Origin of the sequence: Idiomarina rhizosphaerae (assembly GCF_024159085.1) — a bacterium.
Taxonomy (GTDB): Bacteria; Pseudomonadota; Gammaproteobacteria; order Enterobacterales; family Alteromonadaceae; genus Idiomarina; species Idiomarina rhizosphaerae.
On sequence record NZ_JAMZDE010000005.1, the window covers coordinates 288358 to 332966 of the forward strand.

Sequence of the window (44609 nt, forward strand, 5' to 3'; positions counted from 1 at the left end):
GAACCGACATAGGGAAGTCGTAGCCCACCGTCTTTTCGTAATCAGCATAAAACGCCTGCAACTGCTCCAGCGACTTAATTTCGATGTTTGGTACCGCGTTAAACCCACGAAAAACCGATTTAAGCCCCTCGACATTACCAATTAGTGGCGTGCTGTCATGGGTTTCGTTGGGGAACTGCTTTGACTCCCAGTTAAAAGCCGATTCCGGCTTCGCTTCAAGCACATTTAATAAACGCTCATAGCTCTCGGCCATTTCGTTAGGCTCATTCGCCATGCTGACAAACCAACGTACCGCCGGTTTTTCTGCCTCTTGCTCTACCACTTTTATGTCTTTTATAAGCGCAAAGTCATCCCACCAGAGGCTTGGGCTGACCGATATTGCGGCGTTGATAAAATCTGAATGGTGAGTCGCCAGATAACTGGTGTAGAGCCCCGACAACGAGTGCCCAGTAACCACAGTGTAAGGCGATACTCTGTACTTTTTCTGCAACGCTGGCATCAGCTCATCTTGCAAAAACTGGGTGTACTGCTCCGCACCGCCAGAGCGGTCGGCGTAGGCTTCCATTTTTGTGTGAGTAAAGCGCTTTAAGCGGTTCCTCGCACTGACCCCGACAACAATCATTTCCGGCACAATAGAAAACGTACTTAAAAAATTAATGTTACCCGCTATGTGCTCAAACTGCGTTGAACCGTCCATAACCAGTAGCACCGGATACTGAAAACTGTCTGAATGCTCATAGCTTTCCGGCAACGCAACCCGCGCCGTTATCCCTTCATCAAGGAGCTTAGATTCCATAGTGAAGATTTCGGACGCGTGCACGCTGGCAGCGGTGAAGAAAACGAACAGACAGGCAAATGAACGGGTTAAGCTTTTAAAGGAAAGAGTCATGAGATCAGTGAGTTACTGGGTCGTGGGGATATATTAGAACTATTTGCGGGTGGGGGCAATTGGGGAGCGGCTAGATCTAGGTGTTACAGCAGGTTATCCCTACCGCAACACGCTAAATGCTTGATAAAGCCTAGTTGGAAGTTTGTTTTTCAACTCCCAGGTTATATTCATTGGTCGCTCTCCGTGACTGTCGATAAAAGTGACTGGCCCACATGCTTTATAAGCCGATTGCTTATTTTCTCTAACGAAAAGCTGGAACTGCCAGCCATTCGTACCGCTCTCAATGTAGCGGTGTCCGGTGGGAGTACTCGCGGAGGCTGTATTCTGCGACTGCCAATGGAACTTTTCTCGGCTTATTGCGTAGTCGTTATAAGCAACACCTTCGTGCACGGCATCAGCTTTATCAAGCGTAACGAATAGCAGTTCGAGCTTTTTATCTTGGAAGCGCAAAACGCCTTCGCGAAATACCCGACGCTCCTGTTCATTCAAAAAGCCTACGGCGGTCAAGATTTCACGTATTTGATAAGAGGCGTGAAGTTTCAGTGGCGTATTTTCGAGTCCAGGCAGAGAGTCGAACACGTAGTTTGTTCGGGCATCTAATATACGTGCTAGCTCATTCAGTTCATTTAATGCTTCCGGCTCAGTATGTAGGCTGTCTATAAAATCAATACCGCTAACGACACGCTCATTCTGGTAATCAACTTGGTAAGCCAACATTTGTGCATACTGCTTGGCTCTATCAGTCCACTCGATTTGTTCTTTTCTATTAGTCGCCTTCTCGATCAGCCGAAGATACTCAGGGTCATCAATGTGCAATAGACTCATGAAGCGTGTGCTAAGATAAGTTTCCTGCTCCGTGGCATCGCCCGCTATTAAATTAGCAGCGCGCTTTAGGTTAGTCCATCCGGTGTTATTTCCGTTTCCGCGATAAATATCTGTAAGCTCAAGCTGTTGTTCGCTTATAAACTCCGATAGCAAAACAGTATTACTACCTTTTATTCGGGCAAAATGGTTAAGTTCATTGCGCAGTTGATCCCAGCGTTGGTTAATCGCTTGTCTCAGGCTTCCTAAAATCGACTCACGCGCTTCCTTTTGAAGTTGCAAGTAGCAACCGCTCGGCAGCTTGCCAAAGCCATTTTGCACACCGTCGTAAACTTCTTTACGCGTCAAACCCGTTATTGCGCCATACAATACGTCAAAACGAAAACCTGCACGATGCTGACCGACAAAATCGAGCACTAAACAACTTTCCTTTTCGGGGTGTAAGCGAAGTCCTCGACCGATTTGTTGTTGAAACAACGTGACACTTTGAGTCGGACGTAGCAGCAAAAGCGTGTCAACAAAAGGCAAATCAATGCCTTCGTTGTATAGGTCAACGGTAACTAACACATTGATTTCTTTGTTCGCTAATTTTTTTGGCAACGAAGCGCGTTCTTCGCGAGAGCTTTCGCCGTATATCAATGCAGCTGGAATACCTAAGTCATTAAACTTTCTGGTCATAAAGCGCGCGTGGTCGACGTCTACGCAAAATGCCAGTGCACGAGAATGACTTATGTTATTAACAACTTCGTCCCAAGCTCTGACTACATTTTGGGCGCGCGCATCATTATCGGAGAGAATATTATGAAGATCGCTACGGCCATCGCCGTTTTTCCAATTCACTTGCCGATAGTCCTGGCCATCATCACAAGCATAGTATTCAAACGGTGCGAGCAACTGCTGGTCTAACGCATTCCATAACCGCATTTGTACAGACGGTGAACCGTCCGGACGACAGTCAAAATAGGCGAGAATATTCTTGTTATCTGCTCGCTCAGGTGTTGCGGTCAGGCCCAATAAATATTTGGGTTCTACTCGCGAAATGACCTCATCAAAACTTTGCGCAGCGATGTGATGACACTCATCAACTACGACAACTTGCCAGTGATTCGCTGGGTACCGCTCCAATAATTTTTTAGAGCGTAAGCTCTGTACCGTTGCAAATAAATGGTCATATTGCTCAGGCTCATGTCGTCCCGTAAGTAAGTCACCAAAATTGGCATCTTTTAAGATTTGCCGATACGTAGTAAGTGACTGACTGAGAATTTCTTCGCGATGCGCAATAAAGAGTAGCCTGGGCTGCCCCTTCTCAAGCTCGCAAACTCGACGGTAATCGAAAGCCGCCATCACTGTTTTACCAGTTCCGGTTGCTGCCACTAACAGATTTTTGAAACGTCCGTGTGCGCGCTCATTATCCAGCTGCTCTAGAATATCCGCCTGAAAGGGTTTGGGTGTAATATCAAAGAATGTTGTGATTACGTGCTCGGGTAAGTTTTTCCCGCCAGACTCTCTACTAAGCGCGTCCTTCAAAGCCGCTACATGCTGACTATTGTTTGGGTCATACGGCTGAAACTCACCATCTTCCCATAACGTTTCAAAGTGCGCTTTTGCGCGTGAATACAGATTATGTTGCCCATGCTGGGTGAACTTAACTGTCCATTCCAAACCACCCATTAACGCGGCGCCCGATAAGTTCGCACTACCTACATAAGCACTTCCAAAGCCCGTTTTGCGTTCGAACATCCAGGCTTTTGCGTGCAACCGTGTCCGTCGCCCATCGAGCGATACTCTAACCTCGCAATTCGGTAGCCTCGCGAGCATATCCAATGCATTTTTCTCTGTCGCACCGATATAAGTTGTCGTTAGAACTCGAATAGAGGTTTTGCTGTGGCCTTCAGCATCGGTTGCGGTGATTTGCTTCAGTACGTCATAAATTTTCCGCACACCTGACACAGTGATGAAACTCACTAAAATATCCACGTGATCACAGCTCGAAAGCTCAGTGATTAACTCATTCAACAACGCCGGTGAGTCTTTACCCGCCGTAAATAGCCACGGCTGTGACAAACTGATATGAGGCAATTCTGGCTGCTCACCTTTACGGTAAATTGATCGTAAAAATTGTGGCGGATTTACTATTTCATCAATGAGCGTTTCTGCAGTACTCTCTCTTATCTGGTGTCGGGCGTGTTGAAGAAGGCTGTTTAATAAGTCGACTTGAGCCATGAGTTTTTCGTTATCAGAAAGCCGTTCGCCTTCGCCAACTGCCGCCAGTACTTGAGATAATTGCTCAGTTAATGCTTCCGTTAATCGTTCATGACTATTCTCAACACTCAGTTTTTCAAAATCAGCAATTAGGCTTTCATCATGCGTTGAAAGCTCGTCTTTCACTGCTGAAGTTTGCAACAAGTCATAGATGCCACGGTACAAGCTAGACATTTTTGTCTCCTAAACTTAGCAACTTCCTCCCCACCAAACTCAACCGCTCTTTAGCCCGAGTAATTCCGGTATACAGCAGCTCTTTGCTTAGCACGGGGCTGTCGTGGTCGGGCATTACCATGATGGTGTGTTTGAATTCGGAGCCCTGAGATTTATGTACCGTCATGGCGTACACGGTTTCTATATGGGTGAGGCGACTGGGCAGTACCCAACGCACGCCGTTATTTTCAGACTGACTGGCCTGGTCGGGAAAGGCGACGCGCAGATGACCGTGTTCAGGGTCTTTAAAGGTTAGGCCGATGTCGCCATTGTTCAGCTTCAGTCCGTAGTCGTTTTTGGTGACCATAACGGGACGGCCTTCGTACCAGGTGTTGGCGTTTACTCCGAGTATGTCACCGACTTTTTGGTTAACGGCTTTTACGCCCCAGGGGCCTTCGCGCAGGGCGGTCAGAATTTGGAAGTTGCTTAGGTTTTGTAGGGCTTCCTGGGCAATATCGTTGATGTTGTTGGCATCTGTTGTTGCGTCGGTATTGTTCCTGACGTGTAACGTCAGGCTACCGGAGGTCAGGTTACGTTTAACCAAAGCTTCGAAGGCTGGGTCGTCTAAGCTGCTGACTTCGTACAGACTGACGGGGTAGTCTTCATCGGCGTGTTTGGCTTTTTCGAGCTCCTGCTTTGTTGCAGCGTTGTCTTGCTGGTTAATGGCGTTAGCCAGATCGGCAATAGGACCTTTGAAGCGGTAGCTTTTGCGGAATTTAACGACGTGTTGCAGGCGTTGTTCACCGCTTTCGTCAATTAAGTCGCCTGGGAACTCGGGTGTGTCGGCTACTTGTTGCAACCACTGAGCGGTGTCTTTGTGGTAGTGGCCTTCATCAGCGCCTTCGCACAAGTTACCCAGCACGGCGCCGGCTTCTACGGAGGCAAGCTGATCTTTATCGCCTATCAGCACCAGCCGCGCATTTTTCGGTGTCGCTTTTAGCAGCGCGGTCATCATTTCAATGTCTATCATTGAGGCTTCGTCGACTATCACAACGTCGGTGCGCAGTGGGTTGTCGGCATGGTGTTTAAAGGCGCGCGAGTTCGGCTTTACGCCCAGCAGGCGGTGCAGGGTTTTACCTTCGGGCTTTATGGAGTCTAAGGCGTCTTTTAAGGTGGCGAGCTTTGTATCACCCCGCAGCCTATTCAGCTCGCTTTCTATCGATTCGGTCAGCCGCGCGGCTGCCTTACCAGTAGGCGCTGCCAGCGATACGCGTAACGGAGGTAAACCGAGGAATAAGGTCTGATGCTGCAACGCTGTTAGCAAACGCACTACGGTGTAGGTTTTACCGGTGCCGGGCCCGCCGGTTATGACGCTAAAGCGGTTACGCACGGTGTTAGCGCAGGCCACGCGCTGCCAGTTAATCTCATCCGTCTTTTCACCACCTGCTTGAGCAAACAGCTTTGCCAAAGTGCTTTTCAGTAAGTCGTCATTGGTCACAGGTCGGTCGCTCATGCGCGCCTGCAGGTCGTTCTCTATAAAGGCTTCGTATTGCCAGTAGCGGCGCAAATACAGTTTGCCACCACTCAACACCAGTGGCTGGTTGCCTTTACCGTCGGCGTCTACGCAGTGGCTTTGGGTTAAAGCGGTTTCCACATTAGTACCAAACTGACGGAACAACTCGCTGGGAGTATCGCAGTTTGGTGAATAGCGGTTTTCGGGTGGTAAGTTCAGTACAGTTTCAGGTTCATTCTGCAGCGCCTTTATGTCAATGCTGGTATGTCCGCGACCGGCTTCGTGCGAGGCACACAGGGCTGCCAGTAACACTTCACTGCGCGTTTCTCCGGCTTGCTGCAAAAACTCGACAAAGGCCAGGTCTATTGAGCGTATCCAGCTGGCATCTCGCCACTCACGCAACGCATCAAATAAGGTGTTTAAGGTTACTTCTGTCATACCGGCTCCGACTCTCTACCTGAAAAATCCGTACCCGCAAAAAGCGTATCCAGCTGCTCTATTAACTCCCGTGGCGGCCTGTCACAAAATGCCCCGCCGGTTTCCGCCCTATGCCCACGCAAGAACAGATACACGGCACCGCCTACATGGGTATCGTAGTCGTAGTCACTGCCTAACCGCGCTTTTAACAGGCGATGCAGTGCCAGGGTGTAAATGACGTATTGCAGGTCATAGCGGCTGTGCAGTATTTTCTCGCGCATGGCTTGCTCGGTATAAGCGTGATCGTCTTCGCCAAGCCAGTTCGACTTATAATCCGCCACGTAATACTGCCCATTATGCTCAAACACCAAATCGATAAAACCTTTTAGCATGCCGTTCAGCACATTAGGTTCCAGCGCAGGGCGTTCGTGCCCCGGCAGAATGTGTTCGTGAACCAGAGCATCCAGCCTTTGTGCGTTAACTTCACTGGCACCGAACCAGAATTCCGGCTCGGCTTTGTATTGCTCCAGTGCGCTTAAGCTAATGCGGTCACCACTGTCATTAATTGGGAATTGGTTATGCAAATAGGCGTCCAGCCAATGCTCCAGGCTGTTTTGATGTTCCTGCCAATAAGGGCTGACACAAAAGCCTTGTACCAGCTCGGTACGCTCGGCGGCGTTACCCGCAATCTGCGCAAAACCAATATTGGCCGACTCTTCCAGCAGGTTATGTAAAAACGTACCCGGCCCCGCGCCTTTGGGTAAATGATGAATACTGTCCGGGCTCGGCTCAGCGGCACTGGCAACTTCTGCCTCGTCATCGTCACGCTCGTCCAACAGGTTCATTTCATCGGGCGACTGCGGTGCTTGCACGCTTTTTGTCACGGCGCCTTCGTACTTCAGCGCACTGTAACTGGCCACCCACCAACGCTCCAGTTTACGGTCTTCGGGCATGCTGCGTGGTGTCAGCTTCGGTGTTGTTTGCTCCTGCTCCAGCGCACGGACTAAAGGCTCGTCGTCTTCCAATCGCGTTAACTGCGTATGCTGTGCCTGCTGCCAACGTTCGCTAACTTCGTTGTACAGCTCATCGGTTAACGACTCGCCGCCGTTCAGCAGATAAAAAAGTGGGTTGTTGCGATGCTCTTTCACCGCTTCCAGCGCAATAAAAGTCGCGTATTGCGCGCGGGTAAAGGCCACATACATTTTGCGTAAGTCTTCCGCGAGGATCTCATTACTTAATCGCTGTTTGTTGTCGTCGTCTTTTGACCACAGTACTTGTAGCTCACCGTTCTCATCGTGGTACACCGCTGGCGGTTTTATCCGGTAGGCTTCCGCCTGGGTGTACGCCACAAAGGGCATAAACACCAACGGGTACTGCAGGCCTTTCGACTTATGAATGGTGATAATTTTTATCAGTTCATCGTCACTTTCTAAGCGCAGTTGCTGCTCGTCACTCTGAGTGCGGCTGTTGCTGCCAAAGCCGTGGCGCTCATTTACCTGTTCGGCAAAATGGTTCACCAGCGCCGGAATACCGTCCAGTACCAGACTCTGCTGTTGCAGCAGCTCAGCAATGTGCAGCACGTCGGACAGTTGGCGTTCGCCATGAATGCGGTCTTCCAGCAGCTTCGCTGGCACCTGATGGTCGTGCAGCAAGCTGTGCAACATGGCCAGTACGCCCTGTCGCTGCCACTGGTCGTGATAACTTAAAAACTGCTCTACCCGTTCTTCCCACTCACGTTCGTGGCTGTGAATATGTTCCAACTCGCTCAGCGGCAGGCCAAGCAACTGTGTCGCCAGGGCACTGCGTATCAGCGACGGGTCGCGCGGCTCGGCGCAGGCACTCACCAGCGCCAGTAAGTCTTTGGCAACGCGCTGCGCAAATACCGATTCCCGGTCCGACAAATAAACGCTTTTTAGCCCGCGGTCACTCAGCGCCTTTTTAATGGCATTGGCTTCGTTAAAGTTGTTCACCAGAACCGCAATGTCATTGGTTTTTACCCGCTGCTCGAGTTTATCGTCGTCGTTGTAATAACCTGCCTGAGGATCATTAAGCAGGGAGGCAATCAAGTTAGCGTGATGGTTCGCCGCAGCGCGGAAGAACGTGTCTTTATTGCGTTTTTCTTCACCGGATACTGACCACAGAAGCGCCGGTGCGGTTTTTAAATTGCTGGATAACAGGCAGTGCTTGAAAGTGCGCTTTAGCCCGTTCGCACCCACCGGGTTAAAGGGCAGCTGGTTTTCTTCTTCAGTCTTAAACAGAAAAGCACCGCGCGGCAGCTCTTCGGCACGCTCAAACAGGGCATTAACGCTGTCCACCATGGCCTGCGACGAACGGAAGTTTCGTGCCAGATTATAATGCCGGCCTTCGGTATCGCGCCGGGCTTTCAAGTAGGTGTAAATATCGGCGTTACGGAAGCTGTAAATGGCCTGTTTCGGGTCGCCAATCAAGAAAATACCGGTGCCCGCGTGCGGCTCTGCCAAATTGTAAATACGGTTAAAAATCTCGTACTGCACCGGGTCGGTGTCCTGAAATTCGTCCACCATAGCCACCGGATACTGCTTACGAATAGCCGCCGCTAAGGCTTCGCCGCTGGGTCCTTTCAGTGCATCACGTAAACGGGTGAGCATGTCATCGTGGCCCATTTCGGCACGCTGATTCTGCAGTTCAGCAAAACGGCTGCTCACCCAGAAAGCGGCGTGTTGTTTTACTTTGGCCAGCTCTTCCTGCTGCTGCACTTTGCTGCGCTTAATGCGCTCCTGCAGCTCGCCTAAAACAACCCAGCTGTCGGGCATACCGCCAAGTTTGGCCTCAGCGAACGTCTGTAACTCGTCGGTGCTAATGTTTTTCCAGTTAGCCGCGGTGGCGTCGGGCTCAACCAGGTCAGGATCGCCACACCAGTCCGCAAATTTCTGAAACTGCTTAAGTTTGGTTGCTGCACCCTTCGCTTGTGAGGTTTTATCAACCAGTTCCTGAACAATAGGCGCAATTTCCTGCTTTATAGCCGCCATTCGCTGCTGATGCGAACTTTCCGCTTCTTTCAGCAAACTGTGCAAGTCACCATTGACCGGTGCCTGTCCGCTTTTACTTAAGCTGTAAGTGAGCCCTAACAAGGCTTCGGGTGACTTAAAGTCTTCCAGCAACCGGGCGCTGAGTTCAGCATCGGCCGGATAAATAAAGCGGCGGAAATAGTCTTCGGCCGCTTGCAGGCGCAGCTCTTCGTTGTCGGTTTCAACGTCCTGGCTGAACAAACTGCCGCTGGCAAAGGCGTGTTCTTTCAACATCGACTGGCACCAGCCGTGAATGGTTTTCACCGCGGCCTCGTCCATGGATTGCGAGGCTAAATCCAGCAGTCGTGCCAGATGCATCAGGTTTTGCCCTTGCGCCGCGCAGTCTTCGCGCAGACTGGCTAAGAAAGGGTCGCCTTCTACGGCTTCCGGGTCACGGAAGTAGGCGGCGGCTTGCGCCAACCGCGCGCGAATACGATCGCTCAGCTCTTCAGTGGCGGCTTTGGTAAAGGTCATGACCAAAATGTTTTTCGGTACCAGCTCACGTTCAAACGCAGTTTCATCCGTACCACTATGCGAGCCATGACCAATCACCAGACGCACATAAAGCGCGGCAATGGTGTAAGTTTTACCGGTACCGGCGCTGGCCTCAATGAGTCGGCTGCTGTTCAGCGGAAAGTCGAGCGGATTCTCTAAGGTATGAGAAGACAACTGGCTCATGATTTATCCTCCGGTACCAGAGTTAAGCGCATAGGGTCATAGAGTTCGTCCATAAAACGGCGGAAGTGCGGTGATGCCTGAATGGCTTCGTAACTCTCGGCAACGCGCCCGCAATAATCGCTTTTGGTGACCAGCGCCGGGTCTTGAAAGCCGTCTTCTTCGTACTTCTGCCGCGCTGCTTCATGCGCCAGCGTCTCATCATGCTCGTTCTTGTCCAGAGCATTGAGCCAGGTCATACCCACGTCCAGATGCATGGGCTGCGGCTGCTGCGCTGACAGGGCCACCAAATCCAGAATTTGCTCCAGTTGTTGCACCGCAAGCTCAGCCGGCACTGGTGCCACCTGCAACTGACACCCGCCTTTGGACACAATTAAAAGCCGTGTCGGCTTTTGTAAATTTAACAGCAACAAACCAAGGTAAAACGCGCTGGCGTGTTTCCAGCCGCCACTATTTATGCCTTTGCCATTTTTAGCGGCAATATTGCTGGCGGAGGTGACCACCCACAAACGCCCACCGCTTTCATTGCTGTGCAGCCCGGTTACCGTGTCATCAATAGTCAACCCACTGTGCTCAAAAAGCACCTCAACCGGAAACTCATTCACACCCGAGTAACCGGCAATGCTCTGCTGATAGGTTTCCAGTATCTCCAGGGACTGCTCCAGCAACTGGAAACCATTTTGCTCGGCTATTGCGCCAATACCCAAAGCCCCTTCGCGTTTAATACGGTTCAACTCTTTTAATAGCGAGGCTTCAATGCCAGCCCCGCCCAACAGCGCCCGCTTGCCCGCATCCACCAGGCGCGTGGTTAACGACCAGCTTTGTAAGCTATCCATGACAAAGGCTTCGCTGTCGTCCAAATCTTCACTGTTGCGGCTAAAGTAGGTGTCCAGCCGCCAGTTAAAGTACAGTCGCGCGGGCTCTTCAATAAAGCGTTTAATGTCGTTAATGCTCAGGGTGCGTTCCAGTTCGTCGTCTGTGGCAGTCGCCGAGCCCGTGCGGCTCGCAGAAGCCACCATGCCCCGATGCGCCTGCGCCCATTCACTGGCATAAGTAAAGTATTCCGGGTCTTCCTGACTAAAGTAATACGGGTTAAACGGCTGTAATTTGTGCTCAACGGTCAGGCTGTTAATGTCCACTTCCCAGCCCTGCTGCAGGTGATCACGCAGTTGCGCCACCAGCACCGACGGTGTGCGCTCGCTGTTGTCTTTGGCGCTATAGCCCACCCAGCTTAAGTAAAAACAGTCGCGGGCTGAAAGCATCGCTTCCAGGAACAAATAGCGGTCATCGTCACGACGCGAACGGTCACCGGGGCGGTAACGGTCGGTCATTAAATCAAAGTCGACACGCGGTGTTGAACGTGGGTAATCACTTTCATTCATACCCAGCACACACACGTACTTAAACGGAATGGCCCGCATGGGCATTAAGGTGGCAAAATTCACCGCGCCCGCCAAAAAGCGTTGATTCAGATTCTGCTGGTCTACGCGCTCCAGCCAGGCGTCTTTAAATATCGGCAGGCGCAGTTGTGATTCGTTATCCGCTTCTACGCAAATATCCCGCAGTTGATACAGCTCGTCACCCAGCTTAGCTAACAGTAAGCGATCACTGTCTTCTTCGGCCTCGAAAAACTGTTCCAGTAGCCACTCGCCCTGAGTGACCCACTCCGGTAAGGTGTGTTCACCCTGCGCGTGCTGCCACCATTGTTCCAGGGTGCGAACCACGTCCGCCAAACAGCCCACCAGCGCGGCACTTAGCCCGGCCACTTCGGTGTAGGGTTCTACGTTAGCCCAGGGGGAGTCGCTTTCTAAGCCAACGTCGGCCAAATCGCCCATAGCGTAACCGGCTATCATGCGTTTTAAACCAAACCACCAACTGTTGGTTTCTTCCGCTGCCGGCATATAAAATTGCCCGCGCTGCTCGGCATTCAGCCCCCAGCGCGCGCCGGCTTCTTTTACCCAACGCTTTAACTGCGGCAGGTCATCGTCACTCATGTCAAAGCGTTGCTGCACCGCCGGAACCGACAGCAAATTGAATAAGTCAGTCTGGGTAAAACGCAGTTGGTCAACTTGCAGTAATAGCTCCACCGCTATCATTAACGGTCGTTGGTGACGCTCACCCTGATCGGCAATGGTATAAGGAATGGCGCGCGAGTCACGCTCACCAAACCGGTTGTGATAGCGACCAAATACCGCATCAATGTAGGGCGCGTAGGTGTTGACGTCGGGCAACATCACCATGATGTCGCGCGGTTTTAAGTCCGGGTCTTTCGCAAAGGCATCCAGTAGCTGGTCATGCAGTACTTCCAACTCGCGCTGCGGGCTGTGGCAGACATGAAACTGCAGTGACTTATCGGCCGCATTAGGCGCAGGCCAAAGCTCGCGGGTTTCCTGCACCGGGCGCAGGTTTAAAATATCGTCCTGCAGCTGGGCTAATAAATGGTCGGTGTTGTGGGGTTCAAACAGTTCCAGCTTAATGGTGTTAAAGGCTTCCTGTTTGGCCAGGGTTTCATCGTATAAGTCCAGCAGGCGAATGTAGTCCCGCCCCTGCTTACCCCAGGACGCCAGCAACGGATGCGCCAGCTGATGCAGTTCGTCGTCATTGGGGTCGTCGGGCAGTTCTGGTTTATGTTTTAAGCGCGAAGAGGCTTTGACCGCCTGCCGCAACGCCTCTTTGCCATCGACAATATCCGCCCAGTGGTATTGCGACGGGTTATGCACACACAACAGAATTTGGGTATAGCCTTTTATGGCATCCAACACCTGCAGCATTTGCTGCGGCAGCGAGGAAATGCCAAACACCACCACACGTGGCGGCAGACCTGCCGGACGTTCAGTTAACGCCTTTGCGGTGTCAATAAAGCGCTGATGCAGCTCCGCCCGGTTATTCCAGTAGTCATCTATGCCAATGTCGTTACTGACTGCACGCCACAATTCCGGCTGCCACAACTGTTCGGCTTCAACCAGCTGCTCGTGTTCCAGTACATCCTGACCGCGCACCCAGTTGTCTAGCCAGTCAGCACGGTACACCGCGTACTGATCAAATAAATCGGCCAACCGCCCGCTCAGCTGATACAGCTTACGTCCGTCGTTGTCGTCGGAAGTGTAGTGCTTAAGCGGTGCAAAGTGCGGGTTGTGCTCAATAAGTTCAGGCAAAAGACGCATTAACCGCCAGGTTAAGCGATCTTTGTCAAAGGGGGAGGTTTTAGGAATATCATCGCCGAGAACGGCTCTATAAGCTTTCCATTGAAAACGCGCCGGCAGGGTGACGTCTATCATGGCGGCAATGCCGCTCGCCTGGGCTAAGTTAATTTTCAACCACTGGGCAATACCGTTGCTTTGCACCAGCACGGTTTCCTGCTCCAGCGGCGCCAGCGGGTAGTTTTGGGTGAATGTAACCGCCACATCGGTTAAGTCTTCCAGCCGATGTCCATGCGCGACAATAAAGCCGGGGGTCAATTCATTCACTCGCTGCTCTCCCTGTAGGGTTACTGTAAGGCATTCATCCTAATCAATAGGGAATTATCTTACTAGTTATAGAGCAACTTATCGACGCGCTTATTTGGTCAGTAATTTGTCCTTGGCCTGACGATTGGCTTTGCGCATTTCAGAAAAGGCGGAGTCTTTTTTGTAACGGCCTTTTTCTACATGACGGATAATCGATACATCGTCGATATCCAGGGGCTTTCCGTGCGTGCCCAGTAACCAACGAAACGCTCTGTCTTCGTATGCTTTAGCCCAATGGTCTTTCGGTTGTTGATAGCAATCTGTCTGCTCACAGTAGCCATAGCGGCGCGCGGTATCACCATGAGTGATCTGTACGGGTCCGGTCGCTTTGCTAAAGCTGTGATAGTTATAACCGGCTTTTTCCAGACATTCATCCGTCGAAATTTCCTTGCCGTTACATAACACATCGTGCTCTTTACTCAATAACGCCGTACGCGCCACTTTTTCGGGGAATACTAAAATACAGGACTCTTTAGTTAACGCTTTTTTCAGGCTGGGAAAAGTATTTTCGCCGAACATCAAGTCGCAATCGGTAAACCATATCCAATCGGCTTTGGTTTCTTTCGCGGCTTTATTACGACCAATAGCGCGTCGCATTAAATCGTTTTTTTCAAGCGCAACGAAGTTCCACTCAATATTATCCACTTTCTTACTGGCATATTCTTCAATTAAAGCAACGGTGTCTTTGTCTTCCGGGCAATAAAAGCCTGTAAGGGTCACTTTAAAATCTTTAGGGGCGTTCTCAACCAAGGATTTCAGCTGATAGACGAACAAATGAGAGTAGTTCCAGCAATGGCTAACAATTTCGATGTGTTCAGGGGGGCTGGTTATATCTTCAATTTCTGTCGACTTGGGCACATCATAAAACCAACTGGCAGGAAAAGGGCTGGAAACTGCAAATCGCAAGATGAATTCTTTACTCTGCTGTAGCCAATGTTGTGTCGCCATTAAATTGTTGCCCCACTTTCGTTTTTTTAAATAGACTGTGATATTTTTTGACACAGGTTACAGAACAAAGGTTCACTTTGTAACCGCGCTATTATTAATGTAGCTTGAATTTGTTAACTATTTATTACCAACAATTAACTTTAACGTCGCTTCATATCCGCTAAGAAGTCAACAGGGCCTGCTAATGGAAATCTTTATCGCGGTATTTTTCTTTGCCTTCTCAACCACCATAACGCCGGGTCCTAATAACATTATGATCATGTCGTCGGGGGTAAACTACGGTATTAAAGCCAGCCTGCCGCACTTCTTAGGCATCTGCTTTGGCTTTCCGGCGATGGTGTTAGTGGTTGGTATGGGCTTCGGTTCCATATTGGAACAATTTCCACTGCTACACCAACTAATAAAAGTTGCCGGTACACTTTATTTGCTCTGGCTGGCCTGGGTTATTGGCTCACAAACACCAAAAACCATTGAAAAAGGCGACCGCAAACCCCTGACTTTTTGGCAGGCGGTATTGTTTCAATGGGTTAACGGCAAAGCCTGGGTTATGGCCACCGGTGCGGTTGCAGCATTTACCACCGTAGCTGGCACGCTTTGGTCCGAGGTAATAGAGATAACAGCCGCCTTTTTAGCTGTAGCCTTTCCTTGTGTTGGAATTTGGCTAATTGCAGGCGCCGGACTGCGTCAATTGCTAACCAACCACACCGCACAAAGAATTTTTAATATTTCCATGGCCTTACTACTGGTCTTTTCTGTGCTTCCTGTCGTAGAGGATATATTACAATTTTATTTTGCTTAAGCCTTTACAAAGTTAACATTAAAATAACAACTTGAACTAAACTCGTTAATGGTTAACTAAAGGTTATAAACAGTACAGGGGTGAGCCATGGGTCTAAAAACTGAGCAAATATCTTTTGATCAGCTTATTTCTGAACTGTCGACCCGCCTTATTAATAGCGAGCCTGCTGAAACTTACGAATGCATAGAAGAGGTTATTGCCGCCATAGGAGACTACACCGACGCTGACCGCTGTTATGTTTTTGAGTTTAATGACAGCCTTGAGCACATGACCAACACTCACGAGTGGGTCAGAACAGATTATCAGGCGCATATCACTGATTTGCAGGCAATTGAAACAAAAGACCTGCCCTGGTTTTTTGAGCAGATAAAAACCCACCATAAATGTATTGTGGATAATATTGATTTGTTACCTCCGGAAGCAACAGCCGAGAAAGCTGAATTTGAACGCGAACAAATTAAGTCGGTTATTTGTGTTGGTCTGGTTGCAAACCAACACCTGCTGGGGTTTGTCGGTTGCGACATGGTGCGAGAAGAACGACAGTGGACACCAGAAGAAATTCGTCGCCTGCGCCTGGTTGCCGATATGGTCGCGAATACGCTGGAGCGCCAGCGCACCTATTCTGAGCTCATTCATACACAGCGAGCACTGGAAAAGGCCAACCGCATGCTGCAGGCACAAGTAGCACAGGACGGTTTAACCGGCATAGCTAATCGCCGCGCTTTCGATGAGCGTATTACTAACGAAATACAGCGAGCCTCGCGTCATAAAACACCGCTGGCTTTACTCATTATTGATATTGACCAGTTCAAACCCTACAACGACCATTACGGGCATTTGCAGGGCGACCAGGCTCTTAAGTCTGTTGCTGACGCAATGTTTGATCAGTTACAGCGCAATACCGACTTTATCGCGCGTTATGGCGGTGAGGAGTTCGTTGCGGTTATTTCCGCTACCAATGAAGAACAAACGAAAGAAAGCATGAATCAATTGCTAGAAGCGGTGCGGAATTTGAAGATAAAACATGAGCCCTCAGAAGTTGAACCATACCTGACCGTAAGCATTGGGGGCTATATTCATAAACCCAGGGCTGATGAAGACACTGAAGACTTAATTGCCCGCATGATATCTAAAGCAGACTCAGCGCTGTATCGCGCTAAGTCTGATGGTCGCAACCGGGGTTACTTAGACACTTAATTCCAGCTGGACAGCTGTTTCTGGAGCTCTTTATCGTCAACCTTTTTCAGGCTGGCGATAAGCTGCTGAGACTCCTCGTCATTGCCTTTCAGGGCTAGCAGCTGAGCTAACCGAAAGTTTGCCCAATGAGCTTTTGGCGCGCTGTCGGGTAACTCAGCGTCCAAATATTGTTGTAGTGCCACAATGCCTTTATCCAGCTGTTCTTCCGCCAAAACAGAGGTTTTACCAAATTGGTATAAAGCCATTACCGGAGCTTCGCCTTTTCTCGATTCACCCTCAGCCGCTTGTTCAAAAAAAGAGAACGCTTTTTCATAGTTCCCGTCTTTTTGTTCCTGAAAGCCTAGATAAACCAGGACGTCGGCGTTATTCGGATGCTCAGTTAAAATTTCATTCACTAGCGTTCGCGCCTGCTCTTCTTTTTCATGATGTTGCAGGTACTTAACTCGGGCAAATGCCCCTTCCACCGCATCGATTTCTCTCATGGCTTCAATTTGCGCCAGTGCTTTTTCGTCATCACCACCGGCTATTGAAGGTGCCATCATATAAAACTGCAGTAACGCAGTCCGATATTCCAGCGAACCAGGCTCAAGCTCTACGGCTTTTTCGAATGAGTCGACAGACTTTCCGGCATAACTGAGCGCACTGAAAAAAGAGTCCTGTGCCTGCTGCGCCATAACAATGCCCCGTATATGCCAGGCCTCGGCATTTTCCGGTTCATTCTTGACCCAGTCTTCCACGGTATCTTCGGCGTCATCCAGCCGCTGTTCGGACAAATGATTTTGAATAATTTGCTTAGTTGACTCCCCGGCATAAGCGCCGGGGAGAAATAAAGCAGCAGTTAGTACCAATACAAGCCATTTCACGATAACTCTCCTTAGTTAGGCTTTTTTCTGTTCTTCTACCCATTGGTCAACACGGCGTTCCAGAATATGCAGTGGCAGTGCGCCACCACCAAGAACGGTGTCGTGGAAACCACGGATATCGAACTTCTCGCCCAGGGCTTCTTTTGCTTCTTCACGCAGTTCCAGAATGCGGATCATGCCAATTTTATAAGCGGTTGCCTGACCCGGCATCACCAGATAGCGACGAACTTCTGAGCGTACTGCGCCTTCGGCAATAGGGGTGTGCTCCTGAAAGTACTTAACCGCTTCCTCTTCCGTCCAGCCTTTGGCATGCATGCCGGTATCCACCACCAAACGTACGGCACGCCACATTTCTGTCGTTAAGCGACCAAAGTTAGAATAAGGGTCTTCATAAGCACCCATTTCTTTCGCTAACTGCTCTGCATATAGGCCCCAGCCTTCGGTGTACACCGTAAAGCCTGCCTGAGTACGGAATTCTGGCACCGACTCCAGCTCCTGAGCGATGGAAATTTGCATGTGGTGCCCCGGGTTACCTTCGTGATAGGCAATGGCTTCCATCTCGTTTTTCGGCATAGAGCTCATATCCGACAAATGCGCGTAGTAAATACCCGGCCGATCCCCATCTGGCGAGCCCGGATAATAATGCTGGGCGGCACCATCTTGTTCACGGAAAGGTTCGACACGTTTCACCACCAAATCCGCTTTTGGCAAAATGCCAAAATACTCCGGCAGCTTCTCATTAATGTAAGCCAGGTACTCACGCGAATCCTCCAGATACATCTCTGCACCTTCGTCGTTGTTCGGATAGAAGAAACGCTCATCGGTACGGATATAATCAAAAAACTCCTGCAAGTCACCGTCAAATTCAACTTGCTCTTTAATGGCGATCATTTCATTAGTCAGACGCTCGACTTCATCAAGGCCTATTTGGTGAATCTCTTCAGCCGTTAAATCTGTGGTGGTGTAGTTCTTCAGCAGAGCATTATAATAAGCTTCGCCGTTTTCCAGACGATGCACGCCGGTTGCTATTTCGTCGGTGTTTTCAATATCCTCCTCCAGAAAACTGATTAAAGCTTCGTAACTTGGATGGAAACGTTCCAGCAATACTTTACGGACTTCTTTTTCGCATTCAGCGGCTTGTTCTGCGGAGATAGCACCTTTTTCCTGCAAACTACTTAACTTGTTCTTAGCGTCTTCCAGCAGGCTTGAGTCGCCTTCCTCGTCAAACGGCGCACCGGAAGTCAGGCCTTCTGCTTCTTTAATAATTTGCTCGTAAGCGAAACGCGGCGCACGGACACCATTCTCAACTTGCTGTTCAGCACGCTGCAATAATTGCTCAATAGCCGTTGCACCGCCTTCCAGTCGCGAAATATAGGCTTCCATGTCTTCAGCGCTGTCGACTCGGTGGAAGTTGATTAAAAACTGCGGTAAGAAGGTGTGCGCACCACGCATTTGGTCAAACACGTAATCCATGCCGCGGAATTCGGCATTACGCTTGGCCTGCTCGTACTGATAGACCCAAACATCGTAAGAAGTCTGAGCTTCAAGGTTTAATTTGTCGTAGTCAAAGTTGGCTTTAAGCTCTTCAACAGTTCCTTCCAGCCACTCTAACTGCTTTTTCTCTGCGGCTACGGTCATATCGTCAATGTCGCCGTAGCGATCTTTGCGGCCCAGGAAGGTCATTTGAATAGGGCTTTGCTGAAGTTGTTCTTCGTACTTTTCCTCAAACCACTGATTCAGACGTTCGGTTTCAGATTGCGAGCTTTGCTCTGTCTGTTTGGGTTGCTCAGCAGCCGTTTGAGAATTTTGGCCGGAATTATTCTCTTGCGGTTGCCCACAAGCCGTTAATAAGCCCAAAACAGCCAGGGCGACAATGGAATAACGCATAGCAGTGTCCTTTATTCTTCTTTTGATACAGGAAGAAAAACTATAGCGTGCTTGTTACACTATTGGAAATGCTTAAATTGTAACCGACTGTTTTATGGCGAAACCCAACAAGAAAGGGCCGGTACGCACCGTGCAGATTTCTTGTCTGCAGTGCAAAACGCCCATATTTAAATATCGCAAAGGTGGTAAAGGCGCTTTAGTGAAATGCTTTATTGAGCGGATTGTTGAAGACCACACCACCAAACCATGCCATTGCCCAGGCTGTGGGCAGGAGTTCGCACGCGAAACCATGATACGCGGCACCCCTGCTTACAAAATTATTGGCGGTAAAGTCCACTCAAAATAGGTGCAGCATGTCAGTCTCAATTAGTGAAAAAACCAAACAGGCATACCAACACGCCGTTGAACAAGCCAGCGCGTCGCTTTTGCGGCAACCGCAGAACTCAATGGCCGACGAACTGAGGCAGCTTGCGGAACAACTGCAACCGAATGAGAAAAGAGACGTTTATGGCAGCGGTTCGCTTATTAATGACTTTGAAGACGAAGTAGCAGAGTTATTAGGCAAACCCGCAGCGTTGTTTATGCCAACCGGCACTCTGGCACAGCCTTTGGCTTTGCGCGTGCACGCAGATGACCGCCAGCGCAACGGCGTAGCTTTGCACCCAACCTCGCATTTAATGTTGCACGAACACATGGGCTTTGAAGCTTTATGGAAGCTCAACGGCACCACCACGGGTTTTGCCGATAACCCCATAACGCTTAACGACCTCAAGTCGGTGCAAACGGATGATTTGGCGAGCGTGCTACTGGAACTGCCCATGCGCGAAATTGGCGGACAACTGCCCGATTGGGACGACTTAGTCATGCAGTCTCAGTGGGCACGACAACACAATATTGCGATGCATCTGGATGGGGCGCGCTTATGGCAGGTGCCGGGCGCTTATGACTGTTCACTGCCCGAAATCTGTGAGTTATTTGACTCGGTTTATGTCAGTTTTTATAAAGATTTAGGCGGCATTTCAGGAGCCATTCTGGCAGGCTCGGAGGGTTTCATAGAGCAAGCCAAAGTCTGGGCTCGCCGTGCTGGCGGCAATATTATTACTCAATACCCTCAGGTGTTGTCTGCCCGCCACGGCCTAAAGGAAAACCTGCCAATTATGCCGGAAGCCGTAAATTACGCCCGCGCACTTGGCGAAGCACTTAACACATTGAGTGGTGTACGAGTTAACCCAGAAACACCGCAAGTGGCCATGTTTCATCTGCATTTTGCTTTAAAAGCCAATGAGCTCAGTGAAAAAATAACGGATTACGCCAGCAATACTGGGGTTGTATTACTACCGCTTCCAAGAGCTGAAATAGACGACCAAGCTATTTGCGAAATTTCAATTGGAAGAAACGCCATGTCGCAACCACAGAGTTTTTGGCTGCGACACTTTAAGGCGTTTTTGGAAACACTCTAAGGTATTAATGGTGCTTTTTGTGGTCGTCGTTGTGGTGTTTTCGGTGCTCGCCCAACACATGATTCAGCGTGTCTAAATAGCTTTTACCAAAGCCTTTAACGCGCTGTTTATTCATTTGCTCAGAACCCAGATGCACTTCTTCCAGCGAATTCGCTGCAATATCCAGTTCTTTGCTTAAACGCGCCAGCGCCACTTCTAGTGTGTAGGTCAGTTCATGAACTTTAGCCATGTCCTGTGCAGTTAAATCGCCATTCACGATTTCCTGCAGTTTCGCGTTATACTCGTTCAGGTTCATAATAGCCTGTTCCAGATTCTCGGCTGGCTCTGGTTTAAAATGTTCGTATCGCTGCTCATCGTCGTCGGCCATTGCCGCTACGTTAAAAAGCAGTGCCGCGCCTGCAGCCATCATGGACAAAAGTTTCATAAAAACCTCATTTATTGTTAATAGTTATCATTATTGTTCATGTGTCCGTTTTTTACAAGATGAACGGCGGTGAACCTGATATCCTTTAGCTTGATGTATCTCAAGGAGTGAAGCAATGTTTTCCTGGTTTGAGCGCCGATTAAACCCTTTTCCTACGGAGGAACCGACTCAGGCTCCTACCGGATTTTTTGCATTCTGCTGGCATTTCACCAAAGGAGCTACCCCTTTTATTGCGGTCACTGCAGCTCTTATGGCCGCTATTGCCATTGCCGAAGTCTGGTTGTTTGGCTTTTTAGGGCAAATTGTCGACTGGCTGGCAGCGCAGGATAAAGAAACCTTATTAAACGATCAGTTCTGGCCATTGCTTGGAATGAGCGCGATGGTTTTAATCGGTCTTCCCTTACTGGTCTGGTTTCATTCTATGCTAACCCACCAGACGTTGCTGGGTAACTTCCCCATGCGCATTCGCTGGCTGGGGCACCGCTACCTGATGAAGCAGTCCATGAGTTACTATCAGGACGAGTTTGCCGGCCGTGTCGCCACCAAATTAATGCAAACCTCACTCGCGCTGCGTCAGTGCATCATGACCTTTATTGAGGTTGTAAACTACGTTGCCGTCTACTTTTTAGGGATGTTTGTCATTATTGGTAGTGCGGACTGGCGCATGATGCTGCCACTGGCTTGCTGGCTTATCTTATACGCTCTGTTGTTACGCTACTTTGTTCCTAAACTGGGTAAAATATCAGCCGAGCAAGCTGACGCCCGCTCTAATATGACCGGACGCATTGTCGACTCTTATACCAATATTCAAACCGTTAAATTGTTCTCACACTCACTGCGCGAGGCCGAGTTTGCGCACGAGGGCATGGACACTTTTTTGGGCACAGTGCATAAGCAAATGCGCCTGGTTACCCAGCTTTACGGCTTTCTCTACTTTATAAACTGCGCACTGTTGTTCGGCTCTGCCGCCACCGCCATTGTGCTGTGGATGGATAATGCTGTGACTTTAGGCGCTGTTGCTGTCGTTATTGGTCTGGTTCTGCGCTTGTTTGGTATGTCGCAAATGGTCATGTGGCAGATGTCGACCCTGTTTGAAAGCATTGGTACCGTTCAGGACGGTATTGGCTCAATTGCTGTACCACAGCGCATTGTCGATGAACCTGACGCCCCGGCTTTAAATGTGACTTCCGGCGACATTAATTTTGACCATGTTCGCTTCCATTATGGCAAAGGCCACGGTGTTATGGATGACTTTAATCTGCACATTAAACCGGGAGAAAAGGTCGGTATTGTCGGACGCTCCGGGGCGGGTAAATCCACGCTGGTGAATTTGCTGTTACGCTTCTACGACGTTGAGGGCGGCGAAGTTCGTATTGATGATAAACCCATTCATAAAGTGCAGCAGGACAGTTTGCGCGCCAACATTGGCATGGTAACTCAGGACACTTCATTGCTGCACCGCTCAGTACGCGACAATATTTTGTACGGACGCCCCGACGCCAGTGAAGAGGACTTAATGAAGGCAATACGGCAGGCGCATTGCGAGGAGTTTATTGCGGACTTAAGTGACAGCAAAGGTCGCACCGGTCTGGATGCCCATGTCGGCGAACGCGGTGTGAAACTTTCAGGCGGTCAGCGCCAGCGAATTGCCATTGCCCGTGTCATGTTAAAAGATGCGCCCATTCTGATTCTGGACGAAGCAACCTCAGCGCTGGATTCGGAAGTAGAAAACGCCATTCAGGAAAACCTGTATAAACTCATGCAGGGCAAAACCGTTATCGCTATTGCCCACCGCTTATCCACTATTGCTGCTATGGACAAGCTGGTGGTAATGGATCAGGGTCAGATTATAGAGCAGGGCAGCCACGAACAGCTGCTTGCTCAGGATGGTCTCTACGCCAAGCTATGGCGTCATCAGTCCGGTGGCTTTTTAGCGGAAGAAGCTTAATGAGTTAGCTCGTACGCTTCGTCCGATTCTATTTTGGCGAAGCGTACGTCCAGTTCCATTAACCGTTTTTTGCCCCGGGCGGTCATGTCAGTAATAAACTGAAACTGCTGCCTGGGGTCTATCGGGTAGGCTTTTAAGCGATACTTTGTGCCCCAGGGCTGCTCTGCGGCAGTAACGGCTATGGGCTTACCTAGTTGCAGATAAGGGCTAGTCAAGGCTACTTCTTCAAGCGCGTCGCGAATTTGATAGGCGTCGGCTTCCGGCTGAGTATAAAACTCGGCAATACACATTAAACTGGGGCCACCGTTGTTGGCGTTATGGATTAAGTTATCCCAGAGTTTTAAATGTGGCACCCAAATAACGGTGTCATCATTAGTAACCAGTTCAACTGTGCGCATGCCAATATGTGTCACCTCGCCATAGCAGCCATCCACTTCTATCCAGTCCCCCGGACGGTAGGGCATTTCATGAATAGCCACCACTCCGGCAATTAAGCTGCTGACGTAATCTTTTAACGCAAAACCTATTGCCAGACCGGCAGCACCCAGTGTTGCCACCATATTTTGCAAAGTGGGCTCAATAATACGCGGAATAATCATAACCAGCGCAATAACCAGAACCACTATGCGGATCATTGGCACCATAGCCAAAGTGTATAACCGCCTTTTACCGTGTAAATGCGCCGCTACCCAGGGTAAAACGCGCTGAGTAAGCCAAACAACTGCCAGTGCCAGGGCAAAAATCACAACGATTTCAAAAATGGCAAAGCCGTCCAGTGATTTAAATAGTCCGGTAACGTCTTTTACTGAACCTGTTTCCATTCCTGTCTCCTAAGCTCGCGCCGTTAAAACCGGTCTAACCAAAAACCCCGGGACATGAGTAACTCACGGACAACCGGGTAGCCTCGCGGAGTGACGTACCAAAGTTCTTGCTCAAGCTCAATCAGGCCGCGTTGTTTAAGTACCTGTAACTGAATTTCAAGCTGGCTGCCTGAAACTATCGGCAATACCTGCACTAACTGCGTTTTACTCATGCCCCGGTGAAGCAACAGGGCATAACAGACAAAAGCAGTGGCATCATTTATCTCTGAGGGTAACGCCGGTGTTTCAAAGGCCTTTTCGCTGCCACGTTGGTAACGGTCTGAATAGGCCGCAGCGACGCCGGCATTGCCCCGGCTTAATGCAGCTAAAGCCCGTAAACGCCCGTCTCCGCGAGCCAGCCCGAGCTGCTCAAGGGCGTTTTGATCCAGCCCCTGCAATGTCCATAACTGATTTACCGGCACCGGCCAGACTTTTTCCAGAAAAGCCCAGGCCCAACTGTCACAAACAATAACGCCTTTACCAGCTTCACCGGACAGTACCTGAGAGAAGAATTCCCGCACCCAGCGCAAACCGTTCGTCTGGCGCAGAAAGCTGTGTGCTAACTGAGGCATTATCCAGGGTTTATTATCATCGGACTTAGGCGAAAGCTCCGGCATAGGAGAATCAGCTGGGTCGCAAAGTGACTTTCTGTCGGGCAGGCTCATTTCCCGCAGACTATGCTTCTCAGCCCACTTTTGTACGGCTTCCTCAACACCAGAGTGAGGTGGCGCAATAATCCAGCGTAAGCTGCTATCGTCATCGTCATTTAACCAATCAGAAAAGCAGTCATCCAGAGCTTCTGCAGCAGTATCAAAACTTAGTTCCAGTACTTGCGATTGCTCTTTCTCACCCTCCTGTTCTTGTTCTGGTGTTATCCAGCGAACAAATTTTTTCCACCACTTTTTTATTTTTATCGTGGTGGGCACGGCGGGTTTTTCATAGTCATCGACTGTCACCCATTGCCACGTTTTTTCTGGCTCTTCGGCCATTCTGAGCGTCCTTTTCACAGATAAATAAAGTATTGCTTAGCACCGATAATAGAGTGCCTTGAAGCAGAGTCCAATGAAAAATTTTGCAACCCGACTCTTGAAACCAAATTGAGCAGTACACATATAGAAGTTAAGGTCGGTGTCTCTGAGAGAGCCGCCTTAACCGACACATGGTGTGTCATTTAATTAAACATTTTAAAGTTATTGCTTCAAAGGAGAATGACTATGGCAACTATCGACTTAAGCCCTCTATATCGTAGCAGTGTAGGTTTTGACCGTATGGCATCTTTGCTGGATTCGGCGCTACGCTCAGATACTGGTGCAACCGGATATCCTCCCTACAATATTGAACTGGTAGCAGAAAACCAGTACGCCATTACGCTGGCGGTTGCAGGTTTTGAAGAGGATGATCTGGAAATTGAAGTAGAGAACGGCGTGCTTCGTGTGACCGGCAAAAAAGCCGAAGAAAACGAAAAACGCGAATATCTGCACCGCGGCATTGCAAACCGTGCCTTCGAACGTAAGTTCAGTTTAGCTGAACACATTGAAGTCACCGGCGCAGCCTTAAAGAACGGTCTGTTAACGGTCGGCTTGGTGAAAAACATTCCTGAAGCCAAGAAGCCGAAACGTATCAACATTGGCAGCTCAACTAAAGACCTGCTGGAAGATCGTTCTAAAAGTAAGGAAAGTGCTGCTTAAACTTAAGCACTGGATGAGGGGCGGCAATTAGCCGCCCTGTTTTTCCTGACGTTGCCACTCTACTGGGTGCCCACAGACGAACCCCTGGATATAGTCTACGCCCAGCTGAGTGAGCTTAATACGCGCCTCGTCACTTTCCACACCCACTGCACATACCTCAATATCAAGAACCTTAGCAATGCGCGCACAACTGGCGACCAGTTCCGCATCAACCGCATCTACCAGCATGTCCTGAACCCAAAACCTATTAACTTTAATTTGCGTTAATGGCAGCTGTCGCATAAGCCGGAACGAATTGAAGCCGGTACCAAACTGATCTAAAGCAGTACCAATGCCTAAATCCTTAAGCTCTCTGAACAGACGGTAAGTTTCATCAAAGTACTTGTCGGCATCAGGCTCTGCCACCTCAAACACCAGTTGCTCCGGCTGTAATATAGAATGCTTCAGGCTTTGTTCTATAAAGCGAATAAAGTCGACATCTTCGAGGCTTTGTGCGGACAAATTGATATGGCAGCGCCAGGTACGATTAGCCTCAAAGGGTTGTTCATTAAAATGTTCAATAACTTCCCTGACCAGCCAGCGGTCAGCTTTACCCATAACGCCGGCATTAAGAGCTGCTCGTAAAAACTGCTGCGGAGCAATAGCCTCGTCGCTTTCGTTACCCGGCAGTCGCAGCAGTAACTCGAAGCAATGCTTATCTTCACTTTTTGCGGCACTGACCAGTGGTTGCGCAAACAACTGCCAGTTTTCTTCCCGTAACGCTTTTTTCAGCCGCGCTTCCCACTCTTCCTCAGCTTGCCCAATCAAGCGTTTCTGATCGGCTTCGCTGTGCGAATGAACTCGATAGTCACCCTGCTGCATTGCCAGCTGCACGGCTTCCCGAGCCTGCCGCATAAGAGTGCTGGAGGCCAGACTTTCGCCGTGACTGTAAGCAATACCGGCGTGACCTGTCAGCTGAAAAATACGTTTTTCACTACTAAAACGAAACTCTCTGCACACTTGCAGTAAACGATGCGCTTGGGCAAACGCCGCTTGTTCATCTTCGTTCGTCAGCAACGCAATTTCTGCTTCACTTATGCGTGCGACACGTGCGCTTTTAGGTGCTTTTTGCTGCAAGGATAATGTCAGCTGTAGTATGGCCTGATCACGACCGTCAGCGCCGGCTTGATCCGCAATAATCTGCAAACCATTAAGACGAATAATGGTAACGCTGGTTGTCTTTTTTCTATCCAGACGAGATTGTAGCAGGCGTCGAAACTCGCGCACGTTTAACAGACCCGTTACGGCATCGTGATGTGCCAGAAAGTTAAGATGAACTTCTGCTTCCATACGTTTCGTTACATCGGCCATACGTCCGGTATTGTCAGGAAACAATTCAATATCGAGCCACACTTTACGACCATCAAGCCGCTCAATAGAAACCAGTTGGCGCTGCCCTTCAATACTAAAACCTTTTGGCCAGTGCATCTGAATCTGTTTCAGAGAGTGAGCCGCCAGAATTTTCATCATTTGCCGGTTAACCTGTTTGAGACTGCCGTCGGGGTTAACCTTGAACCAACCTTCTCCGGTTCGTTTTAAAATACGCCATAAACGTCGTCTTAAAATTTTGCGGTTACGTTTTAAATTGCTAATGCGCTGTACCAGGCGACTAAATCGGTAACGCTCAAGCGCCAGCAAAAACATGGTTGTGACTAACGTCAGGCCGCTGTACAACAATAACCCGGAAAGCCCTTCCCATATTGGGTTATAGCGTGGTGAAACCAACAACCAGGCGGATATAATGGTGAAAACCATCAACACCGTTTGCCATTTATGACCCGCCACGGGCTGTTTCTGCAGGCTACGGCCAATAACCACTCCGCCCCAGAGCAGTAGCGCATTAATTTGCCAGGATACAGAGGCCAACCGCCAGGGCTCTGATAACCACGGCAGCAAAATTGTCAGCGCAATAGCCGCCATCATTACCGCATAACCAATACGGTTGAACCGGGAGAATTTGAAGCGAAAACGCGACCATTCCCATATAAACCAACTAAGAGCCAGAACCAGGAGCTGGCTTATATACACCTTAAGCTCCGCAGCAATGTCCGGCGAGTATGGTGTGAAGTAAGTAATCCAGATACCGCTGTGTGATAACAGTGCGAGGGTAAAAGTTAATGTCAGGCCGCCAAAGGAAATTAACAAACGACTACCGAACAACCGCGCTGAAACAGCCGCTGCTAAAGCCAGCAGAATAAGAATACCGGCGTTAACCCCCAAAGCTGTTTGTTGCTGCTGTAGGCGCAACTGCAGGTCGCCCGGCTGCCACAGACCTATAGACGGCATTTGCTCCGGCCATTGCTGCACCGACACCGCCAACCAGACAATTTTGTTAGCTGGTAAGGTTACCGGCAAAATTTGCTCATGAGACAAATAATTACGCTGTAATAGCGGGGTGGAAAACCGACTGATGTTGCTGCTTTCTATTTGCCCATTTTTATCCAGCAAATAAACCCCAACTTGCTCCAGGTAAGGGTCGCCGAAATGCAGGTGAAGAGTAAGCGGCGCGTTACTGCGATTAAACAAAGGAACCACGCCCCAGACATTGGGTCGTTCACCGGCGTAATTATGATCCTGCAACTCCTCAGAGCTTAACCAGCGCTGCGGTTCATTAATAGCAATGCTCTCAACTTGCAGATTGGCGTTGACCACCCGGTAATTGAAATGTTCATTCAGCATTAGGCGCGAGCTTTGCGGGGAAACGGTCAGAGGGTCCTGAGCAAAAGCCGGTGGTATCAGAGTTAACGCTAACAGTATTCCGGCAAACAAATAGTTAAACATAACCATGCTCCACCAGACGTGCTTCTACTGCAGCCTCGGGTTCTTCCAAAGCTTGTAACCAGACGGCATCGCAAATTTCCGAGTAGAACAGCAGCCAGTGCCGCTGGTTAATACTCAAACGCCAGCAAAACTGGTCGGCAGCCCATTCTTTTTCGCGGATAGTAGCACCAATACGCTCACAAAGTTCGGTTACCCAAAGCTCATGGTCAGCTTCCGGTGGTGTACTTTTTAGCGTAATGACGTTGTCTTCCATTGTTACTATTTACCCGTTAAATAATTGTCGCTCGCTGGCCCCGGACAAGAAAGCTTCCACGGCCTGCATAAACTCATTGCCATAACGTGCCAGTTTCACTTCCCCAACACCATTGATTTCTAACATATCTTTTGCTGTTGTGGGATAGTGCACACACATTTCTACTAGTGCTGCGTCACTGAACACCACAAAAGGCGGCACCTGATCACGGTCAGCAATGTCTTTACGCAACTTGCGTAAACGCCGGAATAAAATTTTATTATAGTCACCCCGGTCGGTAATTCGGGTTTTGGTTGCGGTTAATTCTATTCGCGGCTTAGCCAGCTCCAACGGCACTTCGCCTTTTAAAACCGGACGCGCGGCGTCAGTCAGTTGCAAAGCTGCAAAACGCCGAATGTCCTGCAGAATAAGTCCACGGTGAATTAGCTGTCGTAATACCGAAAACCAGTGCTCCTGGGTTTCCGACTTACCTAAACCGTAAGTGCTCAACTGGTCGTGTCCCAGCTCGAGAACACGCTGAGCTTTTGAACCGCGCAAAACCTCAACCACGTGGTTAATACCAAACTGCTGACCTACGCGGTACACGCAGCTCAATGCTTTTTGGGCGTCCTCCAGACCGTCGTAGCGCTGCGGCGGGTCCAGACACAAATCGCAGTTTCCACATTCTTTATCGGAGTACTCATTAAAATAGTTAAGCACAACCAGTCGTCGGCAAGTTTGCGCTTCAGCCATGGCCTGCATAGCTGAAAACTTTTGCGCCTCGACCAGACGCCGCTGCTCATTCTCCTGATCTTCTATCATCCGCCTTATCCACTGCGCGTCGCGGGGGTCATAAAGCATTACTGCCTCGGCTGGCAGACCATCGCGCCCGGCACGCCCTGTTTCCTGATAGTAAGATTCAACGCTGCGGGGAATATCAAAATGAATAACAAAACGAATGTTGGGCTTATTAATACCCATACCAAAGGCCACCGTCGCAACAACAACGTCGATGTCGTCACGCAGAAACTGGCGCAGAGTACTTTCCTTTATCTGGTGCTCAATACCGGCGTGGTAGGGCGCTGCACGCACTCCGGCTTGCTGCAGACTTTCCGACAGCTCTTCGGTTTTTTTTCGGCTGCCACAATAAATAATACCAGCGGCACCTTTTTGCTTTTTAACGTAGTCACGAACCTGCTTCAGCGGCTTGTACTTTTCCTGCACCACATAACGAATATTGGGGCGGTCGAACGAGCTGCGATGTACCAAAGGCTCGCGCAGACACAGCCGTTCGATAATATCGTGCTGAGTGGCAGAGTCCGCGGTCGCGGTTAATGCCATAAAAGGCACATTCGGCAAATAATTACGCAGTACCCCGAGTTTGCCGTATTCAGGCCGGAAGTCGTGCCCCCACTGGCTAATACAGTGCGCTTCGTCCACCGCAATAAAATTGAGATTTAATGACTGCAGGCGTTCAATAAAAGACGGCTGCAAAACCCGCTCAGGACTCACATACAAAAGCTTAATGTCACCGTTCTGCAAACCCTGAAATGTTGCCATCGATTCCTGCGACGACACGCCCGAATGCAGGGTTGCCGCTGAAATATCCAGAGCTTTAAGTGCCTCGACCTGATCCTGCATTAGCGACAGCAATGGCGAAATCACCAGAGTAAGGCCGTCACCACAAATAGCCGGCAACTGATAGCATAGCGACTTACCGCCGCCGGTTGGCATCAGCACCAGAGAGTCACGCCCCTGCATAGCGGCCTGCATAATATCCTGCTGTCCATCACGAAACTGATGATAGCCAAAGATAGATTCAAGCTGCTGCTTAAGCGGATCAAATTGTGTTTTTTCGGCCGTACTGCTGTGCATGGTTATATTGACTTCCCGAGTAACATGCTCTTATTGTAAGCGTCCTGTCCGCTAATCACCATGCCGAAAATGGATACACAAACAATACTGACAAAAGTTTCCGAGTTTATGAACACTCAGGTTCCGTTCCAGGCACTGCTTGGCTTGGAAATTACAGAGTTTAACCCTGCGCGTGGTGAAATTCGGTTTAAATGGCAAGACCAGCTTATGGGCAATGTACCACAGCGTATGTTGCACGGCGGGGTTACCGCAACAGCCCTGGATACCGCCGGAGGACTGGTCGCTATAGCCGGCATGGTCGACAGGCTGGAGTCTCCTACTGAAGCTTATTTAATGGAGCGTCTGAGCCGTTGTGGTACTATTGACCTTCGGGTTGATTATCTTCGTCCGGGACGCGGTAACGAGTTCATAGCCAGCGCAACCATTATCCGCTCAGGCAATAAAGTAGCGGTGGCGCGGATGGAGTTGCACAACGAAGAAGGCACGCACATAGCGTTCGGAACCGGGACTTATCTGGTCGGCTAACGCTGATAAAAAAGGATTCTAGAGACATGTCCGATGACGCCGTTCGGGCGCGGCAAGGCGTTTTCTTCGCACTTGCTGCCTATACTTTTTGGGGCATAGCACCGGTTTACTTCAAGCTGGTGAAACAAGTACCTGCGCTAGAAATACTCTCCCATCGAATTATTTGGGCATTTTTGATGGTGTTTGTACTAATAGTTGCCATGAAGCGACTGGATCGCATTCGCCCTATTCTGAAAAGCCGCAAATTAGTACTGCGCCTAACCCTGGCTACTTGCCTGCTGGGCGGTAACTGGTTTTTGTTTATTTGGGCCGTCAACAGCAATCACATGCTGGATGCCAGCCTCGGCTACTACATTAACCCGCTATTGAATGTGGCTATCGGAATGGTGTTTTTTGCCGAACGTATGCGTCGCCTGCAATTAGTTGCCATTGGCATGGCCGTGGTGGGCGTTACCATCCAGATTGTGACCTTTGGCTCAGTACCCTGGGTGGCTTTGGCTTTAGCGTCTAGTTTTGCCATTTACGGCGCCATTCGAAAACGTCTGCCGGTAGACTCTATTAGCGGACTTTGGCTGGAAACCGCGATTCTATTCCCGGTAATGCTCATTTATCTATTTGTGTTTGCCGAATCAGCCAGCAGTGATTTAACCGCTAACCCGTGGACGTTAAACCTGTTGCTCGTTGCCGCCGGGCTGGTCACAACCATCCCACTGCTGTGTTTTACCGCAGCGGCACAGCGCCTGCGCTACGCCACGCTGGGCTTTTTCCAGTATATAGCTCCAACATTAATGTTTGCTTTGGCGGTAGTGGTTTACGGTGAGCCTTTGGAAGAAAGTAAGCTGGTCACTTTCATTATTATCTGGAGTGCGCTGGCACTGTACAGTTTCGATTCTATTATACAGCGCCAGCGTGATCGTAAAGCGAAGAAGAAGTTAGCTTCAGCTGAGGCTGGCATCCATTGAGATCTCAGCCTTCAGCACTTTGCTGACAGGACAACCGTCTTTTGCTTTTTCAGCCAATTTCTGGAATTTATCGTCGTCAATATCCGGTATACTGGCTTTCACCTTCAGATGAATTTTAGCGATACTGAAGCCATCGCCATCTTCTTCTAACGACACTTCGGCTTTGGCATCAATACTCTCCGGCTCATAGCCAGATTCACCCAGCATTAACGAAAACGCCATGGCGTAGCAGCCTGCGTGTGCCGCGCCCAGAAGCTCTTCCGGGTTGGTGCCCTTACCTTCTTCAAAGCGGCTCTTAAATGAGTATTGGGTGCTGTCTAAAACACCGCTTTGCGTTGAAACAACGCCTGAACCTTCTTTTATACTACCTTTCCACTGTGCATTTGCAGAGCGTTTCATAAAATGCCTCCGACATTGTATGTATGTACCTTAAGGGTAGTCGAAGAATGCGGTTTTTGATCACCTCTTTACACTTCAGAAAACGGGATCCAGTCGTGCATAAGCAACAACCAGCCACTTGCTGCCGACATTGTCGAAGTTAATCTGAATTCTGGATTGCGGACCGGTACCTTCATAGTTCAGCACAGTACCCTCGCCAAACTTAGGATGACGCACGCGCTGGCCTAATGAATAACCGGTTTGCTCAAAGCTTTCGTGGCTGGCGGCATTGTTGAAGCGACCGTAACTGTTAGGGTTTTCAACTTTAGTTTGCAGCCGTACTTGATGCAGAGTATCCGCCGGTATTTCACTGATAAAGCGACTGACTTTATGGAACAACTCCTGACCGTAAATACGGCGCTGCTCGGCATAAGTAAGCACTAACTTTTCCATTGCCCGGGTCATACCGACGTAGCAAAGGCGACGCTCTTCTTCCAGCCTTCCGGGTTCATCCATGGACTGCTGAGACGGGAACAGGCCTTCTTCCACACCGGTCATAAACACTAAGGGAAATTCCAGACCTTTAGCACTGTGCAATGTCATCAGCTGTACCGCATCCTGATACTCATCAGCCTGTTCTTCACCAGCTTCTAGCGAAGCGTGTGCCAGAAACGCATTCAACGGTGTCATATCTTCTTCGGCGTCATCCAGAGTGAAGTTTTCGCAGGCGGTGACCAGCTCTTTCAAGTTTTCGACCCGGGTTTCCGCTTTTTCGCCTTTTTCGGCCTCGTACATGGCCATCAGCCCGCTTTTCTTAATCACTTCATCGCTCAGGCGACCTAACGAAAACTCTTCGGTTTCGTCGTCTAAACTCTCGATAAAGTCCAGAAACGAACCCACTGCGTTACGCGCCCGCCCGGCTAGCTGCTTTTCGTTGACCATATATTTTGCCGCCTGCCATAAGGACTCTTCACGTTCTCGGGCAGCCTGGCGGATCATATCCATAGTACGGTTACCAATGCCTCGCGTTGGTGTATTGATCACTCGTTCAATGGCGGCGTCATCGTCGCGGTTGCCGAGAATTCGCAAGTACGCTAGTGCGTCTTTTATTTCCTGACGGTCGAAAAAGCGCAAGCCGCCATAAATACGATACGGAACGCGCGCATGCAGCAACGCTTCCTCTAAAATACGTGATTGTGCGTTACTTCGGTATAAAATAGCCGAGTCCTGTAGCGAACCACCCTGATCACGCCATTCTTCAATTCGCGCCACAATATAGCGGGCTTCATCCATTTCGTTGAAGCCCGCATACAGGCTTATCGGCTCGCCGTCGTTACCGTCAGTCCATAAGTCTTTACCCAGACGCCCCGAGTTATTGGAAATAACCGAGTTTGCGGCTCGCAAAATGGTGCTGGTAGAGCGATAGTTTTGCTCCAGACGGATAGTCTCAGAGCCTTCAAAGTCCGATAAAAACTGATGAATATTCTCGACTTTGGCACCGCGCCAGCCATAAATAGACTGATCATCGTCACCGACAATGGTCACGCTGTTCTGGCTACCAGCCAATAATCGGATCCAGGCGTATTGGATGGAGTTGGTGTCCTGAAACTCGTCGACCAGAATATGGCGAAAACGGTTCTGATAGTGCTCGCGGACAATGCGGTTATTACGCAGTAACTCGTGTGCGCGCAGCAGCAACTCGGCAAAATCCACCAGGCCGGCTCGGTCACAGCTCTCCTGATACAAAGTATAGATTTCTTTTAAGGTTTGCTCTGTAGGGTCGTAGGTTTCGATATGCTGCGGGCGCAGACCTTCGTCTTTTTTACCATTGATGTACCACTGTGCCTGTTTTGCTGGCCAGCGTTTGTCATCCAGATTTAAGCTTTTAATTAAACGCTTAATAAGCCGTTGCTGATCGTCGCTGTCAATTATCTGAAAGTTTTGCGGCAGGCCAACGTCCATATAATGCGCACGCAATAAACGATGCGCCAGACCATGGAAGGTACCAATCCACATACCGCGCACCGAGCTGCCTACCAGTTGCTCAACCCGTCCGCGCATTTCGGCAGCTGCCTTATTGGTAAAGGTAACGGCCAGAATACTAAAGGGCGAATACTGCCGTTCCTGAATAAGCCAGGCAATGCGATGCACCAACACACGGGTTTTACCACTACCGGCTCCGGCCAGAACCAGCATGTGACCGTCGGTTGCAGATACGGCCTGCTGCTGTCGTTCGTTTAAATCTGCCAGAAGCGGGTGTGTACTCATTAGCGGTCACCTAAATCATTAGTAAGAACTGTATTACGTTATGGCGTCAGTGTAATAGTGCATCACTGTATAAGCAACCAGTAGTTGTTTACGTGTTTTAATCCAGTAAGAGCTGCTGTAGCTGATTCAGATTGTGCAAAGTCACTGTCGGCAAAACAGACATATGCTTTTGCGTGCCCAGCCCTGAAGTTAGCCAGGCGGACTGCCAGCCATGACGCTGCGCGCCAAGAATATCGGAATATGGATGATCTCCCACATGTAAGAACTCATGCGGTTGCCATTCGGGCAGTTTTCGTTCAGCGGCGGCGAACATATCGGGCAGGGGTTTGCCGCGAATGCCTTCTCCGGGCTGAATCACCAGCTCGAAGTACTTAGCCAGACCAATTTTATCCGCATTAACATTGCCATTACTCAGCGCAATTAATTTGTAACGCTGCGACAGGGCCTCCAATAATTTTATACTGTCTTGTGGCACTTCAAAGTTACTACGCTCGGACAAAAACACATCCATAATGGTGTTCGCTGCCCGTGCCGAATCATCCACACCGAATTTCTCTAACCCCAGTTCCAGGGTTTTCAGGCGCAGTTTAGTCATATCGCTGGCGAGAGTTTCATCCGTACGGCTCACCTCATCACGGAAGCGGCGCCAGTGATGCATGTCCCACTCAGCAGTTTGCGGGTATTGTTCTGCAATATAGCTGTGCGCAACTTCTTCCGTACGTTGCATAACCGGTACATTGTCATAAAGCGTGTCGTCTAAATCAAAACTGATAACTTTGGGTAAATGCCAGCGGCGGTGGAACTGCATAACGGGTTACTCTTATTTGATAAAAGTTAAGTCGATTTTTTCCGGGCGCGCGGGTGGGCGCTGTCATAAACACTGGCTAAACGCTTAAAGTCCAGATGAGTATACACCTGAGTTGTGGATAAGTTAGCGTGTCCAAGCATTTCCTGCACAGCACGCAAATCACCACTGGATTCCAGCATATGAGAGGCAAACGAATGCCGTAACTTATGCGGGTGCAAGTCACCCACCACTCCTTGTTGTTTACCCCAGTAATTCAGACGCTGCTGCACGGTACGGGGGCTAATACGCTGTAGCCTTTTACTCACAAAAAGCGCCAGCTCAGGCCTTTGATTTAACCAGGCCTGACGCACCGACAACCATTTTTTTAAGGCTTTTTCAGCACAACGGCCAAAAGGCACAATGCGCGTTTTGCTGCCTTTACCGGTCACTCGTAATTGCATCATACGGTGGTCAATGTGGTCCAGATCAAGGCTCACCAGCTCCGCAAGACGAATGCCGCTGGCATAGAGCAGCTCCATCATGGCGGCGTCGCGAATGGCTAAGTCATCATCTGTGGGTAAATCCAGCAAATGAGAGATACTGTCCACATCGAGGTTTTTGGGTAAACGTTTGGGGATTTTCGGTGCCGATACCGACATAGCAGGGTTGTCATCCATTGCGTTAGATTCCACCATGAACTGGCAGAAGGTACGCCACGCTGACAATTTTAAAGCAATACTGCGTTCACCCAGTCCATTACGCCGCCAGCCAACTAAAAGCCGTTCAATAACAGGGACACGCAGCGCTTTAGGTTCCGTTATTTTTTGCAGTTCAAGAGCCGCGATATCAGCCGCAATAAGGCGCTGATAGTTCTTTAGCGTTAGCTCAGCTAGCCCCCGCTCTCCCTGCAGTTGTTGCATCCATTTTTGCTGCCAGTCATGCAGCTTCATGGTTTTGCAGTAGCCCCGGTAACAATGCGCTAAGCAAAGCCTGTAGCTGATTGATCAGTAACTTGTCCATTGCCGGCTCGAAGTGACTGGCGTTAGTATTACCGACCGCCAGCATACCTAGCTCACCGTTGTCGCCCAACAGAAGCAGTGCCACAGAAGCTATCTCTTCGTCCTGAAACAACAGCTTATGCTCTTGCTCAGTTAAACGACCAAGATAGATAGAACTTTCATTGAAACGTTTGCTTAGTAGCTTTTTGTGAGTGTCGGACGCAAAGCTGTATTGCTCGCCTAAATCCACCGGGCTGTCGAAAAACTTCAACGACAAGGCCGGCATTTCCAGCTCATTCTCAAAGGTGTTTTGCAGTTCATCCAGAACCTGGCTCAGGCTCCGACAGCGCAACAAACTCACGTATAAGTTGCTATAAGCGGAGAAAATAGCTTCATTGCGGCGCGCGTTTATCATCAGCTCGGTAATTTCTTCTTCCAACTGCTGTACGCGCAAACGCAGCTTTTGTTGCTGCCGTTCAATTAACGAGACGGCGCCTTTTTCACTGTGTTGAAACTGTAACTGAGCCAGTAAGTCATCGTTTCTCGTGAAAAAATCAGGATTCTCTTGTAAGTATTCTCTTATCAGGCTGTCGTCTAAACGTTCATTTGCAATCATCTTCGATTCGCTACTCATAACACCATCTGTCCATCGTAAACTAATTCTGCGGGGCCGGTCATTTTTACAGGCTGCCCCTGCTGCCAACGGATAATTAAGTCCCCGCCGGGCAAGCTGACATTTACTCGCTCATTTAATAAACCTTGCTGAATACCGGCTACAGCTGCCGCACAGGCGCCACTACCACACGCCATGGTTTCACCTACGCCACGCTCAAACACACGCAGTTTAATTTCATCAGCCGATACTTTCTGCATAAAGCCTACATTCACGCTTTCGGGGAAGCGTTCATGCGCTGCAAGGGCAGCTCCGAGGGTTTCCACTGGTGCAGTATCGACGTTATCCACGGCGATAACACAGTGCGGATTGCCAAGACCCACAACACCACAAAGAACCGTTTCTTCTTTTACTCTTAAAACGTAAGTCTGCTCTGCTTTTTGCGCCTTAAACGGCACCGCTGCCGGTTCGAATAAAGGTTCGCCCATATCCACAGTCACTTGACCGTCTTTCTCCAGGTGCAAAACCATTTTTCCGGCTTTGGTACTGACCTTAAGATGATTCTTATTGCTTAAGTTCTTAGCTTTTACAAACTTCGCAAAACAGCGGGCACCGTTGCCACATTGAGCAACTTCGCTACCATCGGCATTAAAAATGCGGTAATGAAAATCCAAATCGGGGTCGTAGGGCGGCTCAACTAACAGCATTTGATCAAAACCAATGCCCGTGTGCCGGTCTGCCCAGCGGCGTATTTGATCTGGGTTCACATATAAATTCTGAGTGACGTTATCCACCACCATAAAGTCGTTGCCGAGCCCGTGCATTTTTGAAAAATGTAATAACATTTTTATTTGCCTTCCTGGTGTAACAAGTGCTCGCCCCGGACGAGATCGTTAAAGCTTTCACGTTCGCGGATCAGTGTAGCATTATCACCCGAGACCAAAACCTCGGGCGGGCGGCCACGACTGTTATAGTTAGATGCCATAGTAAAACCATAGGCACCGGCATGTTTAATGGCTAGTACATCGCCCTGTTGCACATTTAAATGCCGTGCGTGTCCGAAAAAGTCGCCAGTTTCACACACCGGGCCAACAATATCATTCAGCTGGTCGCCGCCGCGCTTATTTTCGTGCGCCGGTAAAATATCGTGCCAGGCCTGGTACAAGGACGGACGTATTAAGTCGTTCATACCGGCATCAACCAACACAAAATTCTTATCTTCTGAGGGTTTAATGTATTCCACCGTGGTTAGCAAAACGCCGGCATCGGCGGTAATCGCACGACCGGGCTCCAGTACCATAGTAATTTGCGGGTAATTCTCGGCTAACTTAACCAGCTCTTTTAAATAAAAGGCTTTATCCAAAGGCTCTTCCGGTTGGTAAGCCACACCAAAGCCACCACCTAAATCCAGGTGCGTTAAATTAATACCCTCTTTTTCCAGTTCCGAAACCAGATTAAACATGCGTTGCGCGGCATCGAGGAAAGGTTCGGCTGTCATTATTTGTGAGCCAATATGGCAGTCCGCACCAATCAGATTAATGTTGGGTAAGTTATGCGCCCGCAGGAACACAGGTTTAGCCAGTGACATGCTGATGCCAAACTTGTTGGCTTTCATGCCTGTGGCAATGTACGGATGCGTTTTGGCATCAACGTCAGGATTTACCCGTATGGAAACCGACGCCTGTTTGTCCATGGCTGCAGCAATGTCCTGAATACGCTCAAGCTCCGCCTCAGACTCTACATTAAAACAGCCGATGCCCGCTTCCAGCGCCATAATGATTTCGTCTTTTGACTTCGCTACACCGGAAAAGACCACGTCGCCAGCTTTACCACCAGCCATGAGTACGCGCTGAAGCTCGCCACCTGAAACAATATCGAAACCCGCGCCATGCTCGGCCAGTAACTGCAGAATAGCTAAGTTGCTATTGGCTTTTACCGCATAACACAGCTTATGAGGTGCGGGCCAGTATTGCTGAAACTCACACCAGTTTTTTAGAATCTGACCTTTGGAATAAACATACAAAGGCGAACTAAAACGCTCAATAAGACTCTCGACGTCGCAGTTTTCAATATGAAACTGACCATTTTTATAGTCAATTAATTCGCTCATTTGGTGTCTTCCGTCGGCGGCTCTGCAGGTGTATTTTGCTCTGGCATAGGCTCAGGCGTCAGTGGTCCTTTCTGACCACAACCGACTAAAGTCATTAAAATGGCTGATAGCACCAGCGTCTTGATTACAATTCGACTAAACATCGCTAAACTATAGGTATTCCGTTTGGGTTTCTATGATGCCTATCATCGCACCAGATACCTAAAAAGTCATTAATCGTCGTAAAGGAAAACGAATGACCCAACGCGTTAGAATTGCAACACGCAAAAGCAAGCTGGCTTTATGGCAAGCTGAACACATTCAACAACGCCTTGAAGAGCTGCATCCGGGCCTGTCGGTGGAGCTGGTTCCTATGTCGACCAAGGGCGATGTCATTCTGGATACCCCGCTGGCAAAAATTGGCGGTAAAGGCTTGTTCGTAAAAGAACTGGAAGTGGCGATGCTGGAAGGCCGTGCAGATATTGCCGTACACAGCATGAAAGACTTACCGGTTGAGTTCCCACCGGGGCTGGAGCTTCACACCATTTGTGAGCGCGAAGATCCGCGCGATGCTTTTGTATCCAACAACTACAAAAACCTTAATGAACTGCCGGAGGGCGCGGTAGTCGGAACCTGTAGTTTGCGCCGCCGCTGCCAGGTAAAAGAGCAGTTTCCGCATTTAGTCATAAAAGATTTACGCGGCAATGTTCAGACACGTTTACGCAAACTGGATGACGGCGAATTTGATGCCATTATATTGGCCGCCTCAGGCTTAATTCGATTAGAGCTGGGCGACCGCATTACCTCCTTTATTCCGGTGGAGCAGTCATTACCGGCTAATGGACAAGGCGCACTGGGTATTGAGTGCCGCAGCGATGACGAAGAAATGAAAGGCTTATTGGCACCGCTGCAATGTCAAGAAACCCGTACCCGGGTGTTAGCTGAGCGGGCAATGAACCGCGGGCTGGATGGCGGCTGTCAGGTGCCTATTGGAGCTTATGCAGAGCTTGAAGGTGATGAAGTCTATTTACGCGGCCTGGTTGGTGAGCCTGACGGCGGCAAAGTGCTTCGTGATGAAGTGCGTGGCCCGGCGTCTAAAGCTGAAGAGTTAGGTTCAGAGCTTGCTGAGCGATTACTTAAACAAGGTGCAGCCGAAATTCTGAGCGCAGTCTATGACAGTGAATCCAGTCACTCATAAAGCGGTTTTACTGCTGCGTCCGGGGAATAGTCCGGACGACTTTACTCGTCAGCTGCGCGAAACCGGCAGAGAATGCTTTGTCCACAGTTTCATTGAGATAGAGCCTTTGCCTGTGAATAAAGAGCAGTTGACCCAGCTTAAACAAAAGCATTGGGATGGCATTGTTATTGTCAGTAAAAATGCTGCTCATTATGCCGCTCTGGCCGGTTTTACCGGAGTTCCTTCTAAATACTATGCAGTAGGTCCGGGAACCGCTTCTTTTGCGTGCAGACATTTAAACACAGCAGTTAGCTGTCCGACCTTCATACATCAGTCGGAAGGGTTGCTAGAATTGTCTGAACTACAAAAATTGCAGCAACAGAACTGGTTGATCATTCGCGGAGAAGGCGGTCGTGAGTTACTGGCGGATGCCATACGAGCCCGCGGAGCTTCTGTCGATTACTGGGAAGTGTATCGTCGAAAACAACTCACATTGAACGACCCTGAACTGATTCAGCAGTGGATAAGCTCAGTTGGTACTATTGTTGTTACCAGCGCTGAACAACTGGGGTACTTTTTGTCGTCTATGCCAAATTCTGCCCAAAACTGGCTGGAGAGCAGTCAGTGGATAGTTCCCAGTCATCGCCTGAAAGGTTTGATTCCTTTCGGACAATCAGACAATATCAAAGTAACAGGCAGTGCAGCGGACGGCATATTAATGAATGCGCTAATAGCGGATGGAAAAACTCATGACTGAAGAGAATAAAGTAGAGAACGAAAACGTTCAGAGTAATGAACAAAATAGCGACAAGAGCACAGAAGAAGAAACCATAACCGCGGAGAAAAGTAGCGGACGTTTCTTCAAACGCTTAGTCTGGCTTATTGTTTTAATTGCTATTGTTGCCGCCGCATACTGGGGCTATACGCGTTTTCCTGGTTTATTTAAGGCAGATTCTGAGCAGGTTAGTGAACAACCGCAGGAAGATCCGGTTGAAACGCGCTTTAATCAACTGGAACGTTCAATTGCTAATTTAGAGCAACAATTGCAAAGCACCGTTCAGGCTCGCGAGCTAGATAAGTTGAGTAACACCGATCAACAGTTAGAGCGCGAGTTAACTAGTGTGCGTCAAAGTATTGAGGATCTACGCGATGACATGCGCAAAACGCCTGCCGAGAAAGCAGCTTACTGGCGTCTACTAGAAATAAAGCAGACCTTATCTGCGGCCGCACGAATGATGTGGAGTCAGGACGACTATAAAGCGGCGCTACAACTTCTAAAGCTAGCCGACCAGCAGCTATCGGGTATCGACAGCCGTAACGCAATTCGCACCCGTGAGAAACTGGCAGGCGATATTGAACGAGTAAACGCCGCAGTTAAAGCCGATAATACTGACCTGGCACTGCAACTCGTGGGTCTGCAACAACGCGTATCTGACCTGCCCGACGAAGTAAACAGTAATCAACAACGCTTAAGTTCTGACACTCAGAATGTCAGTGACGATGTTAATGACTGGCAAACGAACCTGAGTGCTAACTGGCAGTCATTCCTTGATAACTTTATCCGCATTCAACCCGTGGAAAGCGATCCTGAACCTCTACTGAGTGCGACCCAGCGCACAGCAATAAACGAACGCATTCAACTACTATTTACTCTGGCTCAACAGGCGGCTGTAAAAAATAATGATGAATTGTGGCAACGCTACCTGGAACAGTTATCTGAGCTAATTGCGCAGGTAAAAGGCGATGGTGCAGCTTCACAGGATATTATTTCGCGTATTCAGTCGCTGAGTCAGGAAGACTTCGAGCAGCAGAGTATAGAGCAACTTGAATCGCTGGACTTCATCGCTCAGGCTATTGAGCAGGGAGATGCCTCATGAAATGGATCATCGCTCTGGTTGTCATCATTATATTGGGAGCCATTATTGGGCCTCTCGCGTCAGGTAACGCAGGCTATGTTTTAGTTCAGTTTGCCGGAGTAGCGATTGAAACGACAGTCGTCGGCCTGTTTGTCGTTACTATTGTAGCAATTGCTGTGCTCAGTGTTGTTGTTTCATTACTGCGCCGGCTGCTTAGCAAAACCCGTCAGGGTCGGAAGTGGTTGGCAAATCGAAGCGAACGTAAAGCTCAGAACATTTTTCAGCAGGGCATACGCGAACTGCTGGATGATAACCCCGAAAAAGCGACTGAGAGCCTGTCTAAAGCCTACAAAAAATCTCCTGACAACAACATTGCCGCGTTAACCGCAGTTGCCGCCTGCCTCAATAAAGACGCCGGAAAAGCAACTTATTGGCACGATGAAGCAGGGGCATTTTATGATAATGCAGATACACTGCTTCAGCTTGTTTCCATTGAGCAGTTGGTAAAAAAAGACCCGGCAGAAGCGGATAAAGAGATGCGAGGCTTATTAGAGGCTAAACCACACTCTGCAAATGTACTTAAGTTAGCGTACCGTGTCTTTAAAGCATCCGGAAACTGGCAGCAACTGAAAGATTTATTGCCAGAGTTGCGCCGTGTAACCGACCTTGCTCCAGCGGAATTTGACCGTCTCGAATATCAAGTCTATTTTGAACGCTTTGTTGCTGAGGGGCGCAGAAGTAACGAGATGCTGTACAACGAGTGGCGTAGCCTTCCCAGTAAACAACGCAGCGACGCAACCATCAGGTTGAGTTATGCGGCCGCGTTAAAGCATTTAGGTGATTATGAAGTCTCTGCCAGAGTGGTTTTAAAAGGGTTAAAAAGAGGGGAGTTGCAACCGGCTGCCGTTAACTCTTTGCATTTATTTAATGCGAAATCGGAAAAGTTGCTGGAGTTTGTTCAAGCTCAGTTGAAACAAGATCCGGAAAATAGAGATTACCTTTATGCTCTTGCACAAATCGCTATGGATAATCAGGATTTCTCGTTAGCACAACGAGCTTTGAAAAAGTTAGCAGAAATTGAACCGAGCAGTCACGTATACCGCTTATTGGGCAATGCCTATCATGCTCTTGGTGATAGTCAGCTAGCGGCTAACGCCTATAAAGAGGCGTTAGCTCACTAGTTAAACGTTGGCGCTGTAATTATTGACGTATACCTTCAATTGACAGCGTCAGCTCAACTTCTTTAGCCGTTGGGCCTAAGTTATAGTCAATTCCGTAATCGGCCAAGGTTAGGTCTACTTCACCTTCGAAGCCACGACGGAATCCGCCCCATGGATCTTTACCTGCACCAACATGCTCAACTTCGATAGCTATCTCTTTGGTTACACCATTAAGGGTGAATTCTCCATACATAGTACCTTCACCTTTATCGTCATCGTCCGGAACATACTTAGTGCTTTTGAACGTTGCAGTAGGGTGCTCAGAAACACTCAAGAAGTCATCGCCACGTAAGTGTTTGTCACGCTCTGCGTGGTTAGTATCAACGCTGGAGGTATCAATTGTGACGTTAACAGAGGCATTCTCCGGTGCATTCTCGTCATAGCTAAAGGAGCCTTCGAAGTCGTTAAAACGGCCGTATAACCAACTGTAGCCTAAGTGACTAATTTTAAACTCAATAAAGGCGTGTTGACCTTCAGTATCAATTTTATAGTCTTCAGCCATAGCTGCCGACGTAAATAACGCACTACCCGCTACAGCGGCTGCAATTAATGTCTTTTTCATTATGATTTCCTCTTAGTTTTTCCAAACATTCGAATAAGTGTGCTGTCTCTATTAATAAAATGATGTTTCAGCGCTGCTAACCCATGCCCACCAGCCAGGATCACTAAAGACAACGCTGAATACCAATGTATGTCACCAGCAATATCTTCTTGCTTTGGTAAATCGGTTATTACTGCTGGTACCGAGAACCAGTCAAATACGCTGATAGAACTACCATCTGCTGTTGAAATCAAAAAACCGCTAATCATTACTGTGAATAGCAGTAAATAAAGTAAAAAGTGGCCTGCTTTTGCTCCTAACCGCTCGAACTTGCTACCTAAAGGTTTAGGCTTAGTATTGATTAAAGTCCAGAGCACTCGTAAAACCGTTACGATAAGCAAGGTAATACCAAACGATTTATGCCACCAGGGACCCAGACGATACCACTCGTCGTAGTAGGTCAGAGTTAGCATCCACCAGCCTAAAGCAAATAAACCAAATACTATTAAAGCCGACAGCCAATGAATTAATATTGCTGTTAAACCGTACTTCTCTGATGTGTTTTTCCACATAAAGTTTTCCTGATTTGCCTAAGTTTTATATTAGTTCATATTTATAGAATGAAAATACGTATTATTAGTAGATTAACATCTAATTAATAGAATTTAGTAGCCTGATGCTCCTGCATCAGGTGGGGTGGTCGGTAGTTAAACTCCGGAGGAGGTTTGGCATAAAGCGGGATATGGACAGGCGAGCAAGCGCGGATGAACAAACATAAAAAAAGCCCCCAGCGTGAGCTGAGGGCTGTTTTATTGGTAGTCTGGCGGTGACCTACTCTCGCATGGGGAAACCCCACACTACCATCGGCGCTGGTGTGTTTCACTTCTGAGTTCGGAATGGATTCAGGTGG

At 49.1% G+C, this 44609-nt stretch carries 36 protein-coding genes and 1 rRNA gene (1 of these 37 running past the window's edge); 12 read left to right on the forward strand and 25 right to left on the reverse strand.

The features are described from left to right. The 6 genes from NJR55_RS05425 to NJR55_RS05450 form a co-directional block, all read right to left on the reverse strand. Positions 1-889, reverse strand: the 5' portion of a protein-coding gene (locus NJR55_RS05425; protein WP_253618525.1) for an alpha/beta hydrolase. The gene continues 263 nt to the left of window position 1, outside the view; the window shows 889 of its 1152 coding nt (coding positions 1-889); its start codon is at positions 887-889; its stop codon lies off the left edge, out of view. Positions 890-988: 99 nt separating this feature from the next. Next, positions 989-4147 (reverse strand): DUF3427 domain-containing protein, encoded by a 3159-nt coding sequence (locus tag NJR55_RS05430; RefSeq protein ID WP_253618527.1) that lies wholly within the window; start codon positions 4145-4147, stop codon positions 989-991. Beyond that, positions 4140-6077 carry an exodeoxyribonuclease V subunit alpha gene (recD, locus tag NJR55_RS05435; RefSeq protein WP_253618528.1) on the reverse strand — a complete coding sequence of 646 codons (1938 nt, stop codon included), beginning with the start codon at positions 6075-6077 and terminating at the stop codon, positions 4140-4142. Before recD ends, NJR55_RS05430 begins: the two co-directional genes overlap by 8 nt. Next, positions 6074-9781: an exodeoxyribonuclease V subunit beta gene (recB, locus tag NJR55_RS05440; RefSeq protein ID WP_253618529.1), complete on the reverse strand. Its 3708-nt coding sequence runs from the start codon at positions 9779-9781 to the stop codon at positions 6074-6076. Before recB ends, recD begins: the two co-directional genes overlap by 4 nt. Then, positions 9778-13245 (reverse strand): exodeoxyribonuclease V subunit gamma, encoded by a 3468-nt coding sequence (gene recC / locus NJR55_RS05445; RefSeq protein WP_253618530.1) that lies wholly within the window; start codon positions 13243-13245, stop codon positions 9778-9780. Before recC ends, recB begins: the two co-directional genes overlap by 4 nt. Positions 13246-13335: 90 nt before the next feature. Continuing rightward, positions 13336-14232, reverse strand: a complete 897-nt coding sequence (locus NJR55_RS05450) for a glycosyltransferase (protein ID WP_253618531.1) — start codon at positions 14230-14232, stop codon at positions 13336-13338. A gap of 184 nt (positions 14233-14416) precedes the next feature. Between NJR55_RS05450 and NJR55_RS05455 the strand changes: the two genes are divergently transcribed. Next, complete coding sequence (locus NJR55_RS05455; RefSeq protein WP_253618532.1) at positions 14417-15031, forward strand: LysE family translocator; 615 nt, start codon at positions 14417-14419, stop codon at positions 15029-15031. Between the two features lie 87 nt (positions 15032-15118). Beyond that, complete coding sequence (locus tag NJR55_RS05460; RefSeq protein ID WP_253618533.1) at positions 15119-16228, forward strand: sensor domain-containing diguanylate cyclase; 1110 nt, start codon at positions 15119-15121, stop codon at positions 16226-16228. Here the strand turns inward: NJR55_RS05460 and NJR55_RS05465 are convergent. Both NJR55_RS05465 and NJR55_RS05470 read right to left on the reverse strand, forming a co-directional pair. Continuing rightward, the gene (locus NJR55_RS05465; protein ID WP_253618534.1) at positions 16225-17091 is read right to left on the reverse strand and encodes a tetratricopeptide repeat protein; all 867 of its coding nucleotides are present in this window, start codon (positions 17089-17091) and stop codon (positions 16225-16227) included. The genes NJR55_RS05460 and NJR55_RS05465 overlap by 4 nt on opposite strands. A 15-nt stretch (positions 17092-17106) precedes the next feature. Then, complete coding sequence (locus NJR55_RS05470) at positions 17107-18978, reverse strand: DUF885 domain-containing protein (RefSeq protein WP_253618535.1); 1872 nt, start codon at positions 18976-18978, stop codon at positions 17107-17109. Positions 18979-19072: 94 nt separating this feature from the next. Here NJR55_RS05470 and NJR55_RS05475 point away from each other — a divergent pair, with 94 nt between their 5' ends. Both NJR55_RS05475 and NJR55_RS05480 read left to right on the forward strand, forming a co-directional pair. Further along, positions 19073-19324, forward strand: a complete 252-nt coding sequence (locus NJR55_RS05475) for a hypothetical protein (protein ID WP_053953456.1) — start codon at positions 19073-19075, stop codon at positions 19322-19324. A gap of 7 nt (positions 19325-19331) precedes the next feature. Beyond that, complete coding sequence (locus NJR55_RS05480; RefSeq protein ID WP_253618537.1) at positions 19332-20438, forward strand: threonine aldolase family protein; 1107 nt, start codon at positions 19332-19334, stop codon at positions 20436-20438. A gap of 4 nt (positions 20439-20442) precedes the next feature. Here NJR55_RS05480 and NJR55_RS05485 read toward each other — a convergent pair whose 3' ends face one another. Further along, positions 20443-20862 carry a DUF6746 family protein gene (locus NJR55_RS05485; RefSeq protein WP_253618538.1) on the reverse strand — a complete coding sequence of 140 codons (420 nt, stop codon included), beginning with the start codon at positions 20860-20862 and terminating at the stop codon, positions 20443-20445. 115 nt (positions 20863-20977) lie between these two features. Here NJR55_RS05485 and NJR55_RS05490 point away from each other — a divergent pair, with 115 nt between their 5' ends. Then, entirely contained in the window at positions 20978-22810 is a 1833-nt protein-coding gene (locus NJR55_RS05490) for an ABC transporter ATP-binding protein (protein ID WP_253618539.1), read from the forward strand. Here NJR55_RS05490 and NJR55_RS05495 read toward each other — a convergent pair. Further along, positions 22807-23631: a mechanosensitive ion channel family protein gene (locus NJR55_RS05495; protein ID WP_253618540.1), complete on the reverse strand. Its 825-nt coding sequence runs from the start codon at positions 23629-23631 to the stop codon at positions 22807-22809. The genes NJR55_RS05490 and NJR55_RS05495 overlap by 4 nt on opposite strands. Before the next feature lie 23 nt (positions 23632-23654). Further along, the gene (locus NJR55_RS05500; protein ID WP_253618541.1) at positions 23655-24659 is read right to left on the reverse strand and encodes a hypothetical protein; all 1005 of its coding nucleotides are present in this window, start codon (positions 24657-24659) and stop codon (positions 23655-23657) included. A 225-nt stretch (positions 24660-24884) separates the two neighbouring features. On the opposite strand from NJR55_RS05500, the gene NJR55_RS05505 reads away from it, so the two are divergent. Beyond that, complete coding sequence (locus tag NJR55_RS05505; protein WP_253618542.1) at positions 24885-25358, forward strand: Hsp20 family protein; 474 nt, start codon at positions 24885-24887, stop codon at positions 25356-25358. Positions 25359-25385: 27 nt separating this feature from the next. Here the strand turns inward: NJR55_RS05505 and NJR55_RS05510 are convergent, their stop codons facing one another. The 3 genes from NJR55_RS05510 to recQ are packed head-to-tail and all read right to left on the reverse strand — an operon-like array spanning position 25386 to position 30285. Continuing rightward, a complete protein-coding gene (locus tag NJR55_RS05510; RefSeq protein ID WP_253618543.1) occupies positions 25386-28178 on the reverse strand; it encodes an EAL domain-containing protein in 2793 nt (930 codons plus the stop codon). Next, positions 28171-28431 carry a DUF3630 family protein gene (locus NJR55_RS05515; protein ID WP_253618545.1) on the reverse strand — a complete coding sequence of 87 codons (261 nt, stop codon included), beginning with the start codon at positions 28429-28431 and terminating at the stop codon, positions 28171-28173. Before NJR55_RS05515 ends, NJR55_RS05510 begins: the two co-directional genes overlap by 8 nt. A gap of 9 nt (positions 28432-28440) precedes the next feature. Further along, positions 28441-30285 carry a DNA helicase RecQ gene (gene recQ / locus NJR55_RS05520; protein WP_253618547.1) on the reverse strand — a complete coding sequence of 615 codons (1845 nt, stop codon included), beginning with the start codon at positions 30283-30285 and terminating at the stop codon, positions 28441-28443. A gap of 60 nt (positions 30286-30345) precedes the next feature. On the opposite strand from recQ, the gene NJR55_RS05525 reads away from it, so the two are divergent. Both NJR55_RS05525 and rarD read left to right on the forward strand, forming a co-directional pair. Then, positions 30346-30810 (forward strand): thioesterase family protein, encoded by a 465-nt coding sequence (locus tag NJR55_RS05525; RefSeq protein ID WP_420844454.1) that lies wholly within the window; start codon positions 30346-30348, stop codon positions 30808-30810. A gap of 26 nt (positions 30811-30836) precedes the next feature. After that, positions 30837-31772 carry an EamA family transporter RarD gene (gene rarD / locus NJR55_RS05530; protein ID WP_153850297.1) on the forward strand — a complete coding sequence of 312 codons (936 nt, stop codon included), beginning with the start codon at positions 30837-30839 and terminating at the stop codon, positions 31770-31772. Here rarD and NJR55_RS05535 read toward each other — a convergent pair. The 8 genes from NJR55_RS05535 to lptM form a co-directional block, all read right to left on the reverse strand. Then, the gene (locus tag NJR55_RS05535) at positions 31749-32171 is read right to left on the reverse strand and encodes an OsmC family protein (RefSeq protein WP_253618551.1); all 423 of its coding nucleotides are present in this window, start codon (positions 32169-32171) and stop codon (positions 31749-31751) included. The two genes, rarD and NJR55_RS05535, sit on opposite strands and share 24 nt — an antisense overlap. Before the next feature lie 75 nt (positions 32172-32246). Beyond that, the gene (gene uvrD, locus NJR55_RS05540) at positions 32247-34418 is read right to left on the reverse strand and encodes a DNA helicase II (protein WP_253618553.1); all 2172 of its coding nucleotides are present in this window, start codon (positions 34416-34418) and stop codon (positions 32247-32249) included. 97 nt (positions 34419-34515) lie between these two features. Next, a complete protein-coding gene (locus tag NJR55_RS05545) occupies positions 34516-35226 on the reverse strand; it encodes an HAD-IA family hydrolase (protein ID WP_253618555.1) in 711 nt (236 codons plus the stop codon). Positions 35227-35252: 26 nt separating this feature from the next. Further along, positions 35253-36155 carry a tyrosine recombinase XerC gene (locus tag NJR55_RS05550; protein ID WP_253618557.1) on the reverse strand — a complete coding sequence of 301 codons (903 nt, stop codon included), beginning with the start codon at positions 36153-36155 and terminating at the stop codon, positions 35253-35255. Then, positions 36142-36837 carry a DUF484 family protein gene (locus NJR55_RS05555; RefSeq protein WP_253618559.1) on the reverse strand — a complete coding sequence of 232 codons (696 nt, stop codon included), beginning with the start codon at positions 36835-36837 and terminating at the stop codon, positions 36142-36144. The genes NJR55_RS05550 and NJR55_RS05555 overlap by 14 nt, the downstream gene beginning before the upstream one ends. Beyond that, positions 36834-37661 carry a diaminopimelate epimerase gene (gene dapF, locus NJR55_RS05560; protein ID WP_253618561.1) on the reverse strand — a complete coding sequence of 276 codons (828 nt, stop codon included), beginning with the start codon at positions 37659-37661 and terminating at the stop codon, positions 36834-36836. The genes NJR55_RS05555 and dapF overlap by 4 nt, the downstream gene beginning before the upstream one ends. Positions 37662-37663: 2 nt before the next feature. Continuing rightward, on the reverse strand, positions 37664-38926 hold the full coding sequence (lysA, locus tag NJR55_RS05565) for a diaminopimelate decarboxylase (protein WP_253618563.1): 1263 nt from the start codon (positions 38924-38926) through the stop codon (positions 37664-37666). Then, complete coding sequence (gene lptM, locus NJR55_RS05570) at positions 38923-39069, reverse strand: LPS translocon maturation chaperone LptM (protein WP_253618565.1); 147 nt, start codon at positions 39067-39069, stop codon at positions 38923-38925. Before lptM ends, lysA begins: the two co-directional genes overlap by 4 nt. Positions 39070-39161: 92 nt before the next feature. Between lptM and hemC the strand changes: the two genes are divergently transcribed. The 4 genes from hemC to NJR55_RS05590 are packed head-to-tail and all read left to right on the forward strand — an operon-like array spanning position 39162 to position 43119. After that, positions 39162-40103, forward strand: coding sequence for a hydroxymethylbilane synthase (gene hemC / locus NJR55_RS05575; RefSeq protein ID WP_253618567.1), 942 nt, complete (start codon positions 39162-39164; stop codon positions 40101-40103). Further along, positions 40078-40839, forward strand: a complete 762-nt coding sequence (locus tag NJR55_RS05580; protein WP_253618569.1) for a uroporphyrinogen-III synthase — start codon at positions 40078-40080, stop codon at positions 40837-40839. Before hemC ends, NJR55_RS05580 begins: the two co-directional genes overlap by 26 nt. Further along, the gene (locus NJR55_RS05585) at positions 40832-41959 is read left to right on the forward strand and encodes a uroporphyrinogen-III C-methyltransferase (RefSeq protein ID WP_253618572.1); all 1128 of its coding nucleotides are present in this window, start codon (positions 40832-40834) and stop codon (positions 41957-41959) included. Before NJR55_RS05580 ends, NJR55_RS05585 begins: the two co-directional genes overlap by 8 nt. Continuing rightward, entirely contained in the window at positions 41956-43119 is a 1164-nt protein-coding gene (locus NJR55_RS05590; protein ID WP_253618580.1) for a heme biosynthesis HemY N-terminal domain-containing protein, read from the forward strand. Before NJR55_RS05585 ends, NJR55_RS05590 begins: the two co-directional genes overlap by 4 nt. Before the next feature lie 19 nt (positions 43120-43138). Here NJR55_RS05590 and NJR55_RS05595 read toward each other — a convergent pair whose 3' ends face one another. From NJR55_RS05595 to rrf, 3 genes are all read right to left on the reverse strand, one after another. Further along, on the reverse strand, positions 43139-43720 hold the full coding sequence (locus NJR55_RS05595; protein WP_253618582.1) for a YceI family protein: 582 nt from the start codon (positions 43718-43720) through the stop codon (positions 43139-43141). Further along, a complete protein-coding gene (locus NJR55_RS05600; RefSeq protein WP_253618583.1) occupies positions 43720-44271 on the reverse strand; it encodes a cytochrome b in 552 nt (183 codons plus the stop codon). Before NJR55_RS05600 ends, NJR55_RS05595 begins: the two co-directional genes overlap by 1 nt. A gap of 246 nt (positions 44272-44517) precedes the next feature. After that, a 5S ribosomal RNA gene (gene rrf / locus NJR55_RS05605) occupies positions 44518-44609 on the reverse strand; the annotation flags it as partial.

Bases quoted from the DNA above. Each gene is read 5' to 3' on its own strand.
- NJR55_RS05430 (WP_253618527.1), bottom strand. From the start codon at position 4,147: ATGTCTAGCTTGTACCGTGGCATCTATGACTTGTTGCAAACTTCAGCA.
- recD (WP_253618528.1), bottom strand. From the start codon at position 6,077: ATGACAGAAGTAACCTTAAACACCTTATTTGATGCGTTGCGTGAGTGG.
- recB (WP_253618529.1), bottom strand. From the start codon at position 9,781: ATGAGCCAGTTGTCTTCTCATACCTTAGAGAATCCGCTCGACTTTCCG.
- NJR55_RS05450 (WP_253618531.1), bottom strand. From the start codon at position 14,232: ATGGCGACACAACATTGGCTACAGCAGAGTAAAGAATTCATCTTGCGA.
- NJR55_RS05455 (WP_253618532.1), top strand. From the start codon at position 14,417: ATGGAAATCTTTATCGCGGTATTTTTCTTTGCCTTCTCAACCACCATA.
- NJR55_RS05460 (WP_253618533.1), top strand. From the start codon at position 15,119: ATGGGTCTAAAAACTGAGCAAATATCTTTTGATCAGCTTATTTCTGAA.
- NJR55_RS05470 (WP_253618535.1), bottom strand. From the start codon at position 18,978: ATGCGTTATTCCATTGTCGCCCTGGCTGTTTTGGGCTTATTAACGGCT.
- NJR55_RS05475 (WP_053953456.1), top strand. From the start codon at position 19,073: ATGGCGAAACCCAACAAGAAAGGGCCGGTACGCACCGTGCAGATTTCT.
- NJR55_RS05480 (WP_253618537.1), top strand. From the start codon at position 19,332: ATGTCAGTCTCAATTAGTGAAAAAACCAAACAGGCATACCAACACGCC.
- NJR55_RS05485 (WP_253618538.1), bottom strand. From the start codon at position 20,862: ATGAAACTTTTGTCCATGATGGCTGCAGGCGCGGCACTGCTTTTTAAC.
- NJR55_RS05490 (WP_253618539.1), top strand. From the start codon at position 20,978: ATGTTTTCCTGGTTTGAGCGCCGATTAAACCCTTTTCCTACGGAGGAA.
- NJR55_RS05495 (WP_253618540.1), bottom strand. From the start codon at position 23,631: ATGGAAACAGGTTCAGTAAAAGACGTTACCGGACTATTTAAATCACTG.
- NJR55_RS05500 (WP_253618541.1), bottom strand. From the start codon at position 24,659: ATGGCCGAAGAGCCAGAAAAAACGTGGCAATGGGTGACAGTCGATGAC.
- NJR55_RS05505 (WP_253618542.1), top strand. From the start codon at position 24,885: ATGGCAACTATCGACTTAAGCCCTCTATATCGTAGCAGTGTAGGTTTT.
- NJR55_RS05510 (WP_253618543.1), bottom strand. From the start codon at position 28,178: ATGTTTAACTATTTGTTTGCCGGAATACTGTTAGCGTTAACTCTGATA.
- NJR55_RS05515 (WP_253618545.1), bottom strand. From the start codon at position 28,431: ATGGAAGACAACGTCATTACGCTAAAAAGTACACCACCGGAAGCTGAC.
- recQ (WP_253618547.1), bottom strand. From the start codon at position 30,285: ATGCACAGCAGTACGGCCGAAAAAACACAATTTGATCCGCTTAAGCAG.
- NJR55_RS05525 (WP_420844454.1), top strand. From the start codon at position 30,346: ATGCCGAAAATGGATACACAAACAATACTGACAAAAGTTTCCGAGTTT.
- rarD (WP_153850297.1), top strand. From the start codon at position 30,837: ATGTCCGATGACGCCGTTCGGGCGCGGCAAGGCGTTTTCTTCGCACTT.
- NJR55_RS05535 (WP_253618551.1), bottom strand. From the start codon at position 32,171: ATGAAACGCTCTGCAAATGCACAGTGGAAAGGTAGTATAAAAGAAGGT.
- uvrD (WP_253618553.1), bottom strand. From the start codon at position 34,418: ATGAGTACACACCCGCTTCTGGCAGATTTAAACGAACGACAGCAGCAG.
- NJR55_RS05545 (WP_253618555.1), bottom strand. From the start codon at position 35,226: ATGCAGTTCCACCGCCGCTGGCATTTACCCAAAGTTATCAGTTTTGAT.
- NJR55_RS05550 (WP_253618557.1), bottom strand. From the start codon at position 36,155: ATGAAGCTGCATGACTGGCAGCAAAAATGGATGCAACAACTGCAGGGA.
- NJR55_RS05555 (WP_253618559.1), bottom strand. From the start codon at position 36,837: ATGAGTAGCGAATCGAAGATGATTGCAAATGAACGTTTAGACGACAGC.
- dapF (WP_253618561.1), bottom strand. From the start codon at position 37,661: ATGTTATTACATTTTTCAAAAATGCACGGGCTCGGCAACGACTTTATG.
- lysA (WP_253618563.1), bottom strand. From the start codon at position 38,926: ATGAGCGAATTAATTGACTATAAAAATGGTCAGTTTCATATTGAAAAC.
- lptM (WP_253618565.1), bottom strand. From the start codon at position 39,069: ATGTTTAGTCGAATTGTAATCAAGACGCTGGTGCTATCAGCCATTTTA.
- hemC (WP_253618567.1), top strand. From the start codon at position 39,162: ATGACCCAACGCGTTAGAATTGCAACACGCAAAAGCAAGCTGGCTTTA.
- NJR55_RS05580 (WP_253618569.1), top strand. From the start codon at position 40,078: ATGACAGTGAATCCAGTCACTCATAAAGCGGTTTTACTGCTGCGTCCG.
- NJR55_RS05585 (WP_253618572.1), top strand. From the start codon at position 40,832: ATGACTGAAGAGAATAAAGTAGAGAACGAAAACGTTCAGAGTAATGAA.
- NJR55_RS05590 (WP_253618580.1), top strand. From the start codon at position 41,956: ATGAAATGGATCATCGCTCTGGTTGTCATCATTATATTGGGAGCCATT.
- NJR55_RS05595 (WP_253618582.1), bottom strand. From the start codon at position 43,720: ATGAAAAAGACATTAATTGCAGCCGCTGTAGCGGGTAGTGCGTTATTT.
- NJR55_RS05600 (WP_253618583.1), bottom strand. From the start codon at position 44,271: ATGTGGAAAAACACATCAGAGAAGTACGGTTTAACAGCAATATTAATT.